General features: G+C 57.9%; 51 protein-coding genes, 3 tRNA genes and 9 pseudogenes (1 of these 63 running past the window's edge). 31 read left to right on the top strand and 32 right to left on the bottom strand.

Going from position 1 to position 54,803, the window contains the following annotated elements:
• From AC07W5_RS21775 to AC07W5_RS21765, 3 genes and pseudogenes are all read left to right on the top strand, one after another.
• A pseudogene (locus tag AC07W5_RS21775) lies at positions 1-115 on the top strand (group II intron reverse transcriptase/maturase); its annotated part reaches 56 nt to the left of the window's first position; the annotation flags it as partial.
• Between the two features lie 133 nt (positions 116-248).
• A complete protein-coding gene (locus AC07W5_RS21770; RefSeq protein ID WP_495024313.1) occupies positions 249-1,694 on the top strand; it encodes a mechanosensitive ion channel domain-containing protein in 1,446 nt (481 codons plus the stop codon).
• A 183-nt stretch (positions 1,695-1,877) separates the two neighbouring features.
• On the top strand, positions 1,878-2,318 hold the full coding sequence (locus AC07W5_RS21765) for a carboxymuconolactone decarboxylase family protein (protein WP_495012183.1): 441 nt from the start codon (positions 1,878-1,880) through the stop codon (positions 2,316-2,318).
• 9 nt (positions 2,319-2,327) lie between these two features.
• Here the strand turns inward: AC07W5_RS21765 and AC07W5_RS21760 are convergent, their stop codons facing one another.
• From AC07W5_RS21760 to AC07W5_RS21745, 4 genes are all read right to left on the bottom strand, one after another.
• Positions 2,328-3,920 carry a DHA2 family efflux MFS transporter permease subunit gene (locus AC07W5_RS21760; protein WP_495024312.1) on the bottom strand — a complete coding sequence of 531 codons (1,593 nt, stop codon included), beginning with the start codon at positions 3,918-3,920 and terminating at the stop codon, positions 2,328-2,330.
• A complete protein-coding gene (locus AC07W5_RS21755; RefSeq protein WP_495012181.1) occupies positions 3,917-5,053 on the bottom strand; it encodes an HlyD family secretion protein in 1,137 nt (378 codons plus the stop codon). Before AC07W5_RS21755 ends, AC07W5_RS21760 begins: the two co-directional genes overlap by 4 nt.
• Before the next feature lie 244 nt (positions 5,054-5,297).
• Positions 5,298-6,224, bottom strand: a complete 927-nt coding sequence (locus AC07W5_RS21750) for a universal stress protein (protein ID WP_495024311.1) — start codon at positions 6,222-6,224, stop codon at positions 5,298-5,300.
• 176 nt (positions 6,225-6,400) lie between these two features.
• The gene (locus AC07W5_RS21745) at positions 6,401-7,384 is read right to left on the bottom strand and encodes a zinc-dependent alcohol dehydrogenase family protein (protein ID WP_495024310.1); all 984 of its coding nucleotides are present in this window, start codon (positions 7,382-7,384) and stop codon (positions 6,401-6,403) included.
• Between the two features lie 232 nt (positions 7,385-7,616).
• On the opposite strand from AC07W5_RS21745, the gene AC07W5_RS21740 reads away from it, so the two are divergent.
• Together AC07W5_RS21740 and AC07W5_RS21735 are read left to right on the top strand one after the other, a co-directional pair.
• Entirely contained in the window at positions 7,617-8,309 is a 693-nt protein-coding gene (locus AC07W5_RS21740) for a phosphoribosyltransferase (RefSeq protein WP_495024309.1), read from the top strand.
• Between the two features lie 9 nt (positions 8,310-8,318).
• Complete coding sequence (locus AC07W5_RS21735) at positions 8,319-8,990, top strand: dienelactone hydrolase family protein (RefSeq protein ID WP_495024308.1); 672 nt, start codon at positions 8,319-8,321, stop codon at positions 8,988-8,990.
• 103 nt (positions 8,991-9,093) lie between these two features.
• On the opposite strand, the gene AC07W5_RS21730 is transcribed toward AC07W5_RS21735, so the two are convergent.
• From AC07W5_RS21730 to mobA, 6 genes are all read right to left on the bottom strand, one after another.
• A complete protein-coding gene (locus tag AC07W5_RS21730; RefSeq protein WP_495024307.1) occupies positions 9,094-10,461 on the bottom strand; it encodes an erythromycin esterase family protein in 1,368 nt (455 codons plus the stop codon).
• Positions 10,462-10,512: 51 nt separating this feature from the next.
• Entirely contained in the window at positions 10,513-12,339 is a 1,827-nt protein-coding gene (gene ftsH / locus AC07W5_RS21725; RefSeq protein WP_495024306.1) for an ATP-dependent zinc metalloprotease FtsH, read from the bottom strand.
• A 333-nt stretch (positions 12,340-12,672) separates the two neighbouring features.
• Positions 12,673-13,224 carry an Hsp20/alpha crystallin family protein gene (locus tag AC07W5_RS21720; protein WP_495024305.1) on the bottom strand — a complete coding sequence of 184 codons (552 nt, stop codon included), beginning with the start codon at positions 13,222-13,224 and terminating at the stop codon, positions 12,673-12,675.
• Between the two features lie 423 nt (positions 13,225-13,647).
• Entirely contained in the window at positions 13,648-14,475 is an 828-nt protein-coding gene (gene fdhD, locus AC07W5_RS21715) for a formate dehydrogenase accessory sulfurtransferase FdhD (RefSeq protein WP_495024304.1), read from the bottom strand.
• Positions 14,476-14,490: 15 nt separating this feature from the next.
• Positions 14,491-15,381 carry a LysR family transcriptional regulator gene (locus AC07W5_RS21710; protein ID WP_494994153.1) on the bottom strand — a complete coding sequence of 297 codons (891 nt, stop codon included), beginning with the start codon at positions 15,379-15,381 and terminating at the stop codon, positions 14,491-14,493.
• Positions 15,382-15,491: 110 nt separating this feature from the next.
• Positions 15,492-16,106 carry a molybdenum cofactor guanylyltransferase MobA gene (gene mobA, locus AC07W5_RS21705; RefSeq protein ID WP_495024303.1) on the bottom strand — a complete coding sequence of 205 codons (615 nt, stop codon included), beginning with the start codon at positions 16,104-16,106 and terminating at the stop codon, positions 15,492-15,494.
• Positions 16,107-16,357: 251 nt separating this feature from the next.
• Between mobA and moaB the strand changes: the two genes are divergently transcribed.
• Complete coding sequence (gene moaB / locus AC07W5_RS21700) at positions 16,358-16,897, top strand: molybdenum cofactor biosynthesis protein B (RefSeq protein WP_495024302.1); 540 nt, start codon at positions 16,358-16,360, stop codon at positions 16,895-16,897.
• Positions 16,894-18,099, top strand: a complete 1,206-nt coding sequence (locus AC07W5_RS21695) for a molybdopterin molybdotransferase MoeA (protein WP_495024301.1) — start codon at positions 16,894-16,896, stop codon at positions 18,097-18,099. Before moaB ends, AC07W5_RS21695 begins: the two co-directional genes overlap by 4 nt.
• A 49-nt stretch (positions 18,100-18,148) precedes the next feature.
• Here the strand turns inward: AC07W5_RS21695 and moaE are convergent, their stop codons facing one another.
• Genes moaE through moaA form a run of 5 tightly spaced genes read right to left on the bottom strand, consistent with a single transcriptional unit; the run spans position 18,149 to position 21,357 of the window.
• Positions 18,149-18,610 carry a molybdopterin synthase catalytic subunit MoaE gene (gene moaE / locus AC07W5_RS21690; protein WP_495024300.1) on the bottom strand — a complete coding sequence of 154 codons (462 nt, stop codon included), beginning with the start codon at positions 18,608-18,610 and terminating at the stop codon, positions 18,149-18,151.
• Between the two features lie 3 nt (positions 18,611-18,613).
• The gene (locus tag AC07W5_RS21685; protein ID WP_494994148.1) at positions 18,614-18,865 is read right to left on the bottom strand and encodes a MoaD/ThiS family protein; all 252 of its coding nucleotides are present in this window, start codon (positions 18,863-18,865) and stop codon (positions 18,614-18,616) included.
• Positions 18,862-19,368 carry a cyclic pyranopterin monophosphate synthase MoaC gene (moaC, locus tag AC07W5_RS21680; protein ID WP_495012171.1) on the bottom strand — a complete coding sequence of 169 codons (507 nt, stop codon included), beginning with the start codon at positions 19,366-19,368 and terminating at the stop codon, positions 18,862-18,864. The genes AC07W5_RS21685 and moaC overlap by 4 nt, the downstream gene beginning before the upstream one ends.
• Before the next feature lie 46 nt (positions 19,369-19,414).
• Positions 19,415-20,314, bottom strand: coding sequence for a bestrophin family protein (locus tag AC07W5_RS21675; protein ID WP_494994146.1), 900 nt, complete (start codon positions 20,312-20,314; stop codon positions 19,415-19,417).
• A gap of 44 nt (positions 20,315-20,358) precedes the next feature.
• Positions 20,359-21,357, bottom strand: a complete 999-nt coding sequence (gene moaA, locus AC07W5_RS21670; protein WP_495024299.1) for a GTP 3',8-cyclase MoaA — start codon at positions 21,355-21,357, stop codon at positions 20,359-20,361.
• A gap of 437 nt (positions 21,358-21,794) precedes the next feature.
• Here moaA and AC07W5_RS21665 point away from each other — a divergent pair, with 437 nt between their 5' ends.
• The 4 genes from AC07W5_RS21665 (at position 21,795) to AC07W5_RS21650 (ending at position 26,876) form a co-directional block, all read left to right on the top strand.
• Positions 21,795-24,119 (top strand): FdhF/YdeP family oxidoreductase, encoded by a 2,325-nt coding sequence (locus AC07W5_RS21665; RefSeq protein ID WP_495024298.1) that lies wholly within the window; start codon positions 21,795-21,797, stop codon positions 24,117-24,119.
• Positions 24,120-24,250: 131 nt separating this feature from the next.
• On the top strand, positions 24,251-25,672 hold the full coding sequence (locus tag AC07W5_RS21660; protein WP_494994144.1) for a cytochrome ubiquinol oxidase subunit I: 1,422 nt from the start codon (positions 24,251-24,253) through the stop codon (positions 25,670-25,672).
• A 15-nt stretch (positions 25,673-25,687) separates the two neighbouring features.
• Positions 25,688-26,704 carry a cytochrome d ubiquinol oxidase subunit II gene (cydB, locus tag AC07W5_RS21655; protein ID WP_495024297.1) on the top strand — a complete coding sequence of 339 codons (1,017 nt, stop codon included), beginning with the start codon at positions 25,688-25,690 and terminating at the stop codon, positions 26,702-26,704.
• The gene (locus AC07W5_RS21650; RefSeq protein WP_494994142.1) at positions 26,691-26,876 is read left to right on the top strand and encodes a DUF2474 domain-containing protein; all 186 of its coding nucleotides are present in this window, start codon (positions 26,691-26,693) and stop codon (positions 26,874-26,876) included. The genes cydB and AC07W5_RS21650 overlap by 14 nt, the downstream gene beginning before the upstream one ends.
• A gap of 263 nt (positions 26,877-27,139) precedes the next feature.
• On the opposite strand, the pseudogene AC07W5_RS21645 reads toward AC07W5_RS21650, so the two are convergent.
• Positions 27,140-27,338: pseudogene (locus AC07W5_RS21645) on the bottom strand (Dyp-type peroxidase); the annotation flags it as partial.
• An 84-nt stretch (positions 27,339-27,422) separates the two neighbouring features.
• Between AC07W5_RS21645 and AC07W5_RS21640 the strand changes: the two are divergent.
• Positions 27,423-27,701 (top strand): annotated as a pseudogene (locus AC07W5_RS21640) (TonB-dependent siderophore receptor); the annotation flags it as partial.
• A gap of 24 nt (positions 27,702-27,725) precedes the next feature.
• On the opposite strand, the gene AC07W5_RS21635 reads toward AC07W5_RS21640, so the two are convergent.
• On the bottom strand, positions 27,726-28,877 hold the full coding sequence (locus tag AC07W5_RS21635; protein ID WP_495024296.1) for an MFS transporter: 1,152 nt from the start codon (positions 28,875-28,877) through the stop codon (positions 27,726-27,728).
• A gap of 181 nt (positions 28,878-29,058) precedes the next feature.
• Positions 29,059-29,268: pseudogene (locus AC07W5_RS21630) on the bottom strand (LysR substrate-binding domain-containing protein); the annotation flags it as partial.
• Between the two features lie 57 nt (positions 29,269-29,325).
• Here AC07W5_RS21630 and AC07W5_RS21625 point away from each other — a divergent pair.
• A complete protein-coding gene (locus tag AC07W5_RS21625; protein ID WP_495013160.1) occupies positions 29,326-29,754 on the top strand; it encodes a RidA family protein in 429 nt (142 codons plus the stop codon).
• Positions 29,751-30,743 (top strand): diaminopimelate epimerase, encoded by a 993-nt coding sequence (locus AC07W5_RS21620; protein WP_495024295.1) that lies wholly within the window; start codon positions 29,751-29,753, stop codon positions 30,741-30,743. Before AC07W5_RS21625 ends, AC07W5_RS21620 begins: the two co-directional genes overlap by 4 nt.
• A 150-nt stretch (positions 30,744-30,893) precedes the next feature.
• Here AC07W5_RS21620 and codA read toward each other — a convergent pair whose 3' ends face one another.
• From codA to AC07W5_RS21605, 3 genes are all read right to left on the bottom strand, one after another.
• Complete coding sequence (codA, locus tag AC07W5_RS21615; protein ID WP_494994138.1) at positions 30,894-32,147, bottom strand: cytosine deaminase; 1,254 nt, start codon at positions 32,145-32,147, stop codon at positions 30,894-30,896.
• Positions 32,148-32,389: 242 nt separating this feature from the next.
• Entirely contained in the window at positions 32,390-32,746 is a 357-nt protein-coding gene (gene queD, locus AC07W5_RS21610) for a 6-carboxytetrahydropterin synthase QueD (protein ID WP_489072189.1), read from the bottom strand.
• A 95-nt stretch (positions 32,747-32,841) separates the two neighbouring features.
• A complete protein-coding gene (locus AC07W5_RS21605) occupies positions 32,842-33,921 on the bottom strand; it encodes a patatin-like phospholipase family protein (RefSeq protein ID WP_495024294.1) in 1,080 nt (359 codons plus the stop codon).
• Positions 33,922-34,057: 136 nt separating this feature from the next.
• Between AC07W5_RS21605 and AC07W5_RS21600 the strand changes: the two are divergent.
• From AC07W5_RS21600 to AC07W5_RS21585, 4 genes and pseudogenes are all read left to right on the top strand, one after another.
• Positions 34,058-34,150, top strand: a pseudogene (locus AC07W5_RS21600) (PepSY domain-containing protein); the annotation flags it as partial.
• Positions 34,150-34,473: a PepSY domain-containing protein gene (locus AC07W5_RS21595; protein ID WP_495024293.1), complete on the top strand. Its 324-nt coding sequence runs from the start codon at positions 34,150-34,152 to the stop codon at positions 34,471-34,473. The pseudogene AC07W5_RS21600 and the gene AC07W5_RS21595, both read left to right, overlap by 1 nt.
• Positions 34,473-34,673 (top strand): annotated as a pseudogene (locus AC07W5_RS21590) (response regulator); the annotation flags it as partial. The gene AC07W5_RS21595 and the pseudogene AC07W5_RS21590, both read left to right, overlap by 1 nt.
• Before the next feature lie 2 nt (positions 34,674-34,675).
• Positions 34,676-35,056, top strand: a pseudogene (locus AC07W5_RS21585) (ATP-binding protein); the annotation flags it as partial.
• 131 nt (positions 35,057-35,187) lie between these two features.
• Here the strand turns inward: AC07W5_RS21585 and AC07W5_RS21580 are convergent.
• Both AC07W5_RS21580 and AC07W5_RS21575 read right to left on the bottom strand, forming a co-directional pair.
• The gene (locus tag AC07W5_RS21580) at positions 35,188-35,943 is read right to left on the bottom strand and encodes a methyl-accepting chemotaxis protein (protein ID WP_495013205.1); all 756 of its coding nucleotides are present in this window, start codon (positions 35,941-35,943) and stop codon (positions 35,188-35,190) included.
• A 102-nt stretch (positions 35,944-36,045) separates the two neighbouring features.
• Positions 36,046-37,116, bottom strand: a pseudogene (locus tag AC07W5_RS21575) (cache domain-containing protein); the annotation flags it as partial.
• Between the two features lie 363 nt (positions 37,117-37,479).
• On the opposite strand from AC07W5_RS21575, the gene ctpM reads away from it, so the two are divergent.
• On the top strand, positions 37,480-39,294 hold the full coding sequence (ctpM, locus tag AC07W5_RS21570) for a methyl-accepting chemotaxis protein CtpM (RefSeq protein WP_495024292.1): 1,815 nt from the start codon (positions 37,480-37,482) through the stop codon (positions 39,292-39,294).
• Positions 39,295-39,328: 34 nt separating this feature from the next.
• On the opposite strand, the gene trhP is transcribed toward ctpM, so the two are convergent.
• The 4 genes from trhP to AC07W5_RS21550 all read right to left on the bottom strand — a co-directional run bounded on the left by trhP (position 39,329) and on the right by AC07W5_RS21550 (position 41,959).
• The gene (gene trhP / locus AC07W5_RS21565) at positions 39,329-40,678 is read right to left on the bottom strand and encodes a prephenate-dependent tRNA uridine(34) hydroxylase TrhP (protein ID WP_494994127.1); all 1,350 of its coding nucleotides are present in this window, start codon (positions 40,676-40,678) and stop codon (positions 39,329-39,331) included.
• Between the two features lie 195 nt (positions 40,679-40,873).
• Positions 40,874-41,056 carry a hypothetical protein gene (locus tag AC07W5_RS21560; RefSeq protein WP_494994126.1) on the bottom strand — a complete coding sequence of 61 codons (183 nt, stop codon included), beginning with the start codon at positions 41,054-41,056 and terminating at the stop codon, positions 40,874-40,876.
• Between the two features lie 112 nt (positions 41,057-41,168).
• Positions 41,169-41,363, bottom strand: a complete 195-nt coding sequence (locus tag AC07W5_RS21555; RefSeq protein WP_495024291.1) for a hypothetical protein — start codon at positions 41,361-41,363, stop codon at positions 41,169-41,171.
• Between the two features lie 248 nt (positions 41,364-41,611).
• Positions 41,612-41,959: a hypothetical protein gene (locus AC07W5_RS21550; protein ID WP_495013165.1), complete on the bottom strand. Its 348-nt coding sequence runs from the start codon at positions 41,957-41,959 to the stop codon at positions 41,612-41,614.
• Between the two features lie 256 nt (positions 41,960-42,215).
• On the opposite strand from AC07W5_RS21550, the gene AC07W5_RS21545 reads away from it, so the two are divergent.
• Positions 42,216-43,034, top strand: coding sequence for a shikimate 5-dehydrogenase (locus AC07W5_RS21545; RefSeq protein WP_494994123.1), 819 nt, complete (start codon positions 42,216-42,218; stop codon positions 43,032-43,034).
• A 220-nt stretch (positions 43,035-43,254) separates the two neighbouring features.
• Here the strand turns inward: AC07W5_RS21545 and AC07W5_RS21540 are convergent, their stop codons facing one another.
• Entirely contained in the window at positions 43,255-43,902 is a 648-nt protein-coding gene (locus AC07W5_RS21540) for a YceH family protein (RefSeq protein WP_495024290.1), read from the bottom strand.
• Positions 43,903-44,030: 128 nt separating this feature from the next.
• On the opposite strand from AC07W5_RS21540, the gene AC07W5_RS21535 reads away from it, so the two are divergent.
• Together AC07W5_RS21535 and AC07W5_RS21530 are read left to right on the top strand one after the other, a co-directional pair.
• Entirely contained in the window at positions 44,031-44,540 is a 510-nt protein-coding gene (locus AC07W5_RS21535; protein WP_494994121.1) for a DUF1993 domain-containing protein, read from the top strand.
• Between the two features lie 270 nt (positions 44,541-44,810).
• Positions 44,811-45,965 carry an MFS transporter gene (locus AC07W5_RS21530; protein WP_495024289.1) on the top strand — a complete coding sequence of 385 codons (1,155 nt, stop codon included), beginning with the start codon at positions 44,811-44,813 and terminating at the stop codon, positions 45,963-45,965.
• Positions 45,966-45,969: 4 nt separating this feature from the next.
• Here AC07W5_RS21530 and nhaR read toward each other — a convergent pair whose 3' ends face one another.
• Positions 45,970-46,875: a transcriptional activator NhaR gene (gene nhaR / locus AC07W5_RS21525; RefSeq protein WP_494994119.1), complete on the bottom strand. Its 906-nt coding sequence runs from the start codon at positions 46,873-46,875 to the stop codon at positions 45,970-45,972.
• 131 nt (positions 46,876-47,006) lie between these two features.
• Between nhaR and AC07W5_RS21520 the strand changes: the two genes are divergently transcribed.
• Both AC07W5_RS21520 and AC07W5_RS21515 read left to right on the top strand, forming a co-directional pair.
• Positions 47,007-47,261: a hypothetical protein gene (locus AC07W5_RS21520; RefSeq protein WP_495013169.1), complete on the top strand. Its 255-nt coding sequence runs from the start codon at positions 47,007-47,009 to the stop codon at positions 47,259-47,261.
• Between the two features lie 29 nt (positions 47,262-47,290).
• Positions 47,291-48,040, top strand: a complete 750-nt coding sequence (locus AC07W5_RS21515) for a TerC family protein (RefSeq protein WP_495024288.1) — start codon at positions 47,291-47,293, stop codon at positions 48,038-48,040.
• 85 nt (positions 48,041-48,125) lie between these two features.
• Here AC07W5_RS21515 and AC07W5_RS21510 read toward each other — a convergent pair whose 3' ends face one another.
• A complete protein-coding gene (locus AC07W5_RS21510) occupies positions 48,126-48,296 on the bottom strand; it encodes a hypothetical protein (RefSeq protein WP_494994116.1) in 171 nt (56 codons plus the stop codon).
• Between the two features lie 167 nt (positions 48,297-48,463).
• On the opposite strand from AC07W5_RS21510, the gene AC07W5_RS21505 reads away from it, so the two are divergent.
• The gene (locus AC07W5_RS21505; protein ID WP_495013170.1) at positions 48,464-49,195 is read left to right on the top strand and encodes a PA2778 family cysteine peptidase; all 732 of its coding nucleotides are present in this window, start codon (positions 48,464-48,466) and stop codon (positions 49,193-49,195) included.
• Positions 49,196-49,286: 91 nt separating this feature from the next.
• Here AC07W5_RS21505 and pbpG read toward each other — a convergent pair whose 3' ends face one another.
• The gene (gene pbpG, locus AC07W5_RS21500; RefSeq protein WP_494994114.1) at positions 49,287-50,225 is read right to left on the bottom strand and encodes a D-alanyl-D-alanine endopeptidase; all 939 of its coding nucleotides are present in this window, start codon (positions 50,223-50,225) and stop codon (positions 49,287-49,289) included.
• Between the two features lie 219 nt (positions 50,226-50,444).
• Between pbpG and AC07W5_RS21495 the strand changes: the two are divergent.
• Positions 50,445-50,708 (top strand): annotated as a pseudogene (locus tag AC07W5_RS21495) (hypothetical protein); the annotation flags it as partial.
• Between the two features lie 87 nt (positions 50,709-50,795).
• Here AC07W5_RS21495 and folD read toward each other — a convergent pair.
• Positions 50,796-51,650, bottom strand: a complete 855-nt coding sequence (folD, locus tag AC07W5_RS21490) for a bifunctional methylenetetrahydrofolate dehydrogenase/methenyltetrahydrofolate cyclohydrolase FolD (protein ID WP_494994113.1) — start codon at positions 51,648-51,650, stop codon at positions 50,796-50,798.
• Positions 51,651-51,930: 280 nt separating this feature from the next.
• Between folD and AC07W5_RS21485 the strand changes: the two genes are divergently transcribed.
• The 5 genes from AC07W5_RS21485 to clpP all read left to right on the top strand — a co-directional run bounded on the left by AC07W5_RS21485 (position 51,931) and on the right by clpP (position 54,730).
• Positions 51,931-52,007, top strand: a tRNA-Arg gene (locus AC07W5_RS21485).
• Positions 52,008-52,047: 40 nt separating this feature from the next.
• A tRNA-His gene (locus AC07W5_RS21480) sits at positions 52,048-52,123 on the top strand.
• A 56-nt stretch (positions 52,124-52,179) separates the two neighbouring features.
• Positions 52,180-52,264 (top strand) — tRNA-Leu (locus tag AC07W5_RS21475).
• Between the two features lie 422 nt (positions 52,265-52,686).
• Positions 52,687-53,997 carry a trigger factor gene (gene tig, locus AC07W5_RS21470; RefSeq protein WP_494994112.1) on the top strand — a complete coding sequence of 437 codons (1,311 nt, stop codon included), beginning with the start codon at positions 52,687-52,689 and terminating at the stop codon, positions 53,995-53,997.
• A gap of 91 nt (positions 53,998-54,088) precedes the next feature.
• Positions 54,089-54,730, top strand: a complete 642-nt coding sequence (gene clpP, locus AC07W5_RS21465) for an ATP-dependent Clp endopeptidase proteolytic subunit ClpP (RefSeq protein ID WP_489072213.1) — start codon at positions 54,089-54,091, stop codon at positions 54,728-54,730.
• Positions 54,731-54,803: the final 73 nt, after the last annotated feature.

The following is a 54,803-nucleotide window of genomic DNA, read 5'->3' as shown; positions in this document are numbered from 1 at the left end:
TTGGCGGAACTCCGGAGCCCTCCATATGAATCAGGCGCTGGCGAAGAAACTATGGGATCGACTCGGGCTGGTCTCGATACTGGACACGATACGCCGGCTTAACCGCTTAACCTGAACCGCCGTATACGGAACCGTACGTACGGTGAGAGGACGGCGGATGTGAATCCGCCTCCTACTCGATTTAAAGCTATAACTCCACAGGGGGTATTTGTGCGATCTTCGCGCCATTCGCTTGCTGGAGTTGCTTGATGCCGACATTTCTCACCGATCACCCACTGCTCTGTGCCCTGGCCCTGGTCCTTATCGACATCTTTTTGTGGCGGTTGATTTCAGCCAGTGGCAGCAACTGGAAACTGGTGGTGCGGCTGGTGATTTTCTCGTTGTTCAGCGCGCTGCTGTTCAACGAGGGCATGAACCCGATGGAAACGCCGCCGTGGCCGGAGAATGTGCCGTTGCACTTGGCCGCGACCGGTCTGCAGATCGGTTGGTGGTTGTTCGGCGCGCGGACCCTGACGGTGCTGCTCGGTACCCTGATGATGCAGCGGGTCGGGCACACCGGGCGGTTGTTGCAGGATTTGCTCGGCGCGGTGATTTTCCTGATCGCGATCATTGCGGCGCTGGCCTACGTGCTCGATTTGCCGGTCAAGGGTGTGCTGGCGACTTCCGGGGCGGTGGCGATCATTGTCGGTCTGGCGCTGCAAAGCACCCTTAGCGATGTGTTCTCCGGCATCGTCCTGAACGCCACCAAGCCCTATCAAATCGATGACTGGATCTCGATCGATGGCACCGAAGGTCGGGTGACCGATATCGACTGGCGGGCGACGCGCTTGCAAACGACTCAAGGCAGCATGGCCGTGATCCCCAACTCCCTGGCGGCAAAAGCCAAGATCATCAATTTCAGCCGGCCCCGCGACATATTCGGTCTGTCCGTGAGCCTGCAGATCAGTCCCCATGCCCGGCCGCAAACGGTGATCGAAGCCCTGGAGCGCGCCATGCAGGGGTGTCGGCCACTGCTCGGCAGGCCAGCACCCAATGTTGCGCTGAAAAGCTCCAGCAGCGATGGGGTGGAATACGAAATCAGCGGGTTTGTATCGTCCATGGCTCAGAAGCGTGAAGTACGCAATCAGCTGTTCGATCTGGCGTATCGGCACTTGAGGGCGTCGGGTGTGAGCCTGTTGTCGACGGTGGAAAGCGCGACGCCGGCCAACTACTCACGGCCCCGGGCGCTGCTGGAAAGTTCGAATATTTTCTCGACCTTGCGTCAGGAGGAGAAAGACACCTTCAGCCAGAACATGACCCTGCAAACCTTCCGTGCCGGCGAGATGATCCTGGCCACTGGCGAGGTCAGCGATCATTTGTTCATTATCGAGTCCGGTGTGGTTTCGGTAGCCCTGAGCCGTGCCGGCAGCAAGTTCGAAGCCGGGCGCATGGGGCCGGGAGAGGTGATCGGCGAGGCCGGGATCCTCTCCGATCAGGCCGTGATCGCCGATTTCTCGGCCAAGACCTTTTGCACCTTGTATCGCATCGAGAAGGAGTACTTGAAACCTTGCCTGGATGCGCGCCGCGATATCAGTGATGCAATGAAAAACCTGCTGGATTTCCGCCTGCACACCGCACACACCCTGACTCAGGAAGTGCCAAAAGTGATGGAGAAAAAAAAGGGCTTTTTGCAGTGGTTGCGCAGCAGGGCCTAGAGAGGTGGCCTGTTTATTGAGGGTGTCTGGTCTGACGCCTATCGCGGGCAAGGAGTAGGCGACTCGGTCTATCGGAGTCGTCGTTCCACCGATTGGTATCCTCAACTTCCAAAAAATTGGTTATTTGTGCAACTCACAGGCGGGGCTAACGTATCTACACCCCCACTTGTTATGGAGCACACCATGCAACCTCGTATCGATTTCTACACCGCTTCGCCGGATGCCTTCAAAGCCATGTTGGCGCTGGAAACTGCGGTATCGAAACTGCCACTGGAAAAAAGCCTGGTCGAGCTGGTCAAGCTGCGCGCTTCGCAGATCAATGGCTGTGCATTCTGCGTCGACATGCACACCGCTGATGCCCGTAAGGGCGGTGAAACCGAACGTCGTCTGTATGCGGTTTCGGTCTGGCGTGAAACGCCGTTTTTCACCCCGCGCGAACGTGCCGCACTGGCCTGGACCGAAGCCCTGACCCGACTCTCGGAAACCCACGCGCCGGATGAAGATTACGCACTGCTGAGCGCTGAATTCAGTGCCAGCGAAATGGTCGACCTGACCATGGCGATTTCCACAATAAATAGCTGGAACCGTCTTGCGGTAGGCTTTCGCAAGTTCCCGCAGGAATGAATCTGAGGCTCAATGAGCATCGGCAGACGGCGCGGCCGGTGGTTTGACCTTGCGCATCAAGGGCACCATCGCCGTGGCGATGATGAAGCAGGCCATGATCATCAGAAACGCGTCGCCATAGGTTTGTGTCTGGGCTTCGCGCCAGGTCAATAGCCACAGTTGATGAAGGCTGGCGGTAACGCCCTGGTCGCCGGTCTGACCGAGGGCGGCGAAGTTACCGCCCACCTGCGTCAGCCACTGGTTCAAGGCTTCGTTGCTGCTATTGAGATGCTCGGCCAGTCGGGTGAAGTGCAGGTTGGTGCGGTCATTGAGGATGGTCGCGCAGGCAGCAATGCCAATCGCACCACCCAGATTACGCATCAGGTTGAATAACCCCGAGGCGTGCTTCAACCGAGACGGGGCCAGCCCACCGAGGGTCAAGGTCACGGCCGGCGGCACCGCCAATTGCTGGGCGATACCACGCAAGGCTTGCGGCAGTATCAATTCTCTGGCTCCCCAATCGTGGGTGATCGGGCTGAAATCCCACATCGACAAGGCAAACAGCCCCAGGCCGGTCATCATGATCCAGCGCAGGTCGATGCGGTTGGCCAGGAAGGCATACAGCGGAATCGCCATAATCTGGAACACCCCGGTGGAAAACACCGCAAGACCAATGTCCAGCGCGCCGTAGCCGCGTACCCGTCCGAGAAACAGCGGTGTCAGGTAAATGGTCGCGAAAAGGCCGATGCCAGTGACGAAGGAAAAGAAACAACCCAAGGCAAAATTGCGGTCTTTCAATGCACGCAGATCAACGATCGGGTTGGCCACGTGCAAGCTGCGACCGATAAAGGCCAGTCCCGCCAACCCGGAGATCCATGCGGTCGTGAGGATGGTGCTGTCGCTGAACCAGTTCCAGCGCGGGCCTTCTTCGAGGGTGTATTCCAGGCAACCGAGAAACAGTGCCATGAAGACCATGCTCAGGTAATCGGCGCCCTTGAGCAGCGACAGTTCCGGCTCGTCGATTTTCACCAGCATTGGCACCGCCGCCGCGACGAAAATCCCCGGTACCAGGTTGATGTAGAACAGCCAGTGCCAGGATGAGATATCGGTGATCCAGCCACCGATCACCGGGCCCAGGGTCGGAGCCAACGAAGCCACGGCGCCGATGGTCGCTGCGGCGATCACCCGTTGTTTGCCGGTGAAGAAAAAGAACGCGGTGGTGAACACCAGCGGGATCATCGAACCGCCGAGAAACCCTTGCAACGCGCGGAAGGCGATCATGCTCTGGATGTTCCAGGCCGCGCCGCAGAGCAAGCTGGCCAGGGTGAAACCGACCGCCGAGACGCAGAACAGCCAGCGTGTGGAAAACACCCGAGAAAGCCAGCCCGAGAGCGGGATAACAATGATTTCGGCGATCAGGTAACTGGTCTGCACCCAGGCGGTTTCGTCGGTGCCGGCCGAGAGCCCGCCACCGATGTCGCGCAACGACGCCGAGACAATCTGGATATCCAGCAGCGCAATGAACATACCGATGCACATAGTGGCGAAGGCGAACACCTTGGTCGCGGTCGCCATGGTACTGGCATCGAAGGGCTGAGCCCGGGCAGCGAGGGCGCGACTCATGGTGCGCTGGCCTGGGCGACGGCCGCCGAGGGTTCTTTATGTTCGGCTTTCGTATCGACTGACGCGGTCACCGAAAGGCCCGGACGCAGTTGGCCCAGCACCGCGTCAGCCGGATCGAGGATGATTCGCACCGGCACGCGCTGGACGATTTTGGTGAAGTTACCCGTAGCGTTTTCCGGCGGCAACACGCTGAACTGCGCGCCAGTCGCCGGGGCCAGGCTGTCCAGGTGGCCGTGGAACTCCCGACCGGGCATCACGTCAGCGTGGATACTGACCCGCTGGCCGGGAACCATGAGTCTGAGCTGATCTTCCTTGAAATTGGCATCGACCCACAGGCCGCTGGCCGGTACCACCGAGAGCAGTTGCGATCCGGCCTGGGCATAGGCGCCCACCCGCGCCCGACGGTTGCCGATCACGCCATCTGCAGGCGCGCGCAACTCGGTGTAACCGAGGTTCAATCGGGCGATATCCCGCTCGGCCTGGGCTTGCATCAACGCCGCTCTGGCCTGCTGTTTCTGAGTGGCGATCACGTTCAACTGGCGCTGGGTGGCGAGCAGTTCAGCCTGCGCCCGGGCGCTGAGGGCTTGCGCGGTTTTGAAGGTGGCGTCTGCCCGTTGCGCACTCTCCACAGACACTGCGGAACTGCCGACCAGGCGTTTGTAGCGCGCATTGTCGTCGCGTGAGCGCGACATCTCCGCGCCCGTGGCATCGATCCCCGCCCGGGCCTGATCAATCACCGCGTGTTGCAGTTGTTCGGTGGCGTCGAGGTTGGCCAGCAAGGCTTCTTCGGCAGCTACCGCACCCTCGGCCTTGGCCAGGCTGGCGCGGTAATCCCGTGAGTCGAGCCGGATCAGTACGTCACCGGCATGCACCTGTTGGTTGTCGGTCACCAGCACTTCTTCGATGTAGCCGGCCACTTTCGGCCCGATCACCGTGACATCGCCGCCGATGTAGGCATCGTCGGTATCTTCGATAAAGCGCCCGCTGGTCCACCAGTGCAGGCCATAGAGCCCGATCAGCACCAGCGCAGCGGCGGCCAGAATCATCAGCATCAGGCGCTTGAGCAGTGCAGGCCTGGGTGGGTTCAGTGCGGTAGCGATTCCGGGCTCTTCAACTGCAGTCATGCTGGTCATGGCAGGGTACCTGTCGGATCAGATAAATATTACGCGCGTAATATGATACATGTAATATTGGCTCGCAAGTGAATTTTCCTGCCAGTCGTCAGGTGGGTTTAATACAACGGTTGTTTGAAGCGCGTCAGGAGCGCAGCGCCTGGTTGAACAAGCGCTTGCTCAGACGAAGGTTGAACCGGGACTGGATGCTGACTTTCAGGTACTACGCCAACCGGGAAAGAAAAATGCGCGGGATCTGCATGATTCAATACTCGGGTTGTTCAGCACCGACCACCAACACACTGCAAGGCATCTTGTAGAGCAGGTGCTCTGCCGTACTGCCGATAAGTTTGTCCAGACCATGCGGGCTCACTTTGCCCATGACGATGACATCGACGTCATGGGTGTCGGCATAACTGGCCAGGACCTTGGCCGGATTGCCCATGATCAGGTGGCGCTGCCCGGTCGGTATGCCGTTGCGTTCGGCCAACGCGTTGAAGGCCTCATCCTGAATGTCATACATGGTCTTGGCCATGCTTGAGGAGAAGAAGGATGAACCGCTGGCAAAGCCGAACTCTGACGAGGTGATCGATGACAGGTCATAGGCGTACAACACATCGATTTCGGCGTTGCATCGCATCGCCAGTTTCACCGCTTCGCGGATGATCCGGTCATTGAAGCCCGGGTTCTGGTCACTGTGATGGAGGGTGTCCACCGCTGCGACGATCTTGCGCGGCAAGGCATGACGGGTATTGCTCACAAAATGCAACGGTACTGGGCACTGGCGCATCAGGTGCACATCGAGAGGCGTGAACATGATCCGCGTCAACAGCGACTCGTGCTCCAGGGCCTTGATCAGCATGTCCATGGGTTGTTCGTTGAGGTGGACAAGGATTTCTTCCAGTGGACGTTCGACCCATGTCACTTCGGTGGTCACATCAACACCGATTTTGCGCAGGGGCCGGGCCTGTTCCTCAAGCCACTGGCGGTGCCGCCCGACGTAGCCCAAACGCATTTGCTCCAGCGCTTGCTCATTGACCAGGCCCGCTGTCGCCAGGCCCTCGAGATAATCAAAAGCCACGATGTGCAGCGCTGCACCTTCGGCCCTGGCCAGGGCGGCTGCCCTGTCGAAGGCTGCGCTGTGCTGCATCAATGGCGAAGTCACCAGCATGAAGCGTTTTTGTCTGGACATGACAAACCTCCCAAACAGTAAAGACAGCGGTCCCTCAGGGCCGTGACTGGACATCAAGTGGCAAGACGATTATCTGATCATGCCGCCAGTACGAGCAAACGGGTTGATTGGTATCAACGTCAGCCGGGGTGTCCGACGTGTGGTCGGGGATGAAGCGCCCGGTAACTGACTGGCGTTCAGGGCGTCAGTACGAGCGCCCCTTTGAACTGTCCTTGTCGCAGGCAGGCGAGGGCGGTATTGGCATCTTTCAGAGCAAAACAGGTGACATGGGAGCGAATCGGGGTATGACGAAATTCGGCGAAGAACGCCTTGCCGTCCTCGCGGGTCAGATTGGCCACCGAACGCAGTACTCGTTCACCCCACAGCAGTTGATAGGGAAAAGCCGGAATATCGCTCATATGAATGCCGGCGCAGATCACACAGCCGCCCTTGATCGTCGCGGCAAGGGCCAGAGGTATCAACGCTCCGACGGGGGCGAATATCAGCGCGGCGTCCAGCGGTTGCGGTGGCGGTTGTTCTGAAGACCCGGCCCAGACAGCGCCCAGTTTTCTGGCGTAATCCTGGCCTTGTGTGTCGCCAGGGCGGGTGAAGGCATACACCTGCTGGCCACGTGTTAGCGCGATTTGTATGACCAGATGAGCGGCGGCGCCAAAACCATAGAGACCCAGTCGCCGCGCTGTCCCCGCCAGCCGCAAGGCGCGATAACCAATCAGCCCGGCACACAGCAACGGAGCTGCCTCGACAGGCGGCAGCGCGGCTGGAATGGTGAGGCAAAAGCGCGCATCGGCGAGGACGTAGTCGGCATAACCTCCATCGAGCTGACATCCCGTGAAAAGTGCCCGATTACACAGGTTCTCCCGTCCTGTCAGGCAGAAAGCGCAGTGTCCGCAGGCCCAGCCCAACCAGGGAACGCCGACCCGTCTGCCGATCCAGTAAGGTGCCACTTGCGAGCCGACCGCTACGACCTGACCAACAATTTCATGCCCCGGAACCCGTGGCAGCACCGCTTGAGGGAGCTCGCCGTCGAACAGGTGCAGATCAGTACGGCAGACACCGCAGGCCAGCACCTTGATCAGCAATTGATGGGGGGCAGGTGTCGGGACTGGACGCTCTTCCAATTGCAACGGCTGACCAGGGGAATGTAAAACCATGGCGCGCATGACCATTCTCCAGAGTAAGTGATACTAATCACTGTAGTTCGCAGGAGCAGACCGGACGAGAACCCTGGCGCCCGGAGGCTACGGCGATAATCGCCGCACATCGCTGCGGCCGTCGTCATTGCACGAATGCTCGCGTAACCGGGGAACATAGGCTTCGACGCATCAGTCAAACACTATGTGGGTATGTTATGAAGCCGGTATCGGGGGCATACCACCTGGAGGAGGTTATTAAATGATTCATTATTCCTCTCGGCAAACGACCTTGCATGACCGGGCTGCTGCCGGTCGTAGCCTGGTGGAGCCGCTGCTTAAATACAGCGCAAAACCCGATGTCATTGTCCTCGCCTTGCCCCGAGGGGGTGTCCCGGTGGCCTATGAAGTGGCCACAGCCCTGGAGGTTCGCCTGGACCTGATGCTGGTCCGCAAGCTCGGCGTTCCTTCTCACCAGGAGTTCGCCATGGGTGCCATTGCCAGCGGTGGCATACAAATAGTGAATGAGGATGCGCTACGGGCTAACCACATTGATCAACGCACACTCGAGGCCGTGGCCGCACGGGAAACGCAGGAGCTGCTGCGCCGCGAGCGCGTCTACCGGGCAACGCGTCCGCCCGTGGCGTTGCAAGACCAGGTGGTGATTCTGATCGATGACGGGCTGGCCACAGGGGCTTCAATGATGGCCGCAGTACACGCCGTGCGCCTGCAAAAACCGGCACGCATCGTCGTCGCCGTACCGGTGGCGCCACTGGAGACCGCGGAGGCGCTGCGCAGCGAAGTGGATGAGCTGGTTTGCCCGCTCACCCCCGAATGGCTGATGTCGATCGGCAGTTGGTACGCGGATTTTTCCCAGACCCCGGACGAAGAGGTTATTGATTTGTTGCAACGCGCCTGGCAACGCGAATCGAATTCGGGGCAGGGAGTGCCTTAAGGCAGTCCAATGCTAAAGCCACAGCATCGCAAGCTGGAACTGGCGGACGTCGAGTTAGCCGCTGATTTGCGTTTGCCTGCAGCCGCAGGCGGATTGGTGGTGTTCGTCCATGGCAGTGGCAGCAGTCGCTCGAGCCCACGTAACCAGCAGGTTGCACAATCTCTGGCCCAGCGCGGTCTGGGCACGCTGCTGTTCGATCTACTCACCGAGCAGGAACAACACGTGGACTACCTGACCGGAGAGTTGCGCTTTGATATCGCGCTGCTCTCCAGACGACTGGTGGGTGTGATCGACTGGATAGGGCACAGCGCTGAATTGAAATCGTTGCGCATCGGGCTGTTCGGCGCAAGCACCGGGGCCGCAGCGGCGTTGTTGGCAGCGGCGCTGCGCCCGGACGTGGTGCATGCCGTGGTCAGCCGGGGAGGGCGGACCGACCTGGCCGGGGCAGCGCTGGCCCTGGTGAAGGCACCCACCTTACAAATCGTCGGAGATCAGGACCCGACGGTGCTTGGCCTTAACCGCCAAAGCGCCCTGGCCCTCCAGTGTGAGCACCGGCTGGACGTCATCGCCGGAGCCACCCACCTTTTTGAAGAACCAGGAGCCCTGGAGAAAGTCGCCAGCCTGGCTGGCGACTGGTTTGAGGTGTATCTGCACACGCCGGCAAAAAAAACGCCCGAATGAGCCAAACCTTGTAGGAGCCGAGCTTGGTCCGGGCGGCGTTCCGACGATGGCGATCTCAAGGACGCCATCGCCGGCAAGCCGTGCTCCTACAGGTGTGCGGATATCACACGCCAAACGGAAAGGTTTCGTCCTCCGGTTCCAGTTCCTGGCTTTTCGGCAGATGCAGTGCGGTCACCGGTTGCGTCTGTTCAATCCAGACCATGGCGTCGAATTGCTCGGCCAGCACCGCCTGGAAGTAGTGGCTGGAGAGCTCGCTTTCAGGTCGGTAAATCACCCCAATGGCCCGCTCCAGCAGTGGCTCGCTGAGGGCCTGGCGCAACGCTTCTCGCTGAGGATCGCGCCAGTCGGTCAATGACGCAGCGATGCCCGCCTCAAGGAACTGATACTCCCAACTGTCCGTTCGAGATGGCCGGATGTCCTTGATGTGCATGTCGCCATCCCAGTCATCGGCCGCCGCCACCTGGCCACGGTCGGTGCTCATGCCGATCAGCACGACGTCGCGCCCATAGGCGCTGCGGCACAGCTGACCGATATTGAACTGGCCCTTCCAGCCCATCTGCGTGGCGGCGGCATTGCCGATATGGGAGTTGTGCGCCCACACCACCGCTCTGGCTTGAGGGCCACGATGCTCGAGCAGCGCACACAAGGTGTCGAACATATGCCTGTCACGCAGGTTCCAGGAGGTGGTCGAGCCTCGATAAATCGCTCGGTAGTATTGTTCCGCCGCCCGAACGACCTGGGCGTTTTGCGTGGCATTGAAGAAAGCTTCGTCGTCCTGGACAAGCCCGGCCATTTGTTCGGCCAATATGGCATTGAGCTGCTCGATCACCGCTTGCTCACAAGGCATGACGCCGCCGCGCTCGACAAAATGGCCATATAGCGCAGGATCATCCTGCCAGGGTGTCAGACAGCCATAACGCTGTCGTGCTTCGTGCGCAAGCTGAGGGTCGCCCAGGTCCAGGTAGTTCAAGACCTCGCGAATGGAGTTGCGCAAACTGTAAACGTCCAACCCGCGAAACTCGACACGCAGCTCGGAGGCTTTGTGGCTGTTGTGCTGGTGAAGCCAGTGGGCGAAAGCCCTCACATCGGTATTGCGCCACATCCAGGTCGGGAATCGGCTGAAGATATGACGTTTCCAGGCCGAAGGCGCCAGCCCGCGGACATAACGGTCAACGTGGCCCGCATCCGGCCAGTCCGCTTCGACGGCAACAATATTGAACCCATGCTGCTCAATCAGCCGTTGGGTGATGGCCGCCCGGGTTCGGTAGAAGTCGCTGGTGCCATGGCTGGCCTCACCGATCATCACCACACGAGCATCGGCGTAACGGTCGAACATCTCGCCGAAGGCCTCGGAATTCAACGCCGGCAGCTCCTCAGCGTACTGGCGTAACAAGGGGACAATGGAGGTCTGCACCCCGTTGGCACGGGAGCCGGGAAGTTTCTTCGAGAAGTCCTGGAAAGATGGGCTCATGAGCGTCATTCCGATGAGAGTGGATTGCCCGACGTGCAGCACTCTGTGGCATCACGTCGACTGCCGGGGCAGCGCTGACTTGAGGGGCATTAGCGCGGGGAATTCTTCAGGCGTCAGGGTTTCCTTTTCCAGCAAGAGTCTGGCGCCGGCATCCAGATCAGCCCTACGGTCCTCAAGCAACGCCTTGGCGCGACTGTAGGCTTCATCAAGCAGGGCTCTGATGCCGAGGTCGATTTCCCGCGCGGTTTGTTCCGAGTAGTCCTTATCCCCCCGATTCAACATGTGATCGCCCAGGTAAGTGGGGGTCTGTCGCTCCAGCACCGACTGCCCGAGCTCCGTGCTCATGCCGAAACGGGTAATCAGTTGCCGGGCGATATCGGTCGCCCGGGTCAAGTCGTCCGCCGCTCCCGTGGAAATCTGCCCATAGACGATGTACTCGGCGGCCCGACCGGCCATCAACACTACGATGCGATCCTTGAGCGTCTGGTAACTGATCAGAAAGTGATCTTCGGTCGGGCGTTGCAGGGTATAGCCCAATGACCCGATAGAGCGGGGAATGATCGAAACCTTGTGCACCGGGTCCATTCCCGGCAAGGTGCCGGCCGCCAGGGCATGGCCCATTTCGTGATAGGCGACCACCAGGCGCTCCTCGGGCTGTAGCAGACTGCTTTTGCGTTCAACGCCGGCGATGATGCGCTCTACCGCAGCCGTGAAGTCATCGAGGCTGACCGTCGGGGCACCGCGACGGGTCGCAACGATCGCGGCTTCGTTGACCAGATTCGCCAGGTCTGCGCCAGTGAAACCGGTGGTGATCTGGGCAATACGCTCGCAGTCGGCGCTGAGGTCAGCGGTGATGTGCTTGATATGCACCTTGAGAATCTCGCACCGACCCTTGCGGTCCGGGCGATCAATGACGATCTGACGATCGAAGCGGCCGGCCCGCAGCAGCGCCGGGTCGAGGACTTCCGGGCGATTGGTGGAGGCCAGCAGCACCACGCCTTCGCGAGGATCGAAGCCGTCCAGCTCCGACAACAGTTGGTTGAGTGTCTGCTCTTTTTCGTCGTTGCCGCCGAGCGCGCCGATACCGCGCATCTTTCCCAGAGCATCCAGTTCGTCAATGAAAATGATGCAGGGGGCCGCCTGGCGAGCCTGCTCGAACAGGTCGCGAACCCTGGCAGCGCCGACGCCGACGAACATCTCGACGAACTCGGATCCGGAAATGGAGAAAAACGGAACCCCGGCTTCACCGGCGATGGCCTTGGCGACCAGGGTTTTACCGGTTCCCGGAGGGCCAACCAGCAAAGTCCCCTTGGGAATATGGGCACCCAAGCGGGTGTACCTGGCCTTGTCTTTCAAAAACGAAACGATTTCCACTAGCTCGGCCTTGGCTTCGTCAATGCCGGCCACATCGGCGAAGGTTACCCCCGTTTCGCTTTCGACGAATACTTTTGCCCGTGACTTGCCGACGTTCATCAGGCCGCCAATGCCCTGTTTCCCGGCAAGGCCGCGGAACACAATACTCCAGACCACCATGATTATCAGAAAGGGCAGGAACCAACCGAGCAGATTACCCAGCAAGGTGTTTTCGTTGACACCGGAAAAACTGACGTCTGATTGAGCGAGTTCTGTCGCCAGGGTTGGGTCGACCCGCACTGTGCTGAACAGGTTATGACCGTTGATAGGCTCTTGCAGCTTGCCGTTGATTTGGTCCTTGGTGATGCTCAACTCGCTGACCTTATGCTCGTTCAGCAACTGCAGGAACTGACTGTAAGGGATCGACTCGACGGCAGCGCGTCCGGCAAACAGGAACTGCGCCAGTGTCAACGCGACGAAGGTGATGAGGAAGTATGAAAAATTCCACTGATCGGTCTTCTTCATGGTCTGGGCTCGAGAGTGAACGATGCATGTGAGCAACGACCCTGTGCAGTGCTATGCAGAGTCGTTCTGCGCCCTACACTTGAGTATTGGTTAAAATTTTAGACCTGCTGTCAGTCGATCAGTTTTATGTATATCGAGCGGGCGCCCTGTGGTTTGCCCGCAGGAGCTGCCGAAGGTTCGGGCCGCGTACGGACGATCTTTTGATCCTCCGTCAGAACGCGATCCTGGGTGAGTGCTGAAAAGATCGCAGGCTGCGCCAGCGCCTGCAAAGGGGAAACCCAGAAAAAGCCCCTTGCCAGGTTTTTCTGGCAAGGGGCCAATGGGCACGCGGTTTTAGTCGGCTTTAATTCGCACAATTTTTTCCGGTTTTATGGCCTCGGCTTTTTTCGGCAGAGCCACCGTCAGCAAGCCTTTGCTGAAATGCGCGTCGATCTTGTCGACATCCACCCCTTTGGGCAGGTTGAAGACCCGCTCGAATGAGCCGTAGCTGCGTTCAGTGAGGTGATAGCCCTTCCTCTGTTCTTCCCTGTCTGCTTTCTTTTCGCCTCTGATGATCAGGCTGCCATTGGACAGTTTGATCTCAATGTCCTTCTCATCCATACCGGGAAGTTCGGCGGTGATTTCGTAGCTTTTATCCTGCTCGGCAATGTCCACGGCGGGCATGCCACGACCGCTCATCTCCCGATTCCAGAATGGCTCGACATCAAAGAGGCCGCGGCTGAACGGCTCGACATCGAAGAGGCTACGGCCGAGCGGCGAAAGCGCCGAGCCTCGACCGAAGTCTTCGAACAAATTGTCGACCTGTTGGCGCAGCGCGTCGAAGGGACGCCAGAGATCCTTGCTCACTGATGGCTGGCTGGTCTTCTGTTCGGTGCTGATCGGCATTTTTTTAACGGTAGACATATCATTTCTCCTCTTGGATGACTCGAGCTGGACTGCGAATGTCCGGGTCGCATGTCCACGTCGAGAGAGGCAATCAGGGGATATCAACGCCCTGTGGCGTCAGATTCCCCGCCACCGTATCCAGGCAGCGAATGCTGCTTGTGGTACGGGTATATAAACTCCTTTTGCACTTATAAGCATAGGCGCGCCAGAGGTCTGGATCATTCCAACGGGGAGGCAGGCGAGAAAAACGCGACGAGCGGATAGCGGGCTTCAAAAAATCAGATCGTTTTGTTGATTCGCCAGGGGCTTCGCAGAAGCGTTGCAGTCGAGTGGAGCGCTCTCAAAGAGTGCAACGCTGGAGCGCGCATGCTGGTGAAGCCTGTTGGTGAGTGCCGGTGTCGGGGTGAACTGTAGGTGGAGGCGTTAAACAGGGCTGTAAATCCGTGGCGCGCTTCGGTGGGGGACGTGGATCAAGTTGAGGCGGTGCTTGATTGCCCACTGCACGGTCAATGCGGTGGGTGCCGACAAGCTGACCAGCGTGCCAAACTTCGCCCTTACCGCTTTGTGAATAAGCTCCAGGCTGCAGCGGCTAGTCACTACCGTGAAGCCACAACGTGCATCGATCTGTGCATGCTGCATAGCGCCTATCAATTTATCCAGCGCGTTGTGGCGGCCGATATCTTCGCGGCACAAGAGCGCCGAGCCGTGAGTGTCGAAGTACAGCGCCGCATGCAGCGCGCCACTGCTGCGTGCCATTATTTGAGCCTGTTCGATGCGCTCACGCAGTCCGCTGAAGTGTTCCGCGAGAGGGAGGGGAACAGGCTCCAGAATGTCCAGTTGCGGAAGTGCCTGCTCCAGCGCTTCCACACCACACAACCCGCAACCACTGGTACCCGCCATTTGCCGGCGATGATTCTTCAGTGCCCAGAAGGCGCGACTGGAGATCTGTACATCCGCCTGACAGGCCTGGTCGAAGTGCGAGAGACGGATGTCGTGGATTTCGTTCAGATTTTCAACAATATCGTTACTCACGCTGAAACCCCGGATGAAATCCTCGATATTGCCGGGTGAAACCATCATCACGGCGTGGCTCAGTCCGTTGTACGTAATGGCCAGGGCGATCTCGGACGCTAACGCAGCCTGGGAGACGGGTGCGCGCGTATCGTATTCTCGATAGGTGACGTTCAGAGGCTTTGGCGCAGGTGCATTCGCATCGCTTTGCTCAGATGATTGTTCGACTCGGCAAGACATGACAAAACCCTCGAATCAGCTCTTTGCGGCAAATAGTTTTCTGGCTTCAGCAAAACACTTCTCGGCGATTGCCGAGCGAGGTTCGGTTTTGCGCATCACGAGACCCAGTGGCGCGAGAACACTTGCATCTGGAAGGTTGATAAAGGCCAGATTCTCAATCGGGTTTTCCAGACCATTGTTCAGCGGCATGATCGAGCAGCAAAAACCTTCGTGAATCGCCTGGAACAACTGATAAGTCGAGTCGGTTTCGAGTATTGGCTGTGGGTCTAGCCCGCGGCTGCGGAAACTCAGATCAACGGATTTTCGATAGTGCATGCCATTGCTGATCGTCCCCAATGGCAGCTCGGCGGCATCTTCCCAGCTCATTTCTGTTCCTTCGAAATGGAAGTGGCGAGTGTCGTACAGCAAGCCGACGCGGGTCTCTCCTATTTCGAAAAAATCCAGATAGTCCGGACTCACATGATCGAGATAACAGATGCCCAGATCCAGTTGGTTGTTACCTATGCCTTCGATGATTCGGTCTGAGCTCATGGATGACAGGCTGAATTTGAGCTCTGGGAACGTATGGGAAAGCCCCTGAACGTAGCTGATGGGATTAAAGCCGCTGAGAGGCACCAGACCCAGACGCAAATTGCCGACTAACTGACCGCGACACGCGGCGGCTTCGGCGAACAGCCCGTCATGTGCGGCGAGCAATGTTCTCGCCCATGCCAGCACGCGTTCACCCGCCTGGGTGAAACCTTCAAAGCGCTGGCCTCGGGTGACCAGCTCCAGACCCAGTTCATCTTCAAGATTGCGCAAGCGCATGGACAGCGTCGGCTGAGTAATGTGGCAACGAGCAGCGGCCTGCCCGAAGTGTCGAGTCTGTTCCAGCGCAATCAGGAACTTGAGTTGTTTGATGTCCACGATGGCACCTGCTGAGGGAAGTATGTGATGTAAGTATTAACACAGGAGTCCAGGACGCATGGATTGTTTGAAAAGTCCCGAACCGACCCTTTGGAGGAAACAGTGTGAACTTATTCAAATGACGCAGATAGCGTTTCGCAAAGCAGTTCCGGGGTGTTGAAATTACATAGGCGCGAGTCGTCCGAGGCGCACGACAACGCCCTCGGGTGACGTTTCAACAGCGCGCGTAACAGGCTTCGCTCTCCCTCATCCCAGTCTTGCTGCAAACCCTGTAGCAGCGCCTTGGGAATCAAGCTGAACATGGGTTGCCATTGCCCGGCCTGCTGCACCATCAACGCTGAAGCCGTCGCAGGGCGCGCCTCTAACAGAGCCCTGATCAGCGGCGCGTCAATGTTCGGTGCGTCGCAGGCGAGAATCAGTAGCCACGGATGGTGCGCAACAGCCAGTCCGGCCAGGACTCCTGCCAGAGGTCCCGGGAAATCCCTTTGTGAGTCCTCGACCAATTGATCGGCATAGGCTCGATAACTTTTTTCATTACGGTTGCAGGAGATGATCAAGTCGTCGGTGAAGGGTCGTACTACAGCGTGTACATGTGCGATGAGCGGCTTCCCTTTCCAGGGCAGCAGCCCTTTATCCCGTCCCCCCATACGCGCCCCGCGCCCGCCAGCAAGTAGTAGCACTGAGCAGGGTACAGATGAAGCTGCAGTAGAGCAGGTAAGTGTCATGATTAAAAACACGGATAGTTGGGTGAGCAGACGATCTCACTGTTTATCTTGTCAGTCCAATCAGAAGTATTTAATGATCGATCGATTGACTCTATCAAAACCGAATTTAATTAGAATAAGGAATCACTGTGGATGAAAAAACCTTCGATAGACGCGCTCGATAATCTGGTCGGCCAGAGTGATTAGACAGTGACCGTTTTAGCGCTTTAGCCTCTAGCAATTGTTTTCATTATTACCTGCCGGAGAATGACATGAGCGTTAAGTCGGATGCGTTATTTGTACCGTTGAATATTGCCGTGCTGACCGTCAGTGATACCCGTGAATATGCCAATGATACCTCTGGGCAATTGCTGGTCAGTCGATTACTGGAAGCGGGCCACACCCTGAGTGAACGCAACTTGCTCAAGGATGACCTGTACAAAATCCGGGCACAGGTCGCAAGCTGGATTGCCGACGAGGGGATTCAGGTCGTGCTGATTACCGGGGGCACCGGATTCACTGGCCGCGACAGTACACCTGAGGCGGTGACCTGTTTGTTGGATAAACAAATTGATGGCTTTGGTGAGTTGTTTCGGGCGATTTCTATTCTCGATATTGGCACGTCCACTGTACAGAGCCGGGCCTTGGCCGGACTGGCCAACGGCACACTGGTGTGCTGCCTGCCAGGTTCTACTGGCGCCTGTCGAACCGCGTGGGAAGGCATTCTTTCCGAGCAGTTGGATGCACGCCACAGGCCGTGCAATTTCGTGCCGCACCTCAAGCCTGTGCAAGTCTGCGGGTCACGGGGATGAGTCAGTCACCGCTGATGCCTGTGGAGGAGGCCATCGCCAGGCTGCTGGTCATGGCTGAGGCCCAACGTCTCGATGATAGCGAGTCAGTACAGCTGAGTGATGCACGGCAACGGGTGCTGGCCAGTGACCTGGTGGCGATCCTGGATCTTCCGCCTTGGCCGAATAGTGCGATGGACGGTTATGCCTTGAATGTGGACGACTGGAGCGGACAGCCACTAGCCGTATCCCAACGAATTTTTGCCGGTCAGGCCCCCGAAGCGTTGCTACCGGGGACCTGTGTACGAGTCTTTACCGGAGCGCCTGTCCCCGAGGGTGCCAACAGTGTAGAGATGCAGGAGAACGTCGAGCTTTTGGATGATGGCCGCGTCAGCTTCAACCAGTCACTGACAGTTGGCCAGAATATTCGACCGCAAGGCCAGGAGAACCGTGTCGGGCAGGTTTTGCTCCCTGCCGGCAAACGACTGGGACCTTTCGAGTTGGCCATCGCAGCGGCGCAGGGATGTACGCATGTGCATGTCGTACGGCGCCCACGGGTCGCGCTGCTCTCCACAGGCGATGAACTGGCCGAACCGGGAATGCCCTTGAAGCCCGGCTGTATCTACAACAGCAATCGCACCTTACTGAGCCACTGGTTAAGTGCATTGGGTTGCGACGTAATCGATGCAGGTATTCTCCCCGACCGGCCGCAGCAGACGCGCCTCAAACTCGAACAGTTGCAACACAATGCGGACTTGATACTCACCACCGGTGGCGTGTCCGCAGGTGACGCCGATTGTCTCGGGCAGGTGCTGCGTGAATGCGGTAAACCGTTGTTCTGGAAGCTGTCCATAAAGCCGGGTAAGCCACTGACGGTGGGACACTTTGGCACAGTGCCGGTCATCGGTCTGCCAGGAAACCCGACGTCGGCTCTGGTGACTTTTGGGCTATTGGCCCGGGCTTACGTGTTGCGCATCCAGGGTGTCGAAGACGTCACACCATTGAGCTTCCCGATTAACGTCGGTTTTGACTGGCCTAAAGCAGGAGGCCGCAGGGAGTACCTGAGAGCCAAATTGGAGGAGGGGCGAGCCGTACTCTATCCGAACCAGAGTTCAGGCGTGTTGCTGGGCGCATCCTGGGCTGATGGCTTGGTCGAGATTCTGGAGGGCTGTGCGCTGCAGGCAGGTGACACGGCACGGTTTATTCCGTTCTGCGACTTGTTTTAGAGCACCCCATCCACCCCTCAGCCATTTGGACGGGGTGGATTCCTTTTGCTCACTCATCACTACCTTCCCAGCGACTTGCTGCCAGCCGATCACTCTCTCTACTGCATACCCAACGGTCACCGGATCGGGTTTCTTCACGTTTCCAGAAGGGTGCTCGTGTTTTCAGAGAGTCCATTAAAAAGGCGCAGGCATCAAAGGCAGCCTGTCGATGTTCGCTGGCAACTCCGACAAACACGATGGGATCGCCGACGTTCAAAAGACCCACGCGGTGAGCTATTTTCACTTGTTGAAGAGGCCACCGTTCATTGGCCTGGTCGACGATGAGTTGCAATGATCGCTCGGTCATTCCTGGATAGTGCTCGAGAAACAGGCTGCTGACCTTTTCCCCCTGATTGATATCCCGGACATATCCGACGAAGGTGGCCACTGCCCCAACGCTATGGTCTTCGGCATGCAAACCGCTGTTCAGTTCATTCAGGTTGAACGCCTCGGTCTGGATCTGAATAGTCATCACTCAACCACCCGTCACTTGGGGGAAGAAGGCGATCTCATCGAACTCTTCAATGGAGGCGCCGAGTGTGCATAACTCCTGGTTCAGCGCGCACATAAGGCTGGTTTCACTGAGTACTTGCTCCCAAACCTCTCCTCGGGTGATCAGGAATTTTCTGACATCGTCAATGCTTCGCAATGACGCGTTCAGAGCAATTTTTTCTCCGCCAATACCGAGTTGCTCTCGATAACGCGCAAAGTAGTTGATGAGAATCATTGAGCGGCACCTGCTTCAAAGTGACCTGATCTTCCGCCCTGTTTTTTGAGCAGCTGAATTCTATCAATGATCATCCCTCGGTCGACGGCTTTGCACATATCGTAGATAGTCAGAGCCGCAACACTTGCAGCAGTGAGAGCTTCCAGCTCAACGCCTGTTCTGCCGTTAAGTCGGCAGGTGCTCACAATTCTTACGCTATCGGGCTCGACAGTCTTCACCTCGATGTGAATTGAGCTGAGCATCAATGGGTGGCATAAAGGGATGAGTTCATGGGTTTTTTTCGCCGCCATGATCCCTGCGATTCGAGCGACCGCAAACACATCACCCTTGGGATGCCCATTGTGTTGGATAAGTTTCAACGTAGAAGGTCGCATACGTATCCAGGCCTGTGCTTGAGCTTCACGGTTGGTCGGCTCTTTTTCGCTGACATCGACCATATTGGCTCTGCCCTCGGCATCTAAATGAGTCAGCGTCCCGGAATCGGGTTGTTTGAATTCATTCATGTTTATCCTCCACCCCTGCGGGTACTTAATGAGTAGGTTGTGCTAATCAGTTCAGCACGAAGTCCACGGGCTGAAGTATGGGAGGGAGTTCTGTCGCACCCAGGGCGTCAAGCACCTCACGTTCGATGTTGCGCACGATGGCATTCGTTGGAAGGTCGTTTTCATCTTGACCAAAGGGGTCTTCCAGTTCGTCGCCAATAGCATCCAGCCCAAAAAACGTATAACTCACAATGGCGGTGAAGACTGGCGTTAGCCAGCCCAGTGGCTCGGCCATCGCAAAGGGCAACAAGATGCAAAATATGTAAATTGTCCTGTGTAGCAAGAGTGTGTAAGGGAAGGGGAGTGGAGTACTTTTGATACGCTCGCAGGTCGTTTGCGTAGTGGTCAGATTGGTCAAATGATTGGCCATCAGCGTGTAACGCCATTCGCTGATGTGGCCTGATTCGGCGAGTGTTGAGCACTGTTGGCCGACTTGACGCAGAATCCTTTCAGGGATGTTAGGTGTATTTGAAGAGGGTAACTGGCTAAGCCACGTACCCGCCGCACTGAGCTCGTCTTCTTTGCGAAGTCTGGCATTCAGCGCATGGGCAAACCCGCAGAGATTTCGCAACATCATGCTGCGTTGCTGTTTGTCTTTAATGACCTGCGTTTCCCGGATCATCGAGCGCAGGTCCATCACCATCGCACCCAGCGCTTTGCGCGCTTCATACCAACGGTCGTAGCAGGCGTTGTTACGGAAATTCATGAAGATTGAAAGTGATAGCCCCAACAGCGTGAAGGGGGTGGCATTGACCTTTGAGAAGTACGCAGGATGGAGTGTTTCGACCAGGACAATAGCGGAGGCCAGGAGTGTCACCAGAAGGCTTCGCAGCGCGATACGCTTGGCAATCGAGCCTTTGAGTGAAATCAGAACATTGATCAGATTAGGTTTGGCTCTAACGATCATGGGAAGCAGCCTTCTAGAGAATAATGATGTGAAAACCGGGCAGGCTATCCGCCCGTCATGTTCATAAAACGGACAACTTGCACGTCATCATTGAGTTCAAAGTGGTGTCGGTACGGCTTGATTTTCATCGCCTCGATGATTGCCTTCTCCAGGCGCTCCGGCTCTCCTGGGTGGCGGCGAAGCACTTCCTTCAGGTCGACGGAATGTTCATTGCCCAGGCACAGCAGGAGTCGGCCTTCGACGGTTAACCGAACACGATTGCAGGTAGCGCAAAAATTGTGGCTGTGGGGCGAGATAAACCCCAGGCGAATATGCGGCGCCTCAGCCAAGCGCCAATAACGCGAAGGGCCTTGGGTCGATTCCGCGGAGTCGATGAGCGTGTAGCGTTCGGCAATACGCTCGCGCACGTGCACGCTTGAAAAGAACGCCCCTGCACGGCTGTGCTCGCTGATTACACCCAGTGGCATCTCTTCGATGAAGGAAATGTCCAGTCCACGATCAATCGCAAAGCCAACGAGATCGTTTATCTCGTGATCGTTGCGCCCTTTCATGACGACGCAGTTGAGTTTGGTATGTTGAAAACCTGCTGCATTCGCCGCGTCAATACCGGCGATGACGTTAGCCAGATCACCCGTGCGGGTCAGTTCGCGGAAGCGATGGGTATCGAGGCTGTCGAGACTGATGTTAAGGCGCTTGAGCCCCGCATCGAACAAGGGTGCCGCGAGCTTGCCCAGCTGAGAACCGTTTGTGGTCATGCACAGTTCACGCAGCCCCGACAGCGCTGCAATGCGTTCACACAGCGCTACCACGCCGGGGCGAATCAACGGTTCGCCACCGGTCAGGCGGATTTTTCGGGTGCCCAGCGCCACAAAGCTTTCAGCTAGCTGATAGATCTCTTCCAGCGTCAATATTCGTTGTCGCGGCAAGAATTCCATGTTCTCGGCCATGCAATAAACACAGCGGAAATCGCACCGGTCGGTCACAGACATTCTGAGATAGTCGACTCGCCGAGAAAAACTATCCATCAAAATTCGATCTGACATCACAACCTCCATCGGCGATCCAGGTGTATCAGCCATGGCGCCGGTTTTGGAAGACCACTGTTATATAGGGCCTTGATGACCCAAGACTAAGGTCATTTAAAGTGGCCGTCTAATCACTATTAACAACTGATTGATCAATGGAATCTATTGAGCAGGAAGTGGCTCGGATTCTCGCTGTCTTGAATTTGTAATTGATTGATTTTTAGTGATTATTTTCTTGATAGATCATTTCGATGATCTGGTCATTATTTGCAATTAGACAGGCATGTAATGCGCGGAATAGTCTTGCTTCGTACCCCTGAATTGGGCCCGTGAAGTAATTAAATGCGAATAACCTGTCGCTAAATAATGTCGCATTTTTATAGGCGCACAAAAACAGAAATTAACAATGACTTGACATCAGGCTACCGCCTACGTGCACGTCTTGGAGAAGTATCATGAGCGAAGTTGAACGTTATAAACCGTATAAGGGGGCGGCCGCAGGCTGGGGCGCGCTGATTGCTGTTACCAGGAACTGGTTGGGCAGCGAAAATGCGTTCAAGAATATTCGAACCATGCTCAAGACCAACCAGAATGGCGGATTCGACTGCCCGGGCTGTGCGTGGGGCGAATCGCCGGAAAGTGGCATGGTCAAGTTCTGCGAGAACGGCGCCAAAGCGGTCAACTGGGAAGCCACCGGCCGTCTGGTCAACCCGGCGTTTTTCAACAAATACACGGTGTCGTCGCTGGCGGCGCAAAGTGACTATTGGCTCGAATACCAAGGGCGCCTGACTCACCCCATGCGCTATGACGCCTCCGCTGATCGTTACGTTGAAACCAGCTGGGACGATGCTTTTGCCTTGATCGCCAAACACCTGAAAGGGCTGACGTCGCCTGATCAGGCCGAGTTTTACACGTCCGGCCGGGCCAGCAACGAAGCGGCTTACCTCTATCAGCTATTCGTTCGTGCCTACGGCACCAATAACTTCCCTGACTGTTCGAACATGTGCCACGAGGCGAGCGGCCTGGGCATGGGTGACAGCGTCGGCGTGGGGAAGGGCACAGTGACGTTCGATGATCTGGAGGAAGCCGACGCCATTTTCGTCATCGGCCAGAACCCAGGCACCAACCACCCACGGATGCTTGAGCCACTGCGCGAAGCGGTGAAGCGGGGCGCGCAGGTGATCTGTTTCAACCCACTGAAAGAGCGGGGTCTGGAACGCTTCCAGCACCCGCAGCATCCGCTGGAAATGCTCACCAACGGCTCCGAACCCACCTCGTCCGCGTACTTTCGTCCGGCATTGGGCGGCGACATGGCGGCTATGCGCGGCATCGCCAAGTTCCTGTGGCAGTGGGAGCGTGAAGCGCTCGCGAACAACAGCGAGGCGGTGTTCGACCGCGCGTTCATCGCTGAGCACACCTCGGGCCTGGAGACCTACCTGGCCGAAGTCGACGCCACGACCTGGGAGCATATCGTCGAACAGTCCGGCCTGACCCTGGCGGACATCGAACTGGCTGCCCGCATGTACCGCAGAGCCACGCGGGTCATCATGTGCTGGGCGATGGGGGTGACCCAGCACACACACTCGGTGCCGACCGTCCAGGAGATCGTCAATGTGCAGTTGTTGCGTGGCAATGTCGGTCGCCCGGGTGCAGGGCTGTCGCCGGTGCGCGGGCACAGTAACGTGCAGGGCGACCGCACCATGGGCATCAACGAGCTGGCACCCCCTGAGTTTATTGACGCGCTGGAAGCGCGCTTTGCGTTCAAGGTTCCGCGCAAACACGGCCACAACACGGTGATGGCGATTGCTGCAATGGAAGAGGGGCGCTCGAAAGTCTTCATCGGCCTGGGCGGCAACTTCGCCCAGGCGACCCCCGACAGCCCACGTACTCATGCCGCACTGCGCAACTGCGACCTCACGGTACACATCGCCACGAAGCTCAATCGCAGCCATCTGGTCACCGGCCGCGAGGCCTTGATTTTGCCGTGCCTGGGGCGCACCGATATCGACATGCAAGAGGAGGGGCCGCAAGGCGTTACGGTGGAAGACACCTTCAGCATGGTGCACATTTCCCACGGCCAACTGAAACCCAAGTCCGCGTTGATGCGTTCGGAACCGGCGATCATTGCCGGGATTGCCAACGCAACATTGGGTAAACACCCCATTGACTGGCTCTGGGCGATCGCAGATTACGGTCGCATCCGTGACCTGATTGCCGACACCATTCCCGGCTTCGAGGATTTCAATAAAAAATTGCTGCACCCCGGTGGCTTTCACCTGGGCAACGATGCCGCCAAACGCATCTGGAAAACCGCCACTGGCAAAGCGCAGTTTGCCCCCAGCGTATTGCCGGAACACCTGGTCAGCGAAGGCGTGCGCAACCTGGATGTGAAACCGGATCTGATCCTGCAAACCATGCGCTCCCACGATCAATACAACACCACCTTGTATGGACTGGATGATCGTTATCGCGGCGTCTACGGCATGCGCGATGTCGTATTCGTCAATGAGCAGGACATTCGCAAACTGGGTTACGAGCCGGGGCAAAAGGTCGACATGATCTCGCTGTGGGGGGATGGTCGCGAGCGTCGAGTGACCGGCTTTACCTTGATCGCCTACGACATTCCACCCGGTCAGGCCGCCGCCTATTACCCGGAAACCAACCCGTTGGTGCCGCTGGAAAGTTATGGCGACCGCACGTACACGCCGACCTCGAAGTTCATCGCCATTCGCCTTGAGCAGGCGAAGGCCAACAACCTGATCCAGTCCTTCGGCGCTTGAGTCTGGCCGGGGTGACGTGATTGCCGCCCCGGCCTCACCAGATCATTGGAAATCTGTTCGCTGCGAGCCGTGAGGCTCACTGCGGCCGGGCTTTGTATGCACGAGCATCGAGCCACTATGAGGGTATCGTCATGTTAAATCTGGAGGCGCTGGACCTTGCGCGAATTCAATTCGCGTTTACGGTCTCGTTTCACATCATATTTCCTGCCATCACCATCGGGCTTGCCAGTTTCCTGGCGGTCCTCGAAGGTCTCTGGCTGAAAAGCAACAATTCGGTTTACAAGGACCTCTATCACTTCTGGTCGAAAATCTTTGCCGTCAACTTCGGTATGGGGGTGGTCTCCGGGCTGGTCATGGCTTACGAGTTTGGCACCAACTGGAGCCGCTTTTCTGACTTCGCCGGGAGTATTACCGGGCCATTGCTGACGTATGAGGTGTTGACGGCCTTTTTCCTTGAGGCAGGCTTCCTTGGGGTGATGCTGTTCGGTTGGAACCGGGTAGGTCGCGGGCTGCACTTCTTTGCCACGGTGATGGTCGCCATCGGTACGTTGATCTCGACCTTCTGGATTCTGGCCTCCAACAGCTGGATGCAGACGCCACAGGGTTTCTCGATCGTGGATGGCCGGATTATGCCGATGGACTGGCTGGCCATCGTCTTCAATCCGTCGTTCCCTTTCCGACTGGCTCACATGGCCATCGCTGCGTTTGTGGCAACGGCGTTCTTTGTCGGGTCTTCCGCGGCCTGGCATTTGCTGCGTAAGCATGACACGCCTCAAGTGCGCAAAATGCTTTCGATGGCGTTGTGGATGGCGTTGATCGTGGCTCCGATCCAGGCCGTGGTCGGTGATGCCCATGGTCTGAATACCCTGGAACATCAACCGGCGAAAATTGCCGCCATTGAAGGGCACTGGGAAAACGTCGGTAATGAGCCGACTCCACTTGTGCTGTTCGGCATCCCGGACATGGGTGCCGAGAAGACGCGTTATGCGATAGAAGTCCCTTACCTGGGCAGTCTCATCCTGACTCACAGCCTGGATAAACAAATCCCTGCTCTCAAGAGTTTCCCGAAAGAGGACCGTCCCAACGCGACCATCATTTTCTTCAGCTTTCGGATTATGGCCGGGCTTGGAATGTTGATGATCCTCACGGGTTTGCTGGGTCTTGCCTTACGCCGTAATGGCGCGCTGTACCGCAATCGCCTGTTCCTGCGCCTGGTGTTGTTCATGGGCCCTACAGGTCTGATCGCAATGTTGGCGGGCTGGATCACCACCGAGGTAGGCCGTCAGCCGTGGGTCGTCTATGGACTTCTGCGCACTGCCAATGCGGCTTCCAATCACACGGTCACGCAGCTCAGCGTTTCGCTGGCGGTGTTTGTATTGATTTACTTCTCGGTTTTCGCGGTGGGCATCGGTTACATGATGAAGCTGGTACGCAAAGGCCCTCAGCCACATCACGAGCATCCGCCTCAGGGCGGTCCCGGTCAGGAGCGTACGCCACGCCGCCCCCTGTCCGCCGTCGCCGAGACGTTCGCGTCCGGCGATCACGTCAACTGAGCAAGGGGATTGATCATGGGCATTCAAGGTATAGATCTGTCGTTGATATGGGGCGTCATCATTGCCTTTGGGGTGATGATGTACGTGATCATGGATGGGTTCGATCTGGGGTTGGGCATCCTGTTCCCGCTCATCCCGGATAGGCAGGAACGCGATGTGATGATGAACACCGTAGCGCCGGTCTGGGACGGTAACGAAACCTGGCTGATACTCGGTGGGGCGGCACTTTACGGCGCGTTTCCCTTGGCTTACTCGGTGATTCTGGAGGCGTTGTATCTGCCACTGATTTTCATGCTGGCCGGGTTGATATTTCGCGGCGTGGCGTTTGAGTTCCGGTTCAAGGCCAGCCCGGAAAAGCGCCACATCTGGGATATGGCCTTTATCGGTGGCTCACTGCTGGCAACGTTTTGCCAAGGCATCGTGATTGGCGCTTATATCGCTGGAATTCCGGTGGTCAATCGTGAGTTTGCAGGCGGCACCCTGGACTGGCTGTCACCCTTTCCATTGTTCTGCGGTCTGGGGCTGATCGTCGCCTACGCGTTGCTGGGCAGTACCTGGCTGCTGGTCAAGACCGAAGGAATGCTTGAATCACGCATGCGTCACTACACTCGGCCGCTGGCGTTCACCCTCATGGCGGTGGTGGCTGTGCTCTGTGTGTGGACACCGTTGCTGCATCCCGAGATTGCGACTCGCTGGTTCGCACACGCGCATATCGTGGTCTTTGGCGGGTTGTTGATCCTCGGTGTGCTGGCGCTATTCGGGCTGCTTGGGACGTTACGCCAGTATCACTCTCACTGGCCCTTTGTGTTCACCCTGGTGCTGGTGTTTCTGGGTTACATCGGCCTGGCGTTCAGCATCTGGCCGAATATCGTCCCCCCATCCATCAGTTTGTGGGAGGCCGCATCGCCGCCTTCAAGCCAGTTGTTCATTTTGATCGGCACGTTGTTCATTCTGCCAATCATTCTGATGTACACCTGCTGGAGCTACTACGTGTTCCGCGGCAAAGTGAGGATCGGCGATGGCTACCATTGACAGCGAAAACGTCCGGACCGCTGAAGTATCGGCTACGCAAAGCGAATCCGCCCCTTGGTATCGACGGGTTCTTTGGTTGATCGCCATTTGGTTCGGCAGTGTTATTGCACTGGGGGTAGTGGCCAGCTTGTTCCGGCTGATGATGCATATGGCCGGAATGACCACTCATTGATCGCATGATTTCATGCCACGAATGCCCGGCGCGATCTTTCGCGTCGGGCACTTTTTTGTCTGCGTTTGATCGTTCCCACGCTCTGCGTGGGAATGCCGTCCTGGACGCTCTGCGTCCATGTGACGCAGAGCGTCACCGGGATGCGTTACCACGCAGGAGCGTGGGAACGATCAAACGTCCTTCGCGAGCAAGCTCGCTCCTACACAGAAATTGCTCCATCAAGGGGCGACCGTTTGCTCGCCCTTTTTTTGTCTGCGCTTCCCCTAAGGCTTGCGATCAGCAAGCTCTTCGAGCAGGTCTGATGAAGGAACGAAGAACAAGCCTCCAGTGACCGCCGTGCTGAAATCAAGCAATCGGTCATAGTTGCCCGCCGGTCTTCCGACAAACATATTATCGAGCATCTGCTCAATCGGCTTTGGCGAACGCGCATAACCGATGAAGTTATGTACCAAACTCTCCTGCGTCTCGCGCGACGCCTTCTCTAGAGCCTCAGTGAGAGCACTGATCTCTTTCTTCAAGGCGCTGACTCGGGTTAAGAAAAGCCTGTTTGTTCAGTCCAGACAGCATGCCCCGGGCACCGGCATCAACGCCGATGGCAGCTTCAGCGGCAATTACATCACTGACGGTACCGCTGATGGTCAGTACGGTGACATGCCGGGTTACGTGACCTGGAACGTTCGCGGTGATTATGACTTCGGCTCGCAGTTGTCGAACCTGAAACTCGGCGCGGGGGTGAAGAACCTCTTCGATCGCCAGTACTTCACCCGCTCGAGCGACAAAAACTCGGGGATCTATGTCGGCGCGCCATGCACGTTCTTTGTGTAGGCCAGCGTAGGGGGCTGATAGCTTTTAAACCTTCAACACTTTCCCGCTGGCCGCAACGGCCAGCAACAGCAACGCAATCAAGCCAAAGGCAATGCTCAAACTGCTGCCATGGGCGATAAAACCGATCAGCGCGGGCCCGGCGAGGATGCCAGCGTAGCCCAGGGTGGTAATGGCCGGCACGGCGATGCTTTCGGGCATGACGTTCTGTTTGCCGACGGCGGTGTACAGCACCGGCACAATGTTCGAACAGCCCGCACCCACCAACGCATAGCCCATCAATGCCGCTTCCCAGGCTGGGGCGAGAGTAGCGAGCAACAGGCCAGTAGCGGCGGTAAGGCCACCGAACACGATCACTCGCGTGGCGCCGAGCCGGTACACGATGGCGTCGCCGGTCAGACGGCCGGCGGTCATGGTCAGGGCAAACGCGGCATAACCCAAGCCCGCACAGGCGGCGTCGAGATTGCGCTCGGACGTCAGGAACACCGCGCTCCAGTCGAGCACCGCGCCTTCTGCGAGAAACACGATAAAGCACAGGCTGCCGATAAATAGCACCACGCCATGGGGTACGGCGAAGGCCGGACCTGAGCTTTCGCTGGCATAGGGCAACAGATGCGGCGCAGCCTTGAGCAAAGCGAGCACCAGAAACACGATTACCACCAGCATGGCACCCAACGGCGGTATCCCCAGGCCCAGCAGAGCGCTGACCCCGGCCGCGCCGACGATCCCGCCGAGACTGAACAATCCGTGGAAGCCCGACATCATGGTTTTGCCACTGGCCCGTTCGACGATTACCGCTTGCAGGTTCGCCGTGGAGTCCACCGAACCCAGTCCGGCGCCGAACATGAACAGCGCGGCGATCAACAACGGAGTCGAGGAAACCGTCGCCAACAGCGGGAGAGCCAGGCAGATCAATATCGTCCCGCCGGTCATCACCCGACGGCAACCGAAGCGCGAAGCCAGGATCCCGGCCACCGGCATGGCAATGATCGAGCCGACCCCCAGGCACAGCAGCAACAAGCCGAGTGTTCCTTCATCGAGTCCGGCCCGCGCTTTGGCGTAAGGCACCAGCGGCGCCCAGGCGGCGATGGCGAAACCGGCGATGAAGAAGGCGATACGGGTGGACATTTGCTCCAGGCGCCCGGGGACCACGGGGGCTGGGGTACTGATGGCGGTCATGAAAAATCCTTGGCAATCCGGCGGATAACAATGTGCGGCGCAACATCCTTGCACATCAGGCGGCGTCGGGCGAGGCGCGGACAATCCGTAATGTCAGTCGGTCAAGGAATCCCTGACATTTCCCGTAGCCGCTGGCGATGGCGGCCGTACAGATCCCGGCCGCCCAACTGATCTTGCAATGTCACCCCTGACTTAACCTCTCAGCCAGAAAATCGACAAACACCCGGATTTTTTGCGAGAGATGGCGGTTGTTCGCGTACAGCGCGTAGATACCGCGTCGGGACATCGAATGTTCCGGCAAGACCCGTTGCAACTGACCGCTTTCCAGCAACGGCAAGGCAATGAACGAGGGCAGGGCGCCGATGCCCAGTCCGGCCGGTAGCATTGCCGATCAAATAAGCGGAAAGTTATTCGTTGTACTACTGGCCTCAAACAAGGAGAGATCTCGATGCAAACGGATAAAAAACACGCGCCAACGCTACAACTGTCGAACCCGCCAGGGCTTTACGATCCGACCGCCAATGGTTATTCCCATGTGGCCCAGGTCGCCGCTGGCGCACGGCTGGTGTTTATCGCCGGGCAGGGCGGCGAGAACGCGCAGAGTCAGTTATCCAGCGACTTCGCCGAACAGGTCCGGCAGGCGCTGGAAAATCTGCAGATCGCCCTGGCGGCGGCCGATGCCGAGGTGTCCGATGTCGCCAAACTGACGGTGCTGATCGTTGATCACAGCCTGGAGCGTCTGGAAATCTTCGGCGAGGAGCTGCATCGGGTCTGGGGTTCGTTACCCAAGCCGGCCTGCACCCTGATCCCGGTGCCGAGGCTGGCGCTGGACGACATGTTGTTCGAGATTGAAGCGCTGGCGGCCGTTGCTGTATGACGCAGTTCTATGATGCCCGCGGGAATATCTACGCTGTTGCCTCTCCCGATGCTCTGCGTCAAAGGGGAATCGAGTTGCCTGAGCAGGCCCGCCTGGCCGCTCAAACCCGCGATACCTGGGCGTTGCAGGCAGTGGAAGCCTTTTGCGGCTGGGCACCCCAAGCCATGCCGCCTGGCGCCAAGGCACATCGTTCGGATGGTTTGCTCATCGGTCCGTTTCAGTCCGCACCGCCCTACGACCTGCTGATCGTCAACACTGACGGTAGCCTGGCCGAGCGCAGTGGTAACGGTTTGACGATTTTTGCTCAGGCGTTGACTGAGCAGGGTTTGATGCCGGAGCAGGGGGCGTGCGTGCTCAAGGTTCATCACGACAAGCGTGATGCTGTGTCGCCGGTGGAAACCTCGGTAGAGTCGGCCGGGATTGACGGCATTCGCGGGTTTTGGCTGGACCTGGGCAAACCGGCATTCGGTCCGCAGGCCACAGGTGCTCAAGGCGTTGCGGCGGCTGAATTGAACGGTCGCAGTCTGAACAAGGTGCCGCCGCTTTCCAGGCTGAACCCTCTGTGGGATCACAGCCAGTTCGTGCGTGTCGGCAATCCCCATTGCGTGACCCTGGTATCGCAAGCGGCTGCGCTACCCGGTAATGAGCAGATGCGCGAGCCCGATTTATCTTCAGGCCTGACTCGCATCGCTTTTGCGATGCCGGCCGGTGCTGGCGAGCCATGCCCGGCAGGGGTCAACCTGCAATGGGCAATGCGTGAATCTGAAGGGCGGATCGTCGCCCGGGTGTTCGAACGCGGTGAAGGCCCGACTGCGTCCTCCGGCACCAGTGCCAGCGCAGTGGCTTGTGCTGCGTGGAGTGTGGGTTGGGTGGCGGCGGGGGAGGTTGCGGTGGTCATGCCGGGCGGCACGGCGCCGATCTTTCTGGAGGAAAAGGACGGCGAGTTGAGTCGCGTCAGATTGTTCGGGACAGCGAGGATCATCCCTTAGAGCAACGGAGCCGGACTGACGCCATCGCGAGCAAGCCCGCTCCCACATTAGATCTTCAGCGAACACTTAATTTGTGAACGACTGCGATCCAGTGTGGGAGCGGGCTTGCTCGCGATGGCGTCAGTCCGGCGAGCGAGTCTCTAAAGGCAATCAGCTGTAGCTCGAATCCCCAACCCATTCCACCTGTGGCATCTGCCTTTTCATCAACACTTCCCCACCTCGAATCGAATACAACGCCAGCCCCTGGCTGCGGATCATTTCGTAGTCGCTGTCGGCTGACAGAATCAGCAGATTGGCCGGGCGACCTGGTTCCAGTCCATAACGATCACCCAAAGCCATGGCTTTGGCGCTGTTGTCGGTGACCAGGTCCAAGGCACTTTGCAGGTTGCGATAACCGAGCATGTGGCAGATGTGCAGACCGGCTTCGAGCACCCGCAGGATGTTGCCGTTACCCAACGGGTACCAGGGATCGACGATGGAGTCCTGGCCGAAACAGACATTCATTCCGGCTTCAAGCAACTCGTTGACGCGGGTTACACCGCGGCGTTTCGGGAAGTTATCGAAGCGTCCTTGCAGGTGAATGCTTTCGGTCGGGCAGGAGACGAAGCTGATCCCGGAATGCCCAAGCAGGCGAAACAGTTTGGCGCAGTAGGCGTTGTCGTAGGAACCCATGGCGGTGGTGTGGCTGGCCGTGACCCGGGCGCCCATGTCGCGGCTGCGGGCCTCTTCGGCGAGCACTTCGAGGAAGCGCGAATGCGGGTCGTCGGTTTCGTCGCAATGCACGTCTACCAGGCAGCCGGTGCGTTCTGCCAGGTCCATCAGGTATTTGATCGAACTCACCCCTTGATCGCGGGTGTACTCAAAATGCGGTATGCCACCAATCACATCGGCGCCCAGAAGAATGGCTTCTTCCATCAGCTCCCGTCCATTGCGGTAAGACTCGATGCCTTCCTGGGGGAACGCGACGATCTGCAGGTCGATCAGGTGGCGACTTTCTTCGCGTATTTCGAGCATTGCTTTGAGCGCGGTCAAGCTGGGGTCGGTGACGTCGACATGGGTGCGCACATGCTGGATGCCGTGGGCGGCGAGGGCGCGAATGGTCTTGCTGGCGCGGGTCCTGGTGTCTTCCTGGGTGATGGTCGCCTTGCGTTCGCCCCAGCATTCAATGCCTTCGAACAGGGTACCGCTCATGTTCCAGCGCGGCTCGCCGGCGGTGAGGGTGGCGTCCAGGTGAATGTGCGGTTCGACGAAGGGCGGTACTACTAGATTGCCACCGGCATCCAGGTCTTCAGGGCCCAGCGTCGGCGCTTCGGTTTGCCGGGCGATGCTGACGATCAGGCCGTTTTCCAGGTGCAGTTCATGCAGACCTTCGCGGTTGCGCAGGCGGGCGTTGATGATATGCATCGCGACAGTCCTTTTATTCACTCTTGGGTACGCACCGCATAAGCAGTCAGGTGCGGGTAACGATCACGATAGCGGAAAAAGACGTCCACCATTTGCGCTCAACCCAACGATTTAGTCATGTGATGGACGGCATGGAGCCAATACCTTTTAGCCGAGGGACCGGCCTTGACTGTAACGGTCCAAAAACCGAAGTGACAGGCATAAAAAAACCACCGGGCCCGGTGGTTTTTTTGATCGCCGGCTTATTCGCCGTGATAGATGCAGCCACTGGTGCAGGTTTCATGGATGCGGATCGCGCTGAGCTCCGGCAGCAGGGGCTTCAACTCGTTCCAGATCCATTTGGCCAGGACCTCGCTGGTTGGATTTTCCAGGCCAGGAATGTCATTCAAATAGTTATGATCGAGGCGCTCGTAGAGCGGCTTGAATATCGCCTTGATTTCCGAGAAGTCGCGAATCCAGCCGGTGTTCGGATCGAGATCCCCGCTCAGGTGAATCGCCACCTTGAACGAGTGACCGTGCAGGCGTCCGCATTTGTGGCCTTCCGGGACGTGGGGCAGGCGGTGGGCGGATTCGAAGGTAAATTCTTTGAAGATTTCCACAGTGGTTTGAGCTCTGTCAGGTGGCTATCGCCCGCGGCGATGAAAGCAGGTGACGAGTTTAACAGCTTGGGTTTGTCGATGCGGGAAAACACTGACTAAAGGGTCAACAAGTTCTCCCCCAGCCGACCGTTCGCGGTCAATTCAAGGAACTCATCACCGAGCCGGCGGCTTTCGTCCATGGCTGTGCGCCAATAGTTTTGTCGGCTGAGGTCATCGCCGATGAAACGCTTGAAGTCGTTGCGATCCGGTAGTTTGCCATAGGGCAGGCGGGCCAGGTAATCCTTGGAGGGCGCTAGCAGCAAGACGTCCTGCAACCGCTGCGGGTTACCGCGGCGCCACGGCAGGGGCTTGTCGAACCAGCCGGGAATCACCCGGTTGGTGAAGTGTGGATAGAGCACGATGTCATCGCCGCTGTAGGGCAGGTCGAGGTGGTAATCGAGCAGGCCGCCGTCGCGATAGGTGCCGACACCCGCGCCGGGCAAGTCGCGCACGCCTTCCATGATCATCGGGATCGAGCCCGAGGCCAGCAAGGCCTGGCGCAGGTTGGTAGCGTCCAGAGGCACAAAGCGCGAAGGGAAGTCGTTGAGGGCATTGAGCGGCGGCGCCAGGCGCGGATCATGCAGGATCAGTCGTTCGAAATGCCGGGACAGGCGTGAACGCCCGCGCAGGTTGTCGGCGATCACCGACGACAGGCCAAGACCCAACCGCGCGCGATGATCATCGGCCAGCAGACCGTGACTTTTCACCACGACGATGTTCAGTCGGTAGTCAGGATTGTTGAGGATCGAGGCGTCGCGACCGTCGAGCAGGTCGTGCAGCATGCGCTGCGAACGCAGGCTGATTTGCGCCATGGTCACGCCTTTGCCGAAACTTTGCTCGTTGTAGAGCTGACCGAGGCGTCTGATCCCTTCGGCGGGGTCCGGCAAGCAGGCACTGGCGAAGCGCCAGGAACCGACAGAGGCGCCAATCAACGAGCGCTCCCGCGGGGCCGCCGGCAGCCATTCACCAAACAACGCCAGATCCAGACCCTGAATACCCAAGGCTTTCGGCCCACCGGCGGCGCCCGGAAGCGTACCGACGTCGGCGGCGCTCAAGCCGTTTTCACGGATCCGCGTGAAAGCGCGTTTTCCGGCTTTGAGGGTCAGGGCGGGGAACTTGATGTGGATAGCGGTCATACCGACCTCATGTCTGGCGATCGGCGATTGTAGAAGATTTTACCGTCGGTGCGCGGTTTCCAGGACGGCAATGAAGGCAATTCAGTTTCCGTTAAGTTGATGTGGTTATCGTGGGGCCTATAGGTTTACATCTATTCAGGTTGAACTGCGCGATGTCCAGGGTGTTGAGTGGGACCTGGAGTTGGACGCCGTCTGCGAGCAGGTTCTCAAGAATCATCAGGATACGTAATGAAGGTAAATCTGCGCGCCGGCAGCCGAATGGCGCTGGTGCTTCTGGCTTTTTGCCCGGTGGCAATGGCCCGTGACCTGGATCAGGACCAAGCCCTGCGCCTGCGTCAGCAAGGGGTGATCGCACCGCTTGAGCAACTGCTGGGGCCGGCTCTGCAACGCTACCCCGGAGCCAGATTGCTGGAAGCCGAGTTCGAGGAGCATAAAGACGAACGCGCGCGCTATATCTATGACATCGAGCTGCTGACCGTCGAGGGCGTGGTGCATGAAATCGAACTCGACGCCAACACCGGTGAGCTGCTCAAAGACAAGGAAGATGATTGATGCGCCTGCTTTTGGTGGAGGACCACGTCCCGCTGGCCGACGAGTTGATGGCCGGGCTCAATCGCCAGGGCTATGCCGTCGACTGGCTGGCCGACGGCCGCGATGCGGTGTATCAGGCCAGCAGCGAACCCTATGACTTGATTATTCTCGACCTGGGGTTGCCAGGCTTACCCGGGCTTGAGGTGCTGACCCAGTGGCGCGCCAGCGTTCACAACTGGACGCCCAAGTGCCGGTTGAGCTGGAACCGCTGGTGGCGCAGATCAACCATCTGCTCGCGCATACCGAAGACAGCCTCAAGCGTTCACGCAATGCCTGCAAATGGGCGGATGCCGAGGTGAAACTGAGCATCATCGAGACGGCCGAGGGCTTTCGCCTGGTGGTGGAGGATGACGGGCCGGGGATTCCCGAGCAGAACCGTAATCAGGTGTTGAGCCGCGGTGCGCGGCTGGATGAACAGACCGATGGCCATGGCCTGGGGTTGGGCATCGTGCGTGATATCGTCGAGGCGAGGGGCGGGGTATTGCAGTTGCAGGGTAGTGAGCCGGGCGGGTTGAAGGTGGTGATTGAGTTGCCTGGGTGTTAATCGATCGTTCCCACGCTCCCGCGTGGTAACGCTGCCATGGACGCTCTGCGTCCGCTGTGGATGTGACGCGGAGCGTCACGGGATGCATTCCCACGCGGAGCGTGGGAACGATCAACACCGCCAACCGCTGATCAAACCCTGAATTGATCCATCAAGCTCTGCTGCTGGTTAGCCAGACTGTTCAGCGACTGGCTGACCCGCGCCGACTCGTTGGCTTGCCCCGACAGAGACTCAGTCACGTCACGAATGGTCGCCACGTTACTGTTGATCTCTTCGGCCACGGCGCTTTGCTCTTCGGCAGCGCTGGCAATCTGCAGGTTCATGTCAGTGATTACGGTCACGGCATCACCGATCTGACGCAGGGCCGTGACTGCCTGGCTGACTTGCTCGACACTGCCTTGAGCCTGACGATGGCTGTTGCTCATAGAGCCGACAACGTCCCGAGTACCGCTTTGCAGCTGTTCGATCACCTGGCGGGTTTCCTCTACGGACTCCTGAGTACGGCGGGCCAGGTTGCGTACTTCGTCGGCGACCACGGCGAATCCACGTCCGGCTTCACCTGCGCGAGCGGCTTCAATGGCGGCGTTGAGTGCCAGCAGGTTGGTCTGCTCGGCGATGGCGCGAATGACTTCCAGCACCGAACCGATTTTCTCGCTGTTGGCGGCCAGGCCTTCGACCTGGGTCATCGCCGTGCTCATGTCCGCGGCGAGGTTGTCGATGCTGGAGGTGGTGCGGTCGATCACGGTCAAACCCTGACGGGTCGCCTGATCGGCGTCGCGAGCGGCCTGGGCCGCTTGCGCGGCGCTACGGGCGACGTCCTGCGCGGTGGCGCTCATTTCGTGGGAGGCGGTGGCCACCTGGTCAACCTGACGGTATTGCTGCTCCATGCCGGCGCTGGTCTGGGTGGCGATGGCGGCTGATTGGTCGGCGGTGCTGCGGGCGTCCTGCACCGAGCGTTTCACATCGGCGATGATCGGTTGCAGCTTATCGAGGAAGCGGTTGAACCAGCCGGCCAGTTGACCCAGTTCGTCCTGCTTGTCGTATGCCAGGCGTCGGGTCAGATCACCTTCACCGCTGGCAATGTCTTCGAGCATGTGCGCCACGCCGAGGATTGGTTTTGTCACGCTGCGGGCCATCAACCAGACCAGCAACAGGCCGATGACTGCCGCCAACAGGCCCAGACTCAGTTCGATCAGGGTGCCGGCGGTGCTGCGTTGGTCGAGTTCTTTCTTCAGGGTTTCAGCCGGGCCGACCAGGACCTTTTCCGGCACGTCGAGCAGCACGCCCCACGACTTGCCGCCAGGAATCGGCGAAAACGGTGAGAGCACCTTGAGCTCTTGATCGCTGCGCAGACTCTGGGTCCGGTTGCCGCTGGAGAGCATGCGGACCAGCTCGGCGCCGCTGGCCTTGTCGACCATGTCCAGACGCTGGCTCAGTTTTCCGGCGTCCGCGCTGTAGCCGGCCAGCAGGCCGACCGGGCTGATGATGCTGACGCTGGTCTGGCCGTCATAGAGTTTCTTGCTCGCTTGCTGGCTGACCGCTTGCAGGCTGTTGAGGTTGATGTCGACGGACAGCGAGGCGATGACTTTACCGTCGACCATCAGCGGGAAGACGATGCTGGTCATCAGCACGTTCTGGCCGTCGATCATGTAGAAGTAGGGCTCGATCACGCAAGGCTTGAGTGTGGTGCGTGGGCAGGTGAACCAGGCATTGGCCGGTTCGCCGCTGGGGCCGGTGCTGGTGTCGGCAATGTCGCTTTCCGGAAGCGACATTGAGGTCAGCTTGCCCGGTGTCGGTTGCGACCAGTACAGGGAAAAGCGGCCCTTTTCGTTGCTGCCGATTTCTTTCTGGCCGGCAAACAACTCATCCTTGCCGTCCAGCGCATTGGCTTCAAACACCAGCGACAGACCAAGCAGTTCCGGGTTGGCTTGCAGCGCCGACTTGACCTGACGGGTCAGGTCTTCACGAAGGTCGAAGGCATCGAGGAAACGCTTCTCGGCTTGTTCGCGCAGGAACAGTACCTGGCGGGAGAAGCCGTGACCGTATTGGTAGGCGTCCATGAATTGCTGGCGAATGCCCAGCGCCTGGACTTCGCCCTTAGCCTCGATACGTGCCTGAGCCGCTTCGTTGAGCATCTCCATGCTCGAGGCTTTGACCAGCTCGGAATTGTGCTCCATGCGATAGAGCGAAAGCCCCACCAGCAACGTGACAATGCCGAGCAGGCAGAGTCCGGCCAGAAGGGTAATTTTCCATTGAATGGAAAGCTGTCTGATCGACATGGAGACGTCCTTGATTGGATAGAACATGAGAGTCTTTGCACTGTAGCGGCGGCACTTTTTGTTTCTTTATCCATTCATTTAAAGAAGTGCTGCTGAAACGTTTTAGACAAGTAAATAGTTTTAATTTTTTATTGTGCTCATTGAATGCAAGCGACAAATCGTCGTTTAAGGACAGCCAGGCGACCTTTGGTCTGTGTTTGCGGGACGACCCCTCAACTTTTGATCCGGCGTGCCGTTAAAGGCTTAACCACGCCAATAAAATCAAGAGTGAATGCCATGCGCCTAAGCCTGAAGGCCAAAGTTTTATCCCTCGCGGTACTCCCGGTCTTACTGTTTGCGCTGGTTATCAGTCTGACTACGGTGTTCATTCTGCAAGAACAGGCCAGCAAAGAAGTCGACGAAACCCGTCAGCGCCTGCTGACCGATGCCAAGGCGACGCTGCAAAGTTATGTGGCGGTGGCCATGAGCGCGATCAAGCCGTTGTACGACGCGGCGGCACCGGGTGATGACGCGGCCCGGGCGCAAGTGGTCAAGCTGCTGTCGAGCATCAGCTATGGCAAGGATGGCTACTTCTTCGGTTACGACTCGCAAACGGTGCGCCTGTTCAAGAGCAACAGCCCGGACGGCGTGGGTCAGAGCTTCAAGGACAACCGCGATCCGAATGGTGTGTATGTCAACCGTGACCTGGTGAAAGTCGCCAAGGACGGTACTCACTACCTGCAATACAGCTCGCCGTTGCCGAGCGACCCGAAAGTTCTGGTACCCAAGCTCGGCTACACCGAATACCTGCCCAAGTGGGACATGGCCATCGGTACTTCAGTCAACCTGGACGGGATCGAGGCCCAGGTCGCAGTGGTCGAGGCCAAGGTTCATGAGCGCATGCAAGGCGTGGTGCTGAGCATCGTCGGCATCGCCGTCGTGGTGCTGCTGGTGATTGCGGTGGTAGGCATGTTCGTCGCCAACACCATTTTGCGTCCGCTGCACTTGATGAAAGCCAACCTGGACGATATCGCCGCAGGTGAGGGCGACCTGACTCGTCGTCTGGCGATTACCAGCCAGGATGAGCTGGGCGACTTGGCCGGCTCGTTCAATCGCTTCGTTGACAAGATCCACGGCCTGGTGCGACAAATCACCGAAATGACCTCGCAGTTGACCGGTCTGGTGACACAGGTTTCCGATCAGGCTCAGCGTTCGGAGCAGGCCATGGAACGCCAGCGTCACGAGACGGATCAGGTGGCAACGGCGATCAACGAGATGTCCTCGGCGGCTCAGGAAGTCGCGAGAAGCGCCCAGGGCGCCGCGGTTGCTGCGCAGCAGACCGACGAAGAGGGGCAGGCCGCCAAGCGCGTGGTGGATGGCAGCATCAAACAGATCCACGCGTTGGTCAGCGATATCCGCAGCAGCGGCACGTCCCTTGATAGCCTGCAAAAAGATGTGTTGTCTATTGTCAGTGTGCTGAGCGTTATTCGTTCGATTGCCGATCAGACCAACCTGCTGGCACTCAACGCGGCCATCGAAGCGGCCCGCGCCGGTGAGGCCGGGCGTGGTTTTGCGGTGGTGGCCGATGAGGTGCGGGCGCTGGCTAGCCGCACCCAGCAAAGTACCCAGGAAATCCAGGGCATGATCGACCGCCTGCAGCAGGGCACTCAATCAGCGGTAGAAGCCATGCGTCGTTCCAGCGATGCCGGTGACGGTACTTCGGCCCAGGCCAACGAGGCCGGTGCTTCGCTGGACACCATGGCCCAGTTGATCGGCACCATCAACTCGATGAACGCGCAGATCGCCAGCGCCGCCGAAGAGCAAACGGCGGTGGCCGAAGAGATCAATCGCAGCGTGCACCAGATCGCCGTGGCGGTGGACAACGTGGCCGACGAAACCCAACTCGGTGCACAGACCTCCCGCAGTCTGGCCGAGCTTGGCCAGCGCTTGGGCAAGTTGGTGGGGCAATTCCGCATCTGAGTCCTGATCGCTCCCACGCTCTGCGTGGGAGCGATCAACGCTCAGCTGGCGCACTCACTCGCACATCCCGCATCAACAACCCAAAGCGTAAGTCCACCTGATCCGGGATCGGCAAATACACCGTGTGCCCGTCTCCCGGCGCAACCTCAATGGGCTCTCCTTTGACGTTGTACAACTGATGCAAATCGAAATGAAAGTTGCCTTTGGGGGTCATCAACTCCAGGTGGTCGCCGAGCAGGAAGCGGTTCTTCACGCGGACTTCGGCCAGTCGATCACGTCGCTCGCCGGTCAGCTCACCGACGAACTGCTGACGCTCGGACACCGAGCTGCCGTTCTGGTAGTTCTGATATTCGTCATGCACATGCCGGCGTAGAAAGCCTTCGGTGTACCCGCGTTGTGCCAGGGAGTCGAGATCGGTCATCAGGCTGCGGTCGAATTCCCGGCCGGCAACGGCGTCATCGATCGCCCGGCGATAGACCTGAGTGGTCCGTGCGCAGTAAAAATGCGATTTGGTCCGGCCCTCGATTTTCAGCGAGTGCACACCCATCCTGGTCAAGCGTTCGACGTGCTGCACCGCGCGCAGGTCCTTGGCGTTCATGATGTAGGTGCCGTGCTCGTCCTCGAATGCCGGCATCAGCTCTTCGGGGCGATTGGTTTCCTGCAACACAAACACCTGATCGGTCGGTGCGCCGAGGCCCAGCGTTGGCTGGGCCGGTTCGGGTTGAAACGCCTTGACGATATCGCCCAATTGATTCTCTACCGCTGGTTGTGCCTTGTACTGCCAGCGGCAGGCGTTGGTGCAACTGCCCTGATTGGCATCGCGCTTGTTCAGGTAACCCGACAACAGGCAACGACCGGAATAGGCCATGCACAGCGCGCCATGAACGAACACTTCCAGCTCCATGCCTGGGACCTGCAGGCGAATCTCGGCGATTTCCTCAAGGGACAGTTCGCGGGACAGGATGATCCGGCTCAAGCCTTGTTGCTGCCAGAACTCGACACTGGCCCAGTTCACCGTGTTGGCCTGAACTGACAGGTGAATCGGCATCTGCGGGAAATGCTTGCGCACCAACATGATCAAGCCGGGGTCGGACATGATCAGCGCATCCGGCGCCATGGCGATCACCGGTTCCAGATCGTTGAGAAAGGTACGCAACTTGGCGTTATGCGGGGCGATATTCACCACCACATAGAAACGCTTGCCCTGGGCCCGGGCTTCACGAATGCCGGTGGCCAGGTTGGCGTGGTCGAATTCGTTATTGCGCACCCGCAGGCTGTAGCGTGGCTGCCCGGCGTACACCGCATCGGCACCGTAGGCGAAGGCATAACGCATGTTTTTCAGGGAGCCGGCAGGGGCGAGGAGTTCCGGAGTGGCAAGGGGCATGGTCGTGTCGATCGCAAAAGGCCGGGAGGGTAATCGAGTCGCGTCCGGGATTTATTGATCTGGATCTATGCGCCATGAACAAAGATGGCACTGCGGCGCGCCATTGCGGATGACGCATCAAGGGGAGGCTGTCAGTGCTGTTGCCAGCGGTGGGGGCGGGGATCGTCCGGGCGCCAGTGGCAGTGTACTTTTTGCTTAGGCGTGCAAACCATGGGAACCCATTCTTTGCGACAGCGCCTGAGCGGCCGGGAGTGAAGTGAGCGGACCGCTGATCGGCACGCCGTCCTGCACCAGATACCAACAGGCGAGCAGTCCCAGCTCTCTGAGCGGTGCGGGAACGGCGCTGCCGATAACGGACATGATATGAACCTTGGGCATAAGTACCTCCATCAATCTATGGGGGCTACCTTACGGACCTGCCGGTTCAACGAAAAATCATCGCGCTCGATAGTGGACATCGACGCAGGCGAAATTCAACGCGACCCTGGCGTCAGTCGACGACCTGATCGAGCATGTTCACCACATCCTGATCATTCAACAGGCCTTTTCGCACCAGGTTCTCGGCCAGTAAAGACAGGAACTTGGCACTTCGATGGCCTTCCAGGTGTTTGAGTTCGGTCAGCGCACTGTAGACCTTGCTCGATGTGCAGAGGCCGGCAGTGCGGTGGGGATTCTGAGTCGGCATTGTGGGTCGTCCTTGTTTTTATGGGCCTGCTTATATGGACAAGTCAGATCTTGCTGAGGTGTCATGACATAAATATGACAGTCGTTGCATCGAGGTGCGAAGGCGACAGTCGGATCTATCATGCCAAATTCAGCCGTAGCCACTGTCTCAGCAGCGACCCTGGCAGGATCTATTCAGACGTTGTTCAGGTTCTACAATGCATCAGGCCCCGTTTTGAGGCGGGGCCTGATGCATTCACAGCGTGATAACTACCAACGTGGTGGACCGTAATAACCGCGCGGTGGGCCGTAGTAGCCAGGTGGCGGGCCGTAGTAAACCGGTGCCGGCTGCACATAAACCGGTTGCGACTGGTAATAGACAGGCGGTGGAGCCTGGACATATACCGGCTGAGGTTGCACGTACACCGGTTGCTCAACATAGACCGGGCGATCGTGACTGGTGATTACCGAGCCCACTACCGCAGCGCCGACAACAGCGCCAAACAGGGCCGGACCACCCCAACCCCAACCACCACCACGGTGATCGTGGGCGGACGCCTGCCCGGTGACAGCGAGTGCACCGATGAGCAAGGCTATTGTGGGGATTTTACGAATCATGGCTATTCCTCGGGTTCCAGCCCCTGCGCTTGTGGTCTGCAATAGACCCACAGTTTGTCGCGGGGATACTTCTAAGACAGCATTTTTTGAAAAAACTGCGAAGCCGTTCAGTAAATATTGTGTAAGGTCTGTACCGGTTTCTTTACCTTGATTTGATACACAATCAGGTACTTGAACCTTACAGGACTATGATCGAACAGAATCGGTGGGCTGGCTAATCCCGTCCATCTGAAAGTTCTATTTGAAGGAGATAAACATGCTGATGAACCCGAACAAAGACACCCAACTGTGTATGTCATTGTCTGGGCGCCCCGGGAATTTCGGCCTGCGTTTTCATAATCATCTGTATGAGCAACTGGGCCTTAACTTCTATTACAAGGCTTTCAGCAGCAACGATCTGCCTGGTGCAGTCGGCGGAATTCGTGCTCTGGGCATCCGTGGCTGCGGGGTTTCGATGCCGTTCAAGGAAGCCTGCATCGCGCTGGTCGATGAACTGGATGATTCGGCCAAGGCCATCCAGTCCATAAACACCATCGTCAACACCAATGGCCATCTAAAGGCCTATAACACCGATTACATCGCCATCGAGCAACTGCTGAACAAGCATGAAGTGCCGCAAAGTTCGACCTTTGCACTGCGCGGCAGCGGTGGCATGGCCAAGGCAGTGGCCAGCGCCTTGCGCGATGGCGGTTACAAAAACGGTTTAATTGTGGCCCGTAACGAAATGGCCGGTCGCGCCCTGGCGAGTTCCCTGGGCTACCAATGGCTGGCTGAGCTGGGTGACCAACGGCCACAGATGCTGATCAACGTCACGCCGATTGGTATGGCCGGTGGGCCGCAAGTCGATCAGTTGGCGTTCGAAGCGGATGCCATCGACGCCGCGCAAACAGTCTTTGATGTGGTGGCAATTCCGTCGCAAACACCGCTGATCCTGCGTGGCCAGGCCAAAGGCAAGCGGGTGATCACCGGGCTGGAGGTGATCGCCATTCAGGCTCTGGAGCAGTTCGTGTTGTACACCGGCGTGCGCCCCACTGAGGAGCAGTTCCAGAAGGCGGTCGCCTTCGCACGGGGCTGATTAGCTGTCTCGGGAACGACGCTCCCCCCGTAGCAGTTGCCGAAGGCTACGTCCGGCCGCGCAGCGGTCGTAAATCCGCCTACCTCGGTCTTCCTGCAAAGACGCGAATGCCCCTATTGCGACCGCTGCGCGGCCGGACGTAGCCTGGCGGCAACTGCTACGACGGTTTGCGTGCTCTCCAGGCCGAACAAGGCAAGCCCGCGAAAGCGTCGACAGGGCGCTATTCCAGCCGTGCCAAACGTTCTTCCAGTGCCGCGATCCGTGCTTCCAGCTCTTCGATGCGCTCCACCGACACGCCGCTGCTGGCGCCACGCTCAACCGGGTTTTGGCGCGCAGCCAGAATCGCTTCGATATCGGCCGGGTCGCCCAGCGCATGCATGTAGCGGTCTTCGCGTTGTCCGGACTGACGGGGCAGCAGCAACGCCAGGCCTCGGGCAATCAGCCGTTCCAACTGATGCACGACCTGTTCGTTGTCTTCGAAATCATGCATGCGGCTGCTGCGGGTCAGCAGTTCATTGACGGTCTGTGGGCCGCGCAGGAACAGCAGGCCAGCGAGAATCACCTGGGCGGGAACCAGCTCCAGTGCCTTGTCCAGCCGATGCTCCCAACGATCGGCGCGGCTGCCCATGACTAATCGAGTGAAACCCCGTCCTTCAAGGGCGCGAAGGCTCTGGCCGACCTGACCCAGACTGAGGTTCATCACCGGTTCGCGGCTGGTTTTCTGATTGCAGGCGATAACCAGTGCATTGAGGGTCAGCGGATAGGTTTCCGGGCTGGTGGCCTGTTTCTCGATCAAAGAACCGAGAATACGGAGTTCAGTGCTGTTGAGCCGCAGTTCGTCGATGGGGGTATCGTGCTCGGTGTTCATCGCGCTTTCCCTATGCTGTCGAAGGCGACTAGCCTAATCCTTGCAGAATAAAAGACAAGCCGCCAGAGCGCCCAAGCATGTCTATAATCGCGTCACGTTCACCTCCCGCCACAACCTGCGAGATTGTCATGACTATTTCCCTGTACGCCGCTTCCATCCCGGTTTTCAAGCAAATGCTCAACGCCTTGAGCGACGTTCTGAGCAAGGCCGAAGCCCACGCCACGGCAAAGAACATCGAGCCAAATGCTTTCCTGCAAGCGCGCCTGTACCCCGACATGTTCCCGCTGGTGCGTCAGGTGCAAATCGCCGTTGATTTCGCCAAAGGCGTTTCCGCGCGTCTGGCCGAGGTTGAGTTGCCGAAGTACGACGACACCGAAACCACGTTCGCTGAGCTGCAAGCGCTGATCAGCAAAGTCCTGGCATTCATCGACGGCATCAAACCGGCGCAAATTGATGGCAAGGAAGGGATCGAGATCATCACCCGTCAAGGCACGCCGAAAGAGAAGCGCTTCAGTGGCCAGGCTTATCTGCTGACCTACGGCCTGCCGCAGTTCTTCTTCCACGTCACCACCACCTACGCGATCCTGCGTCACAACGGTGTTGAAATCGGCAAACGCGATTACATGGGCGCGTTCTAAACCGCAAAGACAAAAAAGCCCGGGAAGGTTCGTCTGAACCTTTCCGGGCTTTTCTTATGTTGCTGGGGCAGGACTCAGGCTTTTGGCTCAATGCGCTTGTTTTTTTCCTGGACCAGGCACCGATAACGGCCTGCCGCCCGGGTGTTCAAGGCGATAGGTCAGGTTCGCGTAACCGCTGTCGGAAACACTCTGTTAAGATCCGCCATCCTCTTTTTTCATATCCAGTGAGCCCTTGGGCTATCGCTGGCGTCGTCGTTTGCGGAGTAATGCATGTTGTTGCCCATCCTTCTGTTGTCAGCCGCCGGTTTTACCGTGCTGACCACAGAATTCATCATTGTTGGCCTGTTGCCATCCATCGCTCGCGACCTGGATGTCAGCGTCTCCCAGGCCGGTTTACTGGTGACCTTGTTCGCTTTTACCGTGGCCGCGTTCGGGCCGTTCTTGACCGCATACTTCGCGCGCTTTGAGCGCAGGCGGCTGTTTATCAGCGTGCTGATCATGTTTGGCCTGGCCAATACCCTGGCGGCAGTGGCGCCGAACATAGGTGTAATGGCGCTGGCGCGGTTGATTCCGGCGCTGGGTTTGCCAGTGTTCTGGGCCTTGGCCAGCGAGACGGCTGTGGACATCGTCGGGCCGGATTACGCCGGGCGCGCCATCGCGAAAATCGGTTTTGGAATCGTCTGCGCGACCGTCTTCGGGATTCCGGTCGGCACTTTGATTTCCGATGCATTCGGCTGGCGCAGTGCGTTTGCCATTCTGGCGGTGGTGGCGTTTGCCAAGGCATTGCTGCTGTTTATCTATCTGCCAAAGACGCAGTTGCATGAAAAACAGGTGAGCCTGCATTCACAGTTCAAAATTCTGCGCAGTCCGTTGATGCAGGGCCATGTGCTGCTGTCGATCCTGGTCTTCAGTGGCATGTTCACCGCTTACACCTACCTGGCCGACATCCTGGAGCGACTTGCCGGTTTCAACGGCACTGTGGTCGGCTGGTGCCTGATGGGCTTCGGTGCGGTGGGGTTGATCGGTAACTCACTGGGCGGACGCATGGTTGATCGCCATCCACTGATCGCCTCGATGGTGTTCTGTGCCTTCATGATCGGCGGCATGGTGGCGCTGGTGCCAAGCATTCATTCGACGGTTGGGTTGGCGGCTGCCATGGGCATATGGGGTGTCACCCAGGCAGCGTTGTTCCTCGTCAGCCATGTCCGCTTGATGAAGGTCGCACCACAGGCGCCGGCCTTCGCCGCGTCGCTGAATATCGCTGGGGCCAACCTGGGCATTGGGCTGGGTGCGATGGTTGGCGGCCGGGTGATCGATACGTTGGGGCTGCCCAGTCTCGGTTTTGCAGCGGCGGGCTTCATCGTGCTGTCGATCCTGCTGGCGCTGTTGTTGATGACCGCCAAAACCCGCGCGGTTTGCGCCTGAATCCTCAGGTGTCAATCGCGGTAAACAGCTCGCGTCGGGCGCCTTCGGTAATGGCGACAATGCCGGGGTGCTTGACCTTGCGCTCCACCGAAATGGCGTAGAACGACTCGGTTACCGCATCGGTCTGGCCAATCAACTCCACGCCATACTGGCGTTTCACTTCGTCGGCAATCACGCTCGGGCCAATGAATATCCCGCTGCCGGATTGGCCAAAGGCCTGCATCAAGGCGCTGTCATCAAACTCACCAACGATGCGTGGCTGGATCTGCTGTTCGGCGAACCAGCGCAACAACCGACTGCGCACCACGGTTTCTTGCCCGGGAATCAGCAGTGGGGCGCCGTGCAAACCCCGAGGGAAGTCTTTCCCATATCGTTCAGCCAGGGCGCTGGTGGCAAAAAAACTGATCCCGCATTCACCGAGTTTCTGGCTGTAGCCTTTGATGTCGAGATGTGACGGCATCGGGCTGTCGGAAATCACCAGGTCCAGACGCTGGATGGCCAGGTCGGCAAGCAGCCGTTCGAGTTTGTCTTCACGGCAGGTGATGTGGATCGGCTCGCTCAGCTCCATGGTCGGCGCGATGAGGCGGTAGACAATTGACTTGGGTACTACGTCAGCAACCCCGACCCGGAACTGAATCTGTTGCTCATTGGGCTGGGCTCTTAGCATCGCCTCCAGCTCACCGCCGAGCTGGAACATCTGCTCGGCGTAGGGCAGGGTCTGGCGCCCGGCTTCGGTCAGCTCAAGCTGTCGCCCGACCCGGCGAAACAACTCGATCCCGTAGGTCTGTTCGAGCAGGCTGATTTGCCCACTGATGGTCTGTGGCGTCAGGTTCAGCTGCTCACACGCCCGAACGATGCTGCCGGTCTTTGCCACGACCCAGAAGTAATGCAGTTGCCGATAATTGAGCATGGGGGATTAAGTTCGTAAAAACCGAAGTATAGCTGCTAAAAATACGAATTTTCCTGAAGTATTTGCCTCCTTAGAATGCAGCGCTATGGACAGGCCATCATCTTGGGTCTGTATGTTCTATCGAGGAACTCATGAAGAAACTCCAATCCATTGGCGCCGCTAGTCTGCTGGCGCTCTCGGTATTTGCGCTCAGTGGCTGCGACCAGGTCGAGAAAAGTGCCCGGCAACTGATGGGCAAAGCGAGCGAGAGCGCCAGACAAGCCATCGACGATACCCACAAAGCTGCGGAGCAGGCACTGAGTGACGCGACTCAGGGCTTGATCAGTAACAAGAAAAAGCCCGCTGATGACGGCGAGCAACGCGAAAAGTCGTCGCAGGAAATCTAACCCTTCGAACACCGAGTCAGGACTGACCCATGGAATATCTTTTACAACTCGCCGTCAGCCCCACCGCCTGGGTGGCCTTGGCTACCTTGATCGTTATGGAAATCGTGCTTGGCATCGACAACCTGATCTTCATCTCGATCTTGACCAACAAGCTGCCTGAGCAGCACCGGGCCAAAGCGCGGCGCATCGGCATCAGCATGGCATTGGTTCTGCGTCTGGGCCTGCTCAGCACCATCGCGTTTATCGTGCAGTTGACCGAACCGGTCATCGATGTGTTCGGCCAGGTGTTCTCCTGGAAAGACATGATCCTGATTGCCGGTGGTCTGTTCCTGCTCTGGAAAGCGACGACAGAGATCCACCACAGCATGGACCCGGAGCCGCAAGAGACGGCATCCGCGACCTCCGGTGTATCGATTGGATTTGCCGCGGCGATCGGTCAGATCCTGATGTTGGACATGGTCTTTTCGATTGATAGCATCATTACCGCCGTCGGCATGACCGAGCACTTGCCGATCATGATCATTGCCGTAGTGGTCTCGGTGCTGGTGATGTTGCTGGCGGCCGAGCCCCTGGCGAAGTTCATCAACGACAACCCGACTGTGGTGATGTTGGCTCTGGGCTTCCTGATCATGATCGGTATGACCTTGATTGCCGAAGGCTTCGGCGCTCATGTACCGAAAGGCTACGTCTACGCGGCCATGGCGTTCTCGGCGACGATTGAAGGTTTGAATATGCTGTCGCGCCGCGCTCGCCAGAAGCGGGTTGTGGTTGAGGCCTGAGTAGCGCAAATAGCAAACGGTCGTCTGTGCTCGAAAGGGCACGGCGACCGTTTTCGTTTTCTTTTTTTGGGGGGGCGGATTTCGGTCAGTGCGCGGTAGCGGTGCGACCGGCAGTTTTTTCGGTCTTCGCTATGGGGGTTGGCTGGATGTGTGGGTGATGGTGTCTGCGAGTAACGCGCAGCACGCCCCAGAGCATCGCGGCGGCAACGGCCAGCCAGCCAAAGATCAGCATGATGATTGTCGTTGTCAGGCTCATAAGTGCCTCCTTTTAGCCCTGCTTGGGGCGCACACTCTTTGCTATGGACAGTCTAGTCGCTGATGTGTTTCAAGCTATTGACCAAAGGTCGAGAGCCACCAACCAGTTCGCTCTATCGGGCGCAATAAACTGCCGTTCAAGGCTATACCGTCGCCCGAGACGGCCCTATGATCGAGGGCCAAGCCGGGAGCGTGTTCGCCTGGCGCCTGACCAAGAGAGTAATGATGTTGCGGGTATTTCCTCGATTTCGATCTGCGCTGCTGATCGGTGCTTGTGTTCTGAGCCTGGCCGGTTGCGCCGGGAGCGTGCAGCCAGAGATCCAGCGTTTGCCGGAGCGCGTCGAGCTCAACGGCGTGCCGTTTTTTCGTAGCGAGCTGTATCAGAGTGGGCCCAGTGCTTTGGCCAGCATGCTGTCCCAGCAAGGTATCGTGATCACGCCGGGCTTGTTGGATAAACCACTTCATTTACCGGGCGGTGAAGCCGGACTGCAGCAGAATATGCAGGCCCTGGCGCGCGAGTACGGCATGGTGGTCTATCCGCTCGACAATAATCTTCCCGCGTTGTTGACCCAGGTTGCGGCAGGTTACCCGGTGCTGGTGCGTTTCACCGAAGGCTCGGCGTTCTGGTCGGAGCCAAGGTACGCCGTGCTCGCGGGCTACAACCGTCATAAGCAGACAGTTTTGCTCCGCGCGGGGATGAACCGCCGTTTGCTGATCGACTTCAAGTCTTTTGAATCTTCTTGGGAGAATGCTGGCAGTTGGGCTGTGCTGATCCAGGGGCCGACCCAGATACCCGCCAAGGTTGACCAGCAGCGCTGGCTCAAAGCCGCTAATGAGCTGGCTCAGGCCGGCCAGGAGCAGGCCGCGGCGAGAGCAACCCAGGCAGTTGGCGCGCACTGATTCAGGGGATAAAAAACGGCGCTCTTGAGCGCCGTTTGTTGTGAAGGCCCTGACATGACGTTCAGGGCTTTTTCATTAGGTTTCCCAAGGGTTAATCAGCACTCTGCGCTACACCACCATGACGGTTCTTGAGGTTCTTTTCAGCTTTGTAACGTACGGCAACTTCCGGCACGGAACCGCTTTTCCCGGTTTCGACCCAGTTTCGGATACGGGTGGCGTCGGCGAAATGCGTGTATTTGCCAAAGGCATCAAGAATCACCAGGGCGACCTGGCGATCGCCCATAACGGTCACCAATACCAGGCAGTGACCGGCCTGGTTGGTAAAGCCGGTCTTGGTCAACTTGATGTCCCAGCTGGCCTTGTTGATCAAGTGATCGGTGTTATGAAAGCCCAAGGTGTAGTTCGGCTTGCGGAAAGCCACGGTCTTTTCCTTGGTGGTGCTCAGCTCCCTCAACATCGGATATTTGCGGGCGGCTTCCAGCAGCTTGCTCAAGTCGCGGGCAGTGGATACGTTATGGATCGACAGGCCGGTGGGTTCGACGTAATGGGTGCTGGTCATGCCCAGCGCTTTGGCTTTGGCGTTCATCGCAGCGATAAACGCCGCATAACCACCTGGATAGTGATGGGCCAGGCTGGCGGCTGCACGGTTTTCCGAGGACATCAGCGCGATCAGCAGCATTTCTCTGCGGCTGAGTTCACTGTTGAGTTTGACGCGAGAAAACACACCTTTCATTTCCGGGGTGTCGCTGATCGACACGGAAATGTATTCGTCCATCGACTGCTTGGCGTCCAGAACGACCATGCCAGTCATCAGCTTGGTGACTGAAGCGATCGGCACGATGACGTCCGGGTTGCTCGAATAGATGACTTTATTAGTCTGCAGGTCGACCAGTATCGCGCTACCGGATGCGATGTGCAGATGGGAAGTGTCTCGGGGCGCCGCGATGGTTTCACGAGCGTTAACGCTCGGCGTGATGAAAGTGCCTGTAAATGCGAAAACCAGGCTCAGGATCGAAATACGAATTTTCACGCGGGTGGACTCGTTAAAAGATGGATATGCCGTTGTGTAACGGGGCTTTCTCGAAAAACGTTACATTTTATGAGTATGGTCGAAGAACTGTCGATTGTTCTTCGGCAGCCAGTCGAAAACCTTAAAAAAATAAAAAAAACGGGGGGTATCCCTGACACGGGATGCTCCATTGCTGTGGTATCTAAACGATTTCCGTGGTGTGCGGGATATCCTGCCAAGCTGGTGCATTTGCGGGCGGCGGATCGTCATCGTTGCCAGCGCACGATCGAGGATTTTCTGCATCGCCTGTTCGACTCGCACAAGCATGACCTTAACGATGACCGGATCGTGATCGTTCATGAATTGCGCAAGCTGGCCAATGGCTTGATTGACGAGCTGGAGAGCGGTCGTTCTGATCGAGCAATCATGATGGATCTGGAAAAACGTTTGCAGAAACTGGCGCACCGTGCGCAGCTTAATGCAGCACGGGCAGAGCGGGCTTAACGATTTAAGGGTGTTTCAAGGCGCTAAAACGAAGAACCCCGCCAAGTGGCGGGGTTCTTTGTTCAAGTCTTTAAGTAATACCTGAACTTAGCTGTGCAGCGTTTCTGCCGCGTACAGCGTGTTTTCCAGCAGGCAGGCGCGAGTCATCGGGCCAACACCCCCTGGAACTGGCGTGATCCAGCCAGCGCGGGGCAGGGCGGTTTCATAAACCACATCGCCCACCAGCTTGCCGTCTTCCTGGCGGTTGATGCCAACGTCGATGACGATCGCGCCTTCCTTGATCCACTCACCTTTGACCAGACCTGGCTTGCCAGCGGCTACAACCACCAGGTCAGCGCGGCCAACGTGGCCAGCCAGGTCCTTGGTGAAGCGGTGGGTGACGGTGACGGTGCAGCCGGCCAGCAGCAATTCCATCGCCATCGGACGCCCGACAATGTTGGAAGCGCCAACCACCACTGCATCCATCCCATAAAGGTCGGCGCCGGTGCTTTCCAGTAAGGTAATGATGCCTTTAGGTGTGCAAGGGCGAAGCAGTGGAATGCGTTGCGCCAGGCGGCCGACGTTATAAGGGTGGAAACCATCCACGTCTTTGTCCGGGCGAATGCGCTCCAGCAGTCTGGAGGCATCCAGCTGTTCAGGAAGAGGGAGCTGAAGCAGGATGCCGTCGATTCTGGGGTCATCGTTCAGGCGATCGATCAGATCGGTCAGTGCTTCTTGAGTGGTGTCGGAGGGCAAGTCATAGGCTTGCGAAAGGAAGCCGACCTCTTCGCAGTCTTTACGCTTGTGCGAGACATAAACTTGAGAGGCGGGGTCGCTGCCGACCAGGATCACCGCGAGGCCAGGAGTGCGCAGGCCTTGCTGGCGACGCTCGGCGACACGTTTGGCGATCTGCTGGCGCAGGCTAGCGGCGATCGCTTTGCCGTCGATTAGTTGTGCAGTCATGACGCGTGATTAACCATCGAGAGGGGGAAGAAAAGAGAACGCATTCTCGCATGTCGTGACGTGAGGGCAAAGGCGCTTGGTCTGCAAATTCCCCTAACCCCTTTAATTAAATGAATTTTTTTCAAAAAAGAGTTGACGACCTTTCCGGTCGTCTATAACATTCGTCGCACTTGTCGGGCACAGCCTAGCACTGGTTAAGAAGGTTGAGTCGGGTTGCTGTTTAACTCGGTAAGACTGAAAGCACTTAGTTTGTAATCGTCCAAGAATACAGATTAACAAGGCGCCCGTAGCTCAGCTGGATAGAGCATCCGCCTTCTAAGCGGATGGTCGCAGGTTCGAGTCCTGCCGGGTGCGCCATTAGGCAGCTTTGGCACAAGTAACGCAACAAGGCAATATGGTGGGCGTAGCTCAGTTGGTAGAGCACGGGATTGTGACTCCCGTTGTCGAGGGTTCGATCCCCTTCGTCCACCCCATATTTAGAAAGGCGCCAGATTAATAATCTGGCGCCTTTGCTTTAAAAGCTTGATACGCGGACGTGGTGGAATTGGTAGACACACTGGATTTAGGTTCCAGCGCCGCAAGGTGTAAGAGTTCGAGTCTCTTCGTCCGCACCAATTAAGTAGCTATTTGATAGCAGATAACGGCGCAGCACCTGAAAAGGGCTGCGCCGTTTTCGTTTCAGAAGCGTGAATTTCCAGGATGGCTGCAGGCATTGGGCTGAAAGGGTGGCGAGTCATCGCCATTTTGTCGCTGGATGGTGCTGTGTTTGCCTGCCGTGTACCTTGTCGGTTCGGCTGCCAGGGATGTGCCCGCTGATTCCTTCTATATATAGAAGGGTTGGTGTAGAGGCCTTGGCGTGATTCGCTGTATTTGCTCTCAGGGCGAGGCGCAACCGTTTGTCCCCGCCTATAAATTGCCTGCTGCTTTTTTACCCGTTTTCAGTAGGGTGACTTCTTGAGTTTGACCCACTAGAATGCATGCCCTTGATTCTGGGGTCGGAAACGGCCGGCTAACGTCTGTGCAACGAGGAATATCCATGCAAGTTTCTGTTGAAAATACTTCTGCTCTTGAGCGCCGCATGAGCATCACCGTGCCAGCTGAGCGCATCGAGACCCAAGTCAACAAGCGTCTGCAGCAGACTGCCCAAAAGGCCAAAATTGCAGGCTTCCGTCCTGGCAAGGTGCCAATGAGCGTGATTCGTCAGCGTTACGAAGCTGATGCGCGTCAAGAGGCTGTGGGCGATGTGATCCAGGCTTCCTTCTACGAAGCTGTTGTCGAGCAGAAGCTGAACCCGGCTGGCGCTCCTTCCGTAGAGCCTAAAGTCCTGGAAAAGGGCAAGGACCTGGAATACGTAGCTACTTTCGAAGTGTTCCCTGAATTCACCGTTGCCGGCTTCGACTCCATCGCTGTCGAGCGCCTGAGCGCTGACGTGGCGGACGCCGATCTCGACAAGATGCTGGAAGTGCTGCGCAAGCAGAACATCCGTTTTGAGCAAGCCGATCGCGCTGCCCAGAACGAAGATCAGTTGAACATCGATTTCGTTGGCAAGGTCGACGGTGAAGTGTTCGCTGGTGGTTCTGCCAAGGGTACTCAGCTGGTTCTGGGTTCCGGCCGCATGATCCCTGGCTTCGAAGACGGTCTGGTTGGCGCTAAAGCTGGCGAAGAGCGTGTTCTGAACCTGACCTTCCCTGAGGACTATCAGAACCTGGACCTGGCCAGCAAGGCAGCAGAGTTCACTGTTACCGTGAACACTGTGTCCGAGCCGAAGCTGCCGGAATTGACCGAAGAATTCTTCGCTCAGTTCGGTATCAAGGAAGCGGGTATTGACGGTTTCCGCGCCGAAGTTCGCAAGAACATGGAGCGTGAACTGCGCCAGGCGATCAAATCCAAGGTCAAGAATCAGGTAATGGACGGTCTGCTGGCCACCAACCCGATCGAAGTGCCGAAGTCCCTGCTCGAGAATGAAGTGAACCGTCTGCGCGTTCAGGCCGTTCAGCAGTTCGGTGGCAACATCAAGCCTGATCAACTGCCGGCCGAGCTGTTCGAAGAACAAGCCAAGCGCCGCGTTGTGCTGGGTCTGATCGTTGCTGAAGTGGTCAAGCAATTCGACCTCAAGCCTGACGAAACCCGCGTTCGCGAGCTGATCCAGGAAATGGCTTCCGCTTATCAGGAGCCTGAGCAGGTTGTGGCCTGGTACTACAAGAACGACCAGCAGCTGAACGAAGTCCGTTCGGTTGTGCTGGAAGAACAAGTTGTGGATACTGTTCTGCAGAAAGCTAGCGTGACCGACAAATCGGTCTCTTACGAAGAAGCGGTCAAGCCGGTAGAAGCTCCACAAGCCGACTGATTTTTTCTTAGTTTGAAATACACACATAAGCCAGCCTTCGCGCTGGCTTATGCGTATTCAAGACATAACTATTTGGGAGTGACTGCCGGACATGTCCCGCAATTCTTATTATCAGCAGAGCTCTGACATCCAGGCCGCAGGCGGCCTGGTCCCGATGGTTATCGAGCAGTCTGCCCGTGGCGAACGTGCCTACGACATCTACTCGCGCCTTCTCAAGGAGCGGGTGATTTTCCTGATTGGTCCGGTAGAAGACTACATGGCCAACCTGGTTGCGGCGCAACTGCTGTTCCTTGAAGCGGAAAACCCGGACAAGGACATCCATCTTTACATCAACTCACCAGGCGGTTCGGTGACTGCGGGCATGTCGATCTACGACACCATGCAATTCATCAAACCTGACGTTTCGACCATCTGCATCGGCCAGGCCTGCAGCATGGGTGCTTTCCTGCTCGCCGGTGGCGCCGCGGGCAAGCGTCACTGCCTGCCTAACTCGCGCATGATGATTCACCAGCCGTTGGGCGGCTTCCAGGGGCAAGCGTCGGATATCGACATCCATGCCAAGGAAATCCTCTCTATTCGTCATCGCTTGAACTCGTTGCTGGCCCATCACACCGGGCAAAGCCTCGAAACCGTCGAGCGTGATACCGAACGTGATAACTTCATGGGCGCGGAGCGTGCGGCCGAATATGGCCTGATCGACTCCGTGATCACGAAGCGTCAAATGCCTGCCTAAGCAGCTCAAATGTAGGTGGTTGGGTTAACTGGCCACCTGCGGGCTTGAAAAAGCCTGCAATTGCCTTCATCTT

Source organism: Pseudomonas sp. GW821-FHT01E05, from assembly GCF_059422425.1.
The sequence above is the reverse complement of the archived record's forward strand: the minus strand, read 5'-3'. Positions and strand labels throughout refer to the sequence as shown.

Bases quoted from the DNA above. Each gene is read 5' to 3' on its own strand.
- AC07W5_RS21770 (WP_495024313.1), top strand. From the start codon at position 249: ATGCCGACATTTCTCACCGATCACCCACTGCTCTGTGCCCTGGCCCTG.
- AC07W5_RS21765 (WP_495012183.1), top strand. From the start codon at position 1,878: ATGCAACCTCGTATCGATTTCTACACCGCTTCGCCGGATGCCTTCAAA.
- AC07W5_RS21760 (WP_495024312.1), bottom strand. From the start codon at position 3,920: ATGAGTCGCGCCCTCGCTGCCCGGGCTCAGCCCTTCGATGCCAGTACC.
- AC07W5_RS21755 (WP_495012181.1), bottom strand. From the start codon at position 5,053: ATGACCAGCATGACTGCAGTTGAAGAGCCCGGAATCGCTACCGCACTG.
- AC07W5_RS21750 (WP_495024311.1), bottom strand. From the start codon at position 6,224: ATGTCCAGACAAAAACGCTTCATGCTGGTGACTTCGCCATTGATGCAG.
- AC07W5_RS21745 (WP_495024310.1), bottom strand. From the start codon at position 7,384: ATGCGCGCCATGGTTTTACATTCCCCTGGTCAGCCGTTGCAATTGGAA.
- AC07W5_RS21740 (WP_495024309.1), top strand. From the start codon at position 7,617: ATGATTCATTATTCCTCTCGGCAAACGACCTTGCATGACCGGGCTGCT.
- AC07W5_RS21735 (WP_495024308.1), top strand. From the start codon at position 8,319: ATGCTAAAGCCACAGCATCGCAAGCTGGAACTGGCGGACGTCGAGTTA.
- AC07W5_RS21730 (WP_495024307.1), bottom strand. From the start codon at position 10,461: ATGAGCCCATCTTTCCAGGACTTCTCGAAGAAACTTCCCGGCTCCCGT.
- ftsH (WP_495024306.1), bottom strand. From the start codon at position 12,339: ATGAAGAAGACCGATCAGTGGAATTTTTCATACTTCCTCATCACCTTC.
- AC07W5_RS21720 (WP_495024305.1), bottom strand. From the start codon at position 13,224: ATGCCGATCAGCACCGAACAGAAGACCAGCCAGCCATCAGTGAGCAAG.
- fdhD (WP_495024304.1), bottom strand. From the start codon at position 14,475: ATGTCTTGCCGAGTCGAACAATCATCTGAGCAAAGCGATGCGAATGCA.
- mobA (WP_495024303.1), bottom strand. From the start codon at position 16,106: ATGACACTTACCTGCTCTACTGCAGCTTCATCTGTACCCTGCTCAGTG.
- moaB (WP_495024302.1), top strand. From the start codon at position 16,358: ATGAGCGTTAAGTCGGATGCGTTATTTGTACCGTTGAATATTGCCGTG.
- AC07W5_RS21695 (WP_495024301.1), top strand. From the start codon at position 16,894: ATGAGTCAGTCACCGCTGATGCCTGTGGAGGAGGCCATCGCCAGGCTG.
- moaE (WP_495024300.1), bottom strand. From the start codon at position 18,610: ATGACTATTCAGATCCAGACCGAGGCGTTCAACCTGAATGAACTGAAC.
- AC07W5_RS21685 (WP_494994148.1), bottom strand. From the start codon at position 18,865: ATGATTCTCATCAACTACTTTGCGCGTTATCGAGAGCAACTCGGTATT.
- moaC (WP_495012171.1), bottom strand. From the start codon at position 19,368: ATGAATGAATTCAAACAACCCGATTCCGGGACGCTGACTCATTTAGAT.
- AC07W5_RS21675 (WP_494994146.1), bottom strand. From the start codon at position 20,314: ATGATCGTTAGAGCCAAACCTAATCTGATCAATGTTCTGATTTCACTC.
- moaA (WP_495024299.1), bottom strand. From the start codon at position 21,357: ATGTCAGATCGAATTTTGATGGATAGTTTTTCTCGGCGAGTCGACTAT.
- AC07W5_RS21665 (WP_495024298.1), top strand. From the start codon at position 21,795: ATGAGCGAAGTTGAACGTTATAAACCGTATAAGGGGGCGGCCGCAGGC.
- AC07W5_RS21660 (WP_494994144.1), top strand. From the start codon at position 24,251: ATGTTAAATCTGGAGGCGCTGGACCTTGCGCGAATTCAATTCGCGTTT.
- cydB (WP_495024297.1), top strand. From the start codon at position 25,688: ATGGGCATTCAAGGTATAGATCTGTCGTTGATATGGGGCGTCATCATT.
- AC07W5_RS21650 (WP_494994142.1), top strand. From the start codon at position 26,691: ATGGCTACCATTGACAGCGAAAACGTCCGGACCGCTGAAGTATCGGCT.
- AC07W5_RS21635 (WP_495024296.1), bottom strand. From the start codon at position 28,877: ATGACCGCCATCAGTACCCCAGCCCCCGTGGTCCCCGGGCGCCTGGAG.
- AC07W5_RS21625 (WP_495013160.1), top strand. From the start codon at position 29,326: ATGCAAACGGATAAAAAACACGCGCCAACGCTACAACTGTCGAACCCG.
- AC07W5_RS21620 (WP_495024295.1), top strand. From the start codon at position 29,751: ATGACGCAGTTCTATGATGCCCGCGGGAATATCTACGCTGTTGCCTCT.
- codA (WP_494994138.1), bottom strand. From the start codon at position 32,147: ATGCATATCATCAACGCCCGCCTGCGCAACCGCGAAGGTCTGCATGAA.
- AC07W5_RS21605 (WP_495024294.1), bottom strand. From the start codon at position 33,921: ATGACCGCTATCCACATCAAGTTCCCCGCCCTGACCCTCAAAGCCGGA.
- AC07W5_RS21595 (WP_495024293.1), top strand. From the start codon at position 34,150: ATGAAGGTAAATCTGCGCGCCGGCAGCCGAATGGCGCTGGTGCTTCTG.
- AC07W5_RS21580 (WP_495013205.1), bottom strand. From the start codon at position 35,943: ATGGAGCAGCAATACCGTCAGGTTGACCAGGTGGCCACCGCCTCCCAC.
- ctpM (WP_495024292.1), top strand. From the start codon at position 37,480: ATGCAAGCGACAAATCGTCGTTTAAGGACAGCCAGGCGACCTTTGGTC.
- trhP (WP_494994127.1), bottom strand. From the start codon at position 40,678: ATGCCCCTTGCCACTCCGGAACTCCTCGCCCCTGCCGGCTCCCTGAAA.
- AC07W5_RS21560 (WP_494994126.1), bottom strand. From the start codon at position 41,056: ATGCCCAAGGTTCATATCATGTCCGTTATCGGCAGCGCCGTTCCCGCA.
- AC07W5_RS21555 (WP_495024291.1), bottom strand. From the start codon at position 41,363: ATGCCGACTCAGAATCCCCACCGCACTGCCGGCCTCTGCACATCGAGC.
- AC07W5_RS21550 (WP_495013165.1), bottom strand. From the start codon at position 41,959: ATGATTCGTAAAATCCCCACAATAGCCTTGCTCATCGGTGCACTCGCT.
- AC07W5_RS21545 (WP_494994123.1), top strand. From the start codon at position 42,216: ATGCTGATGAACCCGAACAAAGACACCCAACTGTGTATGTCATTGTCT.
- AC07W5_RS21540 (WP_495024290.1), bottom strand. From the start codon at position 43,902: ATGAACACCGAGCACGATACCCCCATCGACGAACTGCGGCTCAACAGC.
- AC07W5_RS21535 (WP_494994121.1), top strand. From the start codon at position 44,031: ATGACTATTTCCCTGTACGCCGCTTCCATCCCGGTTTTCAAGCAAATG.
- AC07W5_RS21530 (WP_495024289.1), top strand. From the start codon at position 44,811: ATGTTGTTGCCCATCCTTCTGTTGTCAGCCGCCGGTTTTACCGTGCTG.
- nhaR (WP_494994119.1), bottom strand. From the start codon at position 46,875: ATGCTCAATTATCGGCAACTGCATTACTTCTGGGTCGTGGCAAAGACC.
- AC07W5_RS21520 (WP_495013169.1), top strand. From the start codon at position 47,007: ATGAAGAAACTCCAATCCATTGGCGCCGCTAGTCTGCTGGCGCTCTCG.
- AC07W5_RS21515 (WP_495024288.1), top strand. From the start codon at position 47,291: ATGGAATATCTTTTACAACTCGCCGTCAGCCCCACCGCCTGGGTGGCC.
- AC07W5_RS21510 (WP_494994116.1), bottom strand. From the start codon at position 48,296: ATGAGCCTGACAACGACAATCATCATGCTGATCTTTGGCTGGCTGGCC.
- AC07W5_RS21505 (WP_495013170.1), top strand. From the start codon at position 48,464: ATGATCGAGGGCCAAGCCGGGAGCGTGTTCGCCTGGCGCCTGACCAAG.
- folD (WP_494994113.1), bottom strand. From the start codon at position 51,650: ATGACTGCACAACTAATCGACGGCAAAGCGATCGCCGCTAGCCTGCGC.
- tig (WP_494994112.1), top strand. From the start codon at position 52,687: ATGCAAGTTTCTGTTGAAAATACTTCTGCTCTTGAGCGCCGCATGAGC.
- clpP (WP_489072213.1), top strand. From the start codon at position 54,089: ATGTCCCGCAATTCTTATTATCAGCAGAGCTCTGACATCCAGGCCGCA.